Source organism: Pseudomonas sp. ICMP 460, from assembly GCF_002723595.1.
In the GTDB taxonomy this organism is placed as follows: Bacteria; Pseudomonadota; Gammaproteobacteria; order Pseudomonadales; family Pseudomonadaceae; genus Aquipseudomonas; species Aquipseudomonas kitaguniensis.
Window position 1 is genome coordinate 1 of sequence record NZ_LKBR01000026.1, and the last position, 57,671, is coordinate 57,671.

Consider the following 57,671-nt stretch of genomic DNA (forward strand, 5'->3'; position numbering starts at 1 on the left):
GATGATCGTTCCCACGCTCTGCGTGGTAATGCCGCTCCGGACGCTCTGCGTCCCGCTTTTTCAGCCATGGAATCTCCCACATTTGACCGCATTCAGCATGGGAGATTGGGTCGGCTTTCAGGCCGCCTGCTTGTGATTGTGATCTTGATCTAAGGCGCCCCGTTAAACCACGATGGCCGAACGCAGATATTACGGAGCGGGTAAACCGGCAGGACGCCGGTTTAGCCGCGCTGGGCCAAGGATGGCCGATCGCGGCGGCCCGCTGCGTAATATCGGAGTGAGGGCACACCGAGCCTAAGCGAGGTGCCGAGTGGTGGGGCAAGAGCGTTTTGGTTACTTTTGCGCTTTTCAAAAGTGACCCGCTGTAAGAGCGGAACCGATATAAGCCATCACCTCAATAACGGATATGCACTCAAACCCCCGCAGCGCCCTATCTAGGCCCCGAAACCACCAGCATCTGCCCTGGTTTCAACGCCTGACCCGTCCGCGGGTTCCAGCGTTTGAGATGCTGCATCTCAACGTTAAAACGCTTGGCAACGATGTACAGCGAGTCGCCTTTTTTGACCTTGTATTGCACCGGCTTTTTGCTGTCAGCCTTGGCCACTACCTTGCGCGTGTCCTGCATCACCAGGCTTTGGCCAACCTTCAGCGCCTGCCCATTGAGCTTGTTCCAGCGCTGCAGGTCATGCACGTCAACCTTGTTCGCCTTGGCGATCAGCGTGAGGTTGTCGCCAGTGCGCACCTTGTAGCTGCGCGAGCGCCCGGCAACGCGGGCGGTCTCAACTTCGTCGAATACCGCCTTTTTAGGGCGCATTGCCAGCAATTCATCAGGCCGCATCGCCGAAAGGCTGCTGGCCAGCAAGTGTGCCTTGGAGCTGGGCACCAGCAAATGCTGAGGGCCGTCCAGGGTTGTGCGTTGTTTCAAGGCCGGGTTGAGCTGGAACAGTTCGTCTTCGTCAATTTCGGCCAGCGCGGCAACCCGTGACAGGTCCATGCTTTGCTTGACTTCAACCACTTCGAAGTACGGCGTGTTGGCGATCGGGTTGAGGTTCACGCCATACGCTTCGGGCGCCAGCACCACTTGCGACAGCGCCAGGAACTTGGGCACGTAGTCCTTGGTTTCCTGGGGCAGCGGCAGGTTCCAGTAGTCGGTCGGCAGGCCGAGCTTTTCGTTGCGCTCGATGGCCCGGCTCACCGTGCCTTCGCCTGCGTTATACGCCGCCAGGGCCAACAGCCAGTCGCCGTTGAACATGTCGTGCAGGCGGGTCAGGTAGTCGAGGGCGGCGGTGGTGGAGGCGGTGATGTCGCGGCGGCCATCGTAGGCGCGGGTCTGGCGCAGGTTGAAGTAGCGCCCGGTGGAGGGGATGAACTGCCACAAGCCGACCGCATCGCTGCGCGAATAGGCCATAGGGTTGTAGGCACTTTCAATCACCGGCAGCAGCGCCAGTTCCAGGGGCATGTTGCGTTCTTCAAGGCGTTCGACGATGTAATGAATGTAGAGACTGCCGCGTTCTCCGGCGTTCTCCAGGAAGGATGGGTTGCTGGCAAACCACAAGCGCTGTTGCTCGATACGCGGGTTTACGCCCAGGCCTTCCTGTAATTGAAAGCCCCGTCGCATGCGTTCCCAGACATCCTGGGGCACTTCGGGGCTGGGCTTCTCAGAAAGCCAAATAGGTTTTTGCTTGATCTTGGCGGCAAGATTGGGTTTGGGTTGCACGGTGGATTGTGCAGCGAAATTCGTCGATTGGCAGCCCGCCAGCGTCGCGGACACAGCCACCGCCACAGCTTGAGCCAGGCGGGTCAATGCGTCTGAAGAGATGGATTTACGAATAGATGACGACATTGGCTGGAAGTAAGTTCCGGGCAAAAATGTCGGGCGATTCTAGAAAGCGCGTGGGTCGCGGTCAACCATTCAGAATTTCCCTACCAGATTGCACGCCCTTAGAACTTATCTTTCCATGCCCTCAAGCTAGCAAACACCTCGGCCCCAGAGCGGTTGTCGCGACCATTCCGTTCGTCCGCTTTTTGTTTAACAGATGTTTCAGAGGTGCGTAAAAAAGGGTTAGTACGTTTTTCCAGGGCCAAGTTGGACGGCAGCGTTATCTCGCCGCGGGTGCGCATTTGGTTGACCTTTTGCACGCGCTCGGCAATATCGGCGTTGTCCGGTTCCACCGCGAGGGCAAATTTGAGGTTATTTTGTGTGTACTCGTGGGCGCAGTAAACCAGCGTATCGTCGGGCAGGGCGGCCAGACGTTCCAGCGAGGTGTGCATTTGTAGCGGGGTGCCTTCAAACAGGCGACCGCAACCGGCAGCGAACAGGGTGTCGCCACAAAACAGCACGCCTGAATGGTAAAAGGCGATATGGCCGAGCGTATGGCCCGGTATTGTATACACCTCAAAGTCCCAGCCGAGCGCGGTGATGCGGTCGTTATCCTGCAGGGCCGTGTCGCGCGCCGGGATGTTCTCGCTCGCCGGGCCGTAGACCTTCGCGCCGGTAACACTTTTCAGTTGCTCCACACCGCCGACATGATCATGGTGATGGTGGGTAATCAGGATGTCGCTGAGGGTCCACGCCGGGTTCTGTTTGAGCCAGGCCAGCACCGGCGCGGCATCGCCAGGGTCGACCACCGCGCAGCGCTGGGTTTGCGGGTCTTGTAACAACCAGATGTAGTTGTCGGTGAAGGCGGGTAGGGCACTGATCTGTATCATTCGTCGATTCGCCAAGCTGAACACATTGGTGCATCTTAGAACGTCTAGGCGAGTTGGAGAATGCAATGACTGATAAAGCGTTCGCCCAGGCCGATCCTGAGTGGCTGGCCCTGATCGGCGCAGCGCGCGACTGGCTGAACGGGCCGATCGGGCAATTTTTGCTGGATGAAGAGCGGCGCATGCTCGAAGACGAGCTGGGCCGGTTCTTTGGTGGCTACCTGGTGCATTACGGCCCCTCGGCCCAAACGCCGCCCGCCGCGCCGCAGGTGCAGCGCAATGTGCGCCTGGGCGCACCATTGCCCGGTGTAGAAATTGTGTGTGAGGAACAGGCCTGGCCCTTGAGCGAACACGCCGCCGATGTGGTGGTGTTGCAGCACGGCCTGGATTTTTGCCTGTCGCCCCACGGTTTGCTGCGCGAAGCGGCGAGCAGTGTGCGCCCTGGTGGCCACTTGCTGATTATCGGCATCAACCCCTGGAGCACCTGGGGCCTGCGCCACATGTTCGCGCATGACGGCCTGCGCCAGGCGCGCTGCATCTCGCCTTCTCGGGTGGGCGACTGGCTGAACCTGCTGGGCTTTGCGCTGGAGAAACGCCGCTTCGGGTGCTATCGTCCGCCGTTTGCGTCGACCCAGTGGCAAGGCCGCCTGGCGGGCTGGGAACGCCGCGCAGGCGCCTGGCAGTTGTCGGGTGGCGGCTTCTATTTATTGGTGGCGCGCAAGATCGTGGTCGGGCTGCGGCCGGTGCGCCAAGTGCTGCGCCAGCCCATGGGCAAGCTGGTGCCGATGCCAATGGCCAAGGTCAACCGCAAGCAAAGCGAACCGTAACACTCTCCTTTTTGATTTCAGGCCGAGTCTTTCGGCCTCGGGATACTGTCGGCCGATTGCCGCCAGCCCGTTTTGATGGATGCAACCGATGACCGATAGCGTAGAACTCTTCACCGATGGCGCCTGCAAGGGCAACCCTGGCCCCGGCGGCTGGGGCGCCTTGCTGGTGTGCAAGGGCGTGGAGAAGGAACTGTGGGGCGGCGAAGCCAACACCACCAACAATCGCATGGAGCTGATGGGCGCCATTCGCGGCCTGGAAGAACTCAAGCGGCGCTGCGATGTGCTGCTGGTGACTGACTCGCAATACGTGATGAAGGGCATCAACGAGTGGATGGTCAACTGGAAAAAGCGCGGTTGGAAAACCGCCGCGAAAGAGCCGGTCAAAAACGCCGACTTGTGGCAATTGCTCGATGAACAATGCAACCGCCATAACATCACCTGGAAATGGGTGCGTGGGCACATCGGCCACCCTGGCAACGAGCGCGCCGACCAGTTGGCCAACCGTGGCGTGGACGAAGTGCGCGGCTACAAGCAGAGCTGAGGCTGGCTGACGTGTTAACATCGCGGCCTTTGACTCACACCACACTGCTTACCAAACCGTTGAGAGCTGAACCCTGATGGCCATCCGATCTGTTGTACTCGATACCGAAACCACCGGCATGCCGGTGACCGATGGCCACCGGATCATTGAAATCGGCTGTGTCGAGTTGATGGGGCGCCGCCTCACCGGGCGTCACTTCCACGTGTACCTGCAACCGGACCGGGACAGTGATGAAGGCGCGATCGGCGTGCACGGCATCACCGACGAATTCCTCAAGGGCAAGCCGCGTTTCGCCGAAGTGGCCGATGAGTTTTTCGACTTCATCAACGGCGCGCAGCTGATCATCCATAACGCGGCGTTCGACGTAGGCTTCATCAATAACGAGTTTGCCCTGATGGGGCAGACTGATCGGGCGAATATCGCGCAGCACTGCTCGATTCTCGACACCTTGATGATGGCCCGCGAGCGTCACCCAGGCCAGCGCAACAGCCTGGATGCGCTGTGCAAACGCTACGGCGTCGACAACTCCGGCCGTGAACTGCACGGCGCGTTGCTCGACTCCGAGATTCTGGCCGACGTTTACCTGACCATGACCGGTGGGCAAACCAGCCTGTCACTGGCGGGTAACGCTTCGGATGGCAGCGGCTCGGCGGAAGGCTCGGGCAACCGCGCTTCGGAAATTCGTCGCCTGCCGGCAGAGCGCAAGCCCAGCACGATTATTCGCGCCAGTGAGCAAGATTTGGCTGAGCACGCCGCGCGGTTGGAGGCTATCGCCAAGTCGGCGGGGGCACCGGCGTTGTGGTCTCAGTTGACCCAGCAATAAGCGGATTGAGTGCTTGGGTCAAAAGCGTTTTTTTTTTGTGGGAGCGGGCTTGCTCGCGATGCAGGCACCTCGGTCTATCATGTACACCGAGCTGACTGCATCGCGAGCAAGCCCGCTCCCACATAAGGCGCATTGCAACAGTGACGCGGGTGCCTTAAACGCCGAGTCGACAGGGTCGATTGCATCAAGGGTTAAGTATGTTTATGCACGCTGTAATGAACCCGAAGTACCCGGGCCTCAGTGTACGGGTCGCCGACGAGGGCTTTGATGCCTACGTGTGGGGCAATGATTTCAGCTTTGAGGTCAGTGCCTACGGCGTGCCCGAAATGGGCCTGCGCGTCGACCAATGGCCGGTCGAGCGCATCGTGCCGTACCGCAAGTGTTATGGCATCGACCCGGAAGAGTTCAGGAGCTTTCGCGACGCGCCCGACAGCGCGATCTTCATGGCTTACCTGGATGACCGCGCGGTCGGGCATATCGTGGTCAGCACTAACTGGAACGGTTTTGCCCACGTTGATGAACTGGCGGTGGTGTTGCCTGCACGGCGGCATGGCGTGGCCAAGGCGTTGCTCGATGTGGCGCAGTTCTGGAGCCGCAAGAAAAACCTGCCGGGCATGATGCTCGAAACCCAGAACAACAACCTCGGCGCGTGCCGCTTGTACGAGCGTTGCGGCTATGTAATGGGCGGCATCGACCACCTGCGCTATCGCGGTATTGACCCGCAAACCCGCGAAGTGGCGATTTTCTGGTACCGGTTGTTCAAGTCAGAACGGGACGCGGCGGGCTAGGTCAGCAAGGCCTCGGCCTTCAGCGCGATGATCTGCAGCAGCGCGTTTAGCGCTGGCGTGGGTTCTGCACCCTTCAAACTCAATGCATACAGAGTCACCGGGATGGGCGGCGATAACGGGCAGGCGTCCAGCCCGGCCTCGCGCGCACCGGAGGCGGTGAACGGGTCGACAATCGCCAGGCCTTCGCCGGCTTCGACCAGGCTGCGCATCATCTGATACGTCTGCACGCGTGTGTGCACCACCGTCAGTGGGCGCAAGGCTTGCAGCTTGGCGTCCAGCAGGCGACTCAGCGGGTCATGCCCTTCAAGCCCGATCATCGACTGCCCGGCTAGCTCCTGCAACGCGATGTACTTTTGCCTGGGTTTGAGCCAGCCGTGGGGCGCGAGCAATTGCAGTTTGCCCTGCGCAAGTACCGTGCTGTGGATGTGCGCATGTTGCGGGTCATGCAGGCTCAGGCCCACATCGGCTTCGTGCAGCAGCAGGCTTTTGACAATCTCCCGCGTCGGCTGGCTGGACACGTTGCACGGTGTGTCCTGAAAGCGTCGGCGCAGCAGCGCAATGCTTTGCGGCAGCAGTTGGTTGGCCAGCGGTGCGGTACACAGCGCGCGCAAGGCGGGGGCGTGCGGGTGTTTCAAACGCCCGGCCAGGCGTTGAAGCGGCTCCAGCGCCTCGTAGAGCTGGGCAATGGCGGGCTGCAACTCAAGTGTTTCACGCGTCGCTTGCAAACGCCCGCGCACACTGGCAAACAGCATGCAGCCCAGTTGTTGCTCGGCGTCCTTGAGCGTCGCGTCCACATCGCCCACGGGGAGTTGCAACCATTCGGCGGCCGTGCCGAGGTGTCCGGTCTGCAAGATCGCCTGAATCACTTCGATATGACGTAAACGCATCGCGGGAGTCTATGTTCAGTGCGGTATGGTTTCAATGGCTGGGTAAAAAACAGCGCGGGCGTGGGTGTGTTTGCGCTACCGTTAAGCGCGCAGGCGGCTGCAACCAGCCTGTCACACCTCTGATCATCAACGACCAATGCCGGTTAGCCGGTACATACAACAAAAACAGGTCCGGTCTCGAATGCCCATACCCTCGATCTTCTTCGGGGTAACGGCCAAGCCACTCCTGGTCCTGGTGACCGTGGGGTGCGTGGCTGCTTATCTCTTTAATAGTAACGATGAACACACACCAGAAAACCTCGCACTTGAGGCGTTTATCCGTTCCCAGGAACGTGTGGGCGAGCAAATAGGTGCGGTGCTGGAGATAGCGCTGGTACGGCAGGTGGTCGCGTATCCGGCTCACGGCATGCCGGGTTACACGCGTTTGCTGTACGCGGTGGAAGGAGAGCGGGGGTCACTGATGGTCACGCTGAAACACATCGACGGTGAGCAGGGCGCAGAAGTGACGGAGATCCGTCGGCCGTGATCACCCGGCCCAGTCAACGCCATCAATGGCCAGGACTGAGCAGGTCGATAAGGCGAGATCTTATGAAGCGAGGGTCGTTTGCGATTCGCGGGTGATAATGGTGCCCGACTGGATCAATCTGAATTCATCGCCTTCCAGTTTTTCTACACGATCGCCAATGGCCAGCTTGTAGGTTGTGGTGGGCGCCGAGCCAGCCAGGTCGCCTTGCACCGGGTTGGATTCCTGGAACTCATGCACCGAATACACGCGTCCTTCCGCGTCTCTGGCATGGAACTGTCCGACAAGTACTGCAGCCATCTGTTTAGAACCTCTGGAGATAAACACTCGATTTGCGGTTCTGTAGACCGTCAGAGAGCGGGGTAGTTTACCTATGGAAAAAAAATACTATTCGTTGATACTTTCAGACGCTTCCTACGCATGGAAGGGCGTGGCAAGCCTCTGCGGGATTTTGAAAACCTGCTGGTGAACGCGGCGCGAAGACTTTATAACTACAAGCCCCTTTAGTCAGACGTCAGGAAAACCTCATGAGCAAGGTCTACACGATTGCCGTCCTGGTTGGCAGCTTGAGAAAAGCGTCGATCAACCGCAAAGTCGCCCTGGCCTTGGCCGAACTGGCCCCGGCCAACCTCAAATTGAACATTGTCGAAATTGGCGATTTACCGCTCTACAACGAGGACATCGACGGAGCATCGCCGCCAGCAGCGTACAGTACTTTCCGACAACACGTGAGTTCATCCGACGCGGTGCTGTTTGTGACCCCGGAATACAACCGGTCCGTGCCCGCCCCGCTGAAGAATGCCATTGACGTAGGCTCGCGCCCTTACGGGCAAAGCGCCTGGAGCGGCAAGCCGGGCGCGATCATCAGCGTATCGCCGGGTGCGATTGGCGGCTTTGGCGCCAACCACCATCTGCGCCAATCGCTGGTGTTTCTTGATGTGCCGTGCATGCAGCAACCGGAAGCCTACCTGGGTGGCGCGGGCAGTGTGTTTGATGACGCGGGCAAGCTGTCGGAGAAGACCGCGCCATTTTTGCAGGCGTTTATCAATGCCTATGGCAAGTGGGTCGAAAAACAGCACGGCTGACCGCCAGAACCCGGCTTTCAAAGCCGGGTTCTTATGACGTGCTCAGCGTAGCCAGTTGGTGCGCGCCAGCTCGATCACTTCGTCGCCGCGCCCGCTCATCACGGCCTTGAGCATGTACAGGCTGAAACCCTTGGCCTGTTCCAGCTTGATGGTGGGCGGCATCACCAGTTCCTGAGTGGCGGTGACGACGTCCACCAACACCGGGCCATCGTGTGCCAGCGCACGACGCAGCGCGGGTTCAAGGTCTTCAGATTGCTCTACACGAATCCCCAGAATGCCCATGGCGTTCGACATCGCCGCAAAATCCGGGTTTTTAAGCTCGGTGCCGGTGTCCAGGTAGCCAGCAGCTTTCATTTCCATGGCGACGAAACCCAACGATGAGTTATCGAACACGATGACTTTAACCGGCAATTTCAACTGCGCCAGCGAGATGAAATCACCCATCAGCATGGCGAAACCGCCGTCGCCCGACATCGAAATCACCTGCCGCCCAGGAAACGCCGCTTGCGCGCCGATGGCCTGCGGCATGGCATTGGCCATCGAGCCGTGGTTGAACGAACCGATCAGGCGGCGCTTGCCGTTCATCTTCAAATACCGTGCGGCCCACACGGTGGGCGAGCCAACGTCGGCGGTGAAGATCGCATCGTCGTCCGCCAGCTCGCTGAGCAACCGCGCAACATATTGTGGGTGAATCGGGCGGCCGGCTTTTGACGGCTGCGCCAGGTCATCCAGGCCCTGGCGGGCTTTCTGGTAATGCTTGAGTGACGTGTCGAGGAAGCTGCGGTCGGTCTTGCGCGTCAGGCGGGGCAGCAGGGCGTCGATGGTTTCGCTGACGTCGGCGGCAATGCCCAGGTCCAGCGTGGCGCGACGGCCGAGTGCCTGCGGGTTGCGGTCTACCTGAATGATTTTTGCGTCGGTCGGGTAGAACTGGCGGTAAGGGAAGTCGGTGCCGAGCATGATCAGCGTGTCGCAATCGAACATCGCGTGGTAGCCGGAGCTGAAGCCGATCAGGCCGGTCATGCCCACATCAAAGGGGTTGTCCCATTCCACGTGTTCTTTGCCGCGCAAAGCGTGCACCACCGGCGCGCCGAGGGTATCAGCCAAGGCCAGCACTTGGTCGTGGGCACCAGCGCAGCCACTGCCGCAGAGCAGGGTGACTTTCTCGCTGCTCTGCAGAATCTCGCTGAGGCGTTGCAGGTCTTGTTCGGCCGGCAACGTGCGCGGCGCGTGCAGCGCTGGCCACGGCTTGAGTGTGTCTTCGACTTCAAGCAGCGAGACGTCGCCTGGAATCACCACCACCGCCACGCCACGGTTGAGAATCGCCGAGCGCATGGCGCGGTGCAGCACGTGCGGCATTTGTTCGGGGTTGGTGACCAGTTCTATAAAGTGGCTGCACTCTTTGAACAGCTCTTGGGGATGGGTTTCCTGAAAGTAGTTCAGGCCGATTTCAGTCGACGGAATTTGCGCCGCAATCGCCAGCACCGGCACATGGTTGCGATGGCAGTCGAACAGCCCATTGATCAAGTGCAGGTTGCCTGGCCCGCAGCTGCCGGCGCACACGGTCAACTCACCGGTGGCGGCGGCTTCGGCACCGGCGGCGAAGGCGGCGACTTCTTCGTGGCGTACGTGCATCCATTCGATGCTGTCCATGGTGCGCAGGGCGTCGGTGAGGCCGTTGAGGCTGTCGCCGGTCAGGCCCCAGATGCGTTTGATGCCCGCCTGTTCAAGGGTGGTCGCCAATTGCTGGGCCAGGTTTATTTTCGCCATGAAGAACTCCAATCGTCAGTAAGGTAAAAAATTGCTGATCAATAGGGGACAGTTCGATCACGGCGAATGCTCCGTCTTTAATGTGAAGATTGCGTTAGGGAGGGGGTGTGGGGGGCTGATTTTTTTGGGTGTATATCCGTTATTTTTGTGGGGGCTGGTATGGGTTCCGCCCTTACGGCGGGTCACTTTTGAAAAGCGCAAAAGTAACCAAAACGCTCTTGCCCCACCACTCGGCACCTCGCTTAGGCTCGGTGTGCCCGCCCGCAGGCTTGAATCCGTGGGCCGCCGCGATGGGCCATCCTTGGCCCAGCGCGGCTAACCCGGCGTCCTGCCGGGTTACCCACGGATTCAAGCCTGCGTGCGGCCATCGTGGTTTAACGGGGCGCTTCTCAGATCAAGAGCAGATCAAGAGCAAAAGCACGGCGGCCTGAAAGCCGACCTGAGTGGTTGAAGCAGATCAAGGGCGGATTTTGCATACACGGCAGATCTGCTTTTTTTTGCTTTTTGTGGGAGGGGGCTTGCTCCCGATTGCAATGTGTCAGATAAATATTTTTCAACTGACACACCGCTATCGGGAGCAAGCCCCCTCCCACAGTTTGACCACATTCGGCTTGGGGGATTGGGTCGGCTTTCGGGCCGCCTGCTTAGATGATCGTTCCCACGCTCTGCGTGGTAATGCCGCTCCGGACGCTCTGCGTCCCGCTTTTTCAGCCATAGAATCTCCCACATTTGATCGCATTCAGCATGGGAGATTGGGTCGGCTTTCGGGCCGCCTGCTTTTGATCTTGATCTAAGGCGCCCCGTTAAACCACGATGGCCGAACGCAGATATTACGGAGGGGGTAACCCGGCAGGACGCCGGTTTAGCCGCGACGGGGCAGGGACGCCCCGTCGCGGCGGCCCGCTGCGTAATATCGGAGTGAGGGCATGCCGAGCCACAGCGAGGCACCGAGTGGTGGGGCGAGGACCTTTTGGTTACTTTTGGGTCCTTTCAAAAGTGACCCGCTGTAAGAGCGGAACCGATATAAGCCATTACCCAAATAACGGAAACGCCTTCAATCTAAACGTAAGAAGCCCTAGCGCCGACGAAACAGCGGCAGCGGCTCATCCGTGGCCGCCTGGTACGTCACCGAGAAATCCTTGAGGCTTTCCAGTGCTTCATACGGATCTTTGTCCGCGCGCAAGGCGAAGGCATCGAACCCGCAACGGCGCAGGTAAAACAGTTGGTCGCGCAGCACGTCGCCAATCGCCCGCAGCTCGCCTGTGTAACCATAACGGTCACGCAGCAGGCGCGCGTTGGAGTAGTTGCGGCCGTCGGTGAAGGCCGGAAAGTTCAGCGCGATGACCTGGAAATGCTCCACGTCAGCGCCGATCTCTTCGGCTTCTTCATCGGCGTCCAGCCACACGCCCAGGCCGCCGTCGCGGGCCTTGAGGGCGTGGCCGTGTTCGCGCCACAGCGCCAACGGCACGATCAGGTCGTCGCAGTTGGAGATGCCGTCGAAGCTCGCGTCCTTGGGCAGCAGGTGCCAGGTTTCGTCGAGGACTTCGTTGTTCTTAATGATTCGCTGCATAGACGCGCTCCTTGAACAGGTCAATGCCGATGCGCTGGTAGGTGTCGATGAATCGCTCATCTTCGGTGCGCTGCTCAACGTACACGTCGATCAGTTTGCCGATCACCTCGGGCATGGCTTCCTGGGCGAAGGACGGGCCGAGGATCTTGCCCAGGCTCGCGTCGCGGCTGGCACTGCCACCCAGGGACACTTGGTAGAATTCTTCGCCTTTCTTGTCCACGCCCAGGATGCCGATGTGGCCAACATGGTGGTGACCACAGGCGTTCATGCAACCGGAGATGTTCAGGTCCAGCTCGCCGATGTCGAACAGGTAATCCAGGTCGTCGAAACGGCGCTGGATCGATTCGGCAATCGGGATCGATTTTGCGTTGGCCAGCGAGCAGAAATCGCCGCCCGGGCAGCAGATGATGTCGGTCAGCAGGCCGATGTTCGGCGTGGCGAAACCTTGTTCGCGCAGCTCACCCCACAGGGCGAACAGCTGCGACTGTTCAACATCGGCGAGGATGATGTTCTGCTCGTGGGAGGTGCGCAATTGGCCGAAGCTGTAGCGCTCGGCCAAGTCGGCAACGCCGTCCAGCTGTTTGTCGGTGATGTCGCCCGGTGCAACGCCGGTCGGTTTAAGCGACAGGGTCACGGCCACATAGCCGGGTTTTTTGTGGGCCAGGGTGTTGCGGCTGCGCCAGCGCGCGAAACCTGGGTGTTGCGTGTCGAGTTCGGCCAACTCGGCGTCCTGATTGCTCAGGGCCTTGTAGTCCGGGTCGACGAAATGCTTGGCGACGCGATGCACTTCGGCGTCGGTCAGGGTGGTCTGGCCGCCGCGCAGGTGTTGCATTTCCGCGTCGACTTTTTGCGCAAATACCTCAGGGGTCAGCGCTTTGACCAGGATCTTGATCCGGGCCTTGTATTTGTTGTCACGACGGCCGTAGCGGTTGTAGACCCGCAGGATCGCGTCGAGGTAGCTCAACAGGTCCTGCCATGGCAGGAATTCGTTGATGAACGCGCCGACCACCGGCGTACGGCCGAGGCCGCCACCCACCAGCACCCGGAAGCCCAGCTCGCCGGCCGCGTTGTGCACCGGCTCCAGGCCAATGTCATGCACTTCGATGGCGGCACGGTCCGAGGTCGAGCCGTTGACGGCGATCTTGAACTTGCGCGGCAGGTAGGCGAACTCAGGGTGGAAGGTGGTCCACTGACGCACAATTTCACACCAGGGGCGTGGGTCGATCAGCTCATCGGCCGCCACACCGGCGAATTGGTCGGTGGTCACGTTGCGCAGGCAGTTGCCGCTGGTCTGAATCGCGTGCATCTGCACGGTCGCCAGTTCAGCCAGAATGTCCGGCACGTCTTCCAGCGCCGGCCAGTTGAACTGTACGTTCTGGCGGGTGCTGATGTGGGCGTAACCCTTGTCGAAGTCACGCGCAATTTTGGCCATCATGCGCGTCTGGCGCGAAGTCAGTTGGCCGTAAGGCACGGCGACCCGCAGCATCGGCGCAAAGCGCTGAACATACAGGCCATTTTGCAGGCGCAGAGGGCGGAACTCTTCTTCGCTCAGCTCACCTGCCAGGTAGCGTCGGGTCTGATCACGGAACTGCTTGACGCGGTCCTCGATGATGCGCTGATCGTATTCGTCGTATACGTACATATAGGTCCTGTTCTCGGCAAATCTGCGCGCACGGCCGCGCACTCCAAACGGAGCCGGCGCACGATACCAGTTTGCGTTTATGCGCAAAAGTGATGTTTGAGTATATGCAAAGAACCAAATCGACTAATGAGACTGATTATCTTCATATCCACATTTGTCATAGGGGCAAGCATGAACTTTACTGTGATCGAGTCTTGATGCAATCACCTATAAAACCGACAAGAGGCGATGCGATGAGCAATTCGACAAAAGCCCGTAAACCCGAGAGCAGCGTGGATGCCTGGGCCATTCTGTTCCTGATAATTCTGGTGGTGGGAACCGCCGTGTTCTGGGTCAGCCACTCGTAAAGTCTGCTGATCGAGCCTCGATTGACTGTCGCATTGCCATTATCATGGCGGTCAACATTCCAGGCTTGAACAACCATGTTGAAGGTTCTTGTTACGTGCGTGTGGTTGCTGGGCTCGACGTTCGCGGCGCTGAGCCATGCCTCCTCGGTGGTGTTCCTCAACCCCGGCACGTCCACCGAAAACTTCTGGGTTAACTACGCGCAATTCATGCAGGCCGCCGCCAAGGACCTCGGCCTGGATTTGCGCGTGCGTTATTCCGAGCGCGATGCCCGCAACACCTTGGCGCAGGCCCGCGAAGCGCTGCAAGGCGCCGAGCGCCCCGACTACCTGGTGCTGGTGAACGAGCAATACGTCGCCCCGCAAATTCTGCGCATGGCCCTGGGCAGCGGGGTCAAGCTGTTGATCGTGAATAACGCGCTCACCCCTGACCAAGTGCACTTGCTGGATGCCGGCGAGGACGCCCCCTGGATCTGCAGCCTGGTGGCCGATGACGAGCAGGCGGGTTACCTGATGCTCACCGACTTGCTGCGCCAGCATGGCCCGGTCGCGCCAGGTGATTCCCTCGACCTGTTGGCGTTTTCCGGCGCCAAGACTACGCCCAGCGCGCAACGGCGTGAGAAAGGCCTGCGCCGCGCCCTGGCCGAGCATCCCGAGGTGCGCCTGCGCCAGTTGGTCTATGGAGAATGGAGTCGCCAACGCGCTTTCGAACAAGCGACGCAATTATTCAAGCGCTACCCGCAAACCGCGCTGGTGTGGTCGGCCAACGACGAGATGGCGCTGGGTGCCATGCAGGCGCTGCAGGAGAGCGGGCGGGTGCCGGGCAAGGACGCGTTGTTCAGTGCAATCAACAGCTCGCCGCAGATCTTGCAGGCACGCCTGGATGGGCGGTTGACGACATTGGTTGCCGGGCATTTCACCTTGGGCGGGTGGGCCATGGTGCTGATCAACGACGACGCCAACGGCGTCGACACCAGTGCCTATGGCGGGCGTGACCGGCAGCTGGCGTTATTCCAGCTGATTGATGCGGCCCAGGCGCAGCGCTTGCTTGCGCCAACGCCGCCGGTGAACTTTCAGGCGCTGTCGGCCCAAGGCAAGCCTGCGTCCTACCGTTACCCGTTCAGCTTGCAGCTGCTGCTGCGCTAAACCCCCGCGAACAGAATGCCCAGCACCACAAAATGGCTGGGCTTGCCGCGCGCGTCGTAGCTATGCACCACCGGCCTGGTGCGGGCCGGTGGTGTGCTGTCACTCAACCTCACAGGAGTGACAGCATGTCCGATTTATCCCCCCGTTCCACCCGCAGTAAACCACCCGCTGCGACCTTGAGTATTCACGGCGACTTCCTCGAAAGCGCCGTTCCGCAATGGCTGGTTGACGCCACTCCGGCTAGAAGGTCGGCGATTAAACAGGCCGCCCCGGTGTTGCCGGGCTGGTACAAAAATGCCTCGCCTGCGCAGCGCAAGGCAGTCGATGCGAGCTTCAAAGCCAGCGCCACGGCTCAGAACCGACTGGATAAAACCCTGTCGACGCTGCTGGACATTGATGCGTTCGCCGAACCGCTATTGCTTAAGGAACTGAAGGAGCGTTTCAGCGTAGAGGTGGACGTCAACCAGACCTTTTTACGCCTCAAGCGCGCGCTGACGGTGAGCATTTTGGACGTGGAGGCGGCGTCGTACAAAGTCCTCGCGCTGCCAATGCTGCAGGCCGCTTTGCATAACTTTGAAGCAGCGGAATGTGAAGCCGGTGCTTATCACAGTTCATCCGGTTTCACCGTGGCAGGTGCCGAGCCCGACACGTTCCGGTCGGTCAGCGTGAACCTCAGCGTCAGCCAGTTTTTAACCGTGTGTCGCCGCCTGGATCTGGGCGCGAAGTATCAGGCCTACCTGCAGTCGTTTTTTCATCCGGCCGATGCGGTGGCTGAAGCCACCCTGCGCCGGCACTTTACCGCCAGCCAGAAAACCGCCATGCGCGCGGCCGCCGAACAGGCGCTGTTGACCCGCGACATCGAGCCTGCGGACTACGCCATGATTGTGTCGGTGATCAACGGCGAGATTCATCCCTGGATGGGCGACAAGCAGGTCTGGTTCAAAGACATGGGCTTGATGAAAAAAAGAATGATCGGCTGTATGGCCTTCGTAATCTGTGAAAAGTACCGCTATAGCGACGAGGTGATTCTGTATATCCCGCATGACCGCGCCCATCCGCTCAAGCGCTATACCTCGTCGCAGATGCGTGACGAATTCAAGCGGCTGTTTACCGCCAGAGGCAGCCTGGCGCCGACTGATCCCGGCCCGACCGAGTACCAGCGGTTTTACAGTCAGTTCGTGCCCTACCATCATCGCCCTTACTATTTCAGTCAGTTCAGCAAAAAAACCGCCGACTCACCGAGTGGCCCGCTGACGTCTCCCTGGCGCACAGTCATTGAGGTTCTCAGCGGCGTATCGAACATTACCCGTCTGGGGCCGTTGCCGCCTGAGCCTGCGGCCAACATGGAGCCGGAACCCGACCCCTACATTGCGGCCTCGACCGTTACCCGCAAAGGCGCGGGCATCTGGGCTGATAACGTCGACCCGTGGACCTACCTTTACGAGCAGAACCGCGACAAGGTCTTGGCCGATGCGCGCAGTCACGCGGTGCCCACCGAAGACGTGGATGTGAAGGCGCGTGAGGCCAAGCTGGCGCATCTGCTGGAAATCGGCATGCTGGCGCTGAACGCGGTGTCCATGTTTGTGCCGGTGTTGGGCGAGATCATGCTGACGGTGATGGCCGGGCAACTGCTTTACGAAACCCTTGAAGGGTCGATCGAATGGGCCGAGGGCGACAAGCGTGCCGCCAAGGAACATCTGGTCGATGTGGCAGAGAATCTCGCGCAAATTGCAGTGATGGCGGCAGTAGGTGCCGGCGTCAGCAGGTTCAGGGCGGTCAAGCCTGAGCCGCTGCTTGAGAGCCTCAGCCCGGTAACGTTGCCCAATGGCGAGATGCGCCTGTGGCGGCCCGACCTGGGGCCGTATGAAAGCTCGGTTTCGCTGGCCAAAAGTTCAGGCCCGAATGCCTTGGGGCAACACCTGGTCGACGGCAAGACGTGTATTCGCCAAGGCACCAGGGTCTACGAAAAAACCTTCGACGAGTCGATCAAAAAGTGGCGCATCGTGCATCCAGCGGATGCCGGCGCCTACCAACCGCTGCTCGACAGTAATGGCCAGGGCGCCTGGCGGCACAGCCTTGAGCGCCCGCTGGAATGGGACCGTTTGACCCTGCTACGGCGCATGGGCCACGTGACCGAGGCTTTTTCCGACGTTGAGCTGATCAAGGTCGCGGATGTCAGCGGGGTCAGCGACAACGCCCTGCGCAAAATGCACATGGATCATGCCGCGCCACCGCCCGAACTGGCGGACGCCTTGCGGATCTTTCGCGCAGATTTGGGCGCAGGCCAAGTGATTGAACAACTGCGCGGCACGCAGCCGATTGATGAGCGGTATTTGTATGTGTTGCCACTGGTGGCGGAAATGCCGCGCTGGCCTGCCAACCGCGTGCTTGAGGTGTACAAAGGGCCGGGGCTGTTGGGAGAGTCCGTCAAATATGGTTCCGAACGCCTGTTTCGTGAGGTCGCGGCCAAGCCGTCGATCAAGGTCAGCCGCGCCGATATATTGAGTGGTGAATTGCCCGCGCGCATCCTCGCCAGCCTGGACGAGGCCGAGATCATCGGGCTGCTCGGTGAGCGCGACGCGCGCCTGCATGACGCCAGGGCGCAGGCGTTCGGCAAGCGCATCACGGATTACGCGCGGACCCGCAAACCGGCGATTTTCGACAGCATCTACCAGGGCACCGAAAAGCTTGACCGCTATGTGCAGCTATTGCAGCGCACCTGCCCTGGGCTCAGCGAGTCGGCGGCCGAGGAGGTGCTGGCGCATGCGGCTGCCGATGACCTCAAGCAACTGCACGGCACTCGCCGGGTGCCGCTGAACTTGCTGGAAGAGGCCCGCTGGTATACGCGGCAAGGGCGTCAAGCGCGAGCCTATGCCGGTTTGCGCAGTGACAATATCGCCTCGGCAGACAGCCGCCGGCTGGCGTTGCACACCCTGGAAAAACTGCCGGGTTGGCCGCAGACCTTGCGCCTGGAAGTGCGCGACGGCAGTACCCGTGGCCCGCTGCTTGACAGCATCGGCAGCGAGACCGCGCCGGAGAAAAAGTACCTGGTCAAAAAAGGCCCGAGCTTTCAGGCATTTGACGAGCGCAGCGAGGCCCTCAACAGCGTGCGCATGGAGGGCGATAATTTCTATATTTCGCTGATGCATGCCATGCCCGATAACGCCCGGCAGGGCCTGGGTGTGCCGCAGGTCAGTCAACATGCTCAGTTGAAACAGAAAATCATCGACGTTGCCGACGATTACCGCAGTGAAGCGGCGCAGCTATTGGCGCCGCAGAGCCAATGGTTCAGGCCGCCCGTGCGGGTCAACGGCAAGTTGCTTGGTTATTACGCCAGTGGCCGTGCCCCCGGCCTGAAGTTGAACCTCTCAGCTCGGGCGCGCGCGATCTACCCGGAACTGACTGACGCGCAGGCCGATGGCTTTATTCGCCAGTTGTCGCAGGCCGGTAAAAGCGACAAGGAGATATTCAACCTGCTGCAGAACCGTGAGCGTGAGTACACAACGCTGGCGTCGACACTCGACCAATGGGTCGGCCGCCCAGCGCTGGCGCTTGAGCCATGGAGTGCAGCCCCCGACAATTCGGCGTATCAGCATAGAGTTCAAGTCGCGCAGTTATTCAAAGCGTTATGGCGACGCTCGCCTTTAGCCGCAGCGGGTAGCAGCGTTGCGCGTTTTTCGATTGTGATGAACGAAGCGCCACCACCGCTTGGGGTTGATTTTTCACATATTCGCGAATTGTCGGTGGGCGGACGCGGACTCAACGATCTGAATGCCGATGGTTTTCTTGCGCGGTTTCCCAATGTGGAAACCCTGTCGATCGGCGAAAACGGCCGTGTATGGGACCCCTTGATATTTGCCAAGCCGTCTTTGACGACGCTGCCACGGGCCGTGGAGGCGATGACCAAACTCAAGAGCCTGACGTTGAAGGTGGATTCGTCGTCGTTGGCGACAGACTTTTCCTCACGGCTCAATGCATTGACGGCGCTGGAGGAGTTGACCATCAAATGCAGCGGGTTTACGCCGTCGGCACTGCTCAATAGCCTTGATTTGTCAGCGTTGCAACAGTTGAAAAGACTGCGCTTCAATGCCACCAGTACGCTGTCGCAATGGCCTGCGTATGTCGAGAACCTTGCGCGGTTGGAACGCCTGGACCTGGTCAATACGAGTATTCGTGCACTCCCTGAAACGCTGTATTCGGGGCATGAAAATCTCTGGGCCGGGCTCTCGCTCGACTGGTCAAATTTGCCCCGCGAGGCGTTCAAGCCTGCGTATGAGTACGTCAAAAACTATCGGGGCGAGCGCGGGCATCTTGCCGACCTGCAAGAGATGGTCAGCGGGTACGCCAGGGGCGAGTTGCAGTCCCTGATGAACCTCTCCCGTACGACTACTGCTCTGCACGAAAACTTAATGACGACCTGGGACACGCCTGAAACCCGGTTTGCCGCTGTTGAGGCCCTTGGCACTGAGTACCGCGGGCTTTTCGACAGGTTCTATTACCCGAATGCAAACACCGGGGCGCGTTTCAGGCTACGCGCGTTGCCATGGCAAACGGGCGCAAATGCCGAGGTGATCAGCGCCCTCGAGACCAGTTGGCGCGCAGCGGTGGCCCAGCGCTATGGATTGATAGGTGATGTGTCGGCGTTCGAATTGCCATCACCGGAGTATCAATTGACCGCCCCGGTGCAGGCTGTGGAAAGTGTAGAACTGCCGCAACTGCCGGCCGGAAGTTTTTCCCATGTGCGCACCTTGCGCCTCGGCTGGCCAGGTGAGTCTATTGAGCAGACGCGCAGTTTTTTGCGCGCGTTCAAGGGCGCGCAAACGCTGGAGATCAGCGGTCAGGGCTTGACTGAAATGCCTGTTGGTCCAGGTGATCTCCCCGCTTTGACGCGGCTCGACCTGTCGAATAATCGCCTGGTGGTCACGCCAGTGGTTCAGGCGCAACTGAGCGGGCTCGGCAGCCTCGAACTGCTGGATCTAAGCGGCAACCCGCTCAGTGGCCTGGATGTCAGCGGGTTGACGCAACTCAAAGCGCTGAACATGCGCGCGACGGACTTGCAGGCCTGGCCGGCAGGCGCGGAAAACTTGCCGCAGTTGGCCTGGCTCGACTTGCGCGACAATCAGTTGCGCGCATTGCCCCCACACGTGCTGACTAACGATGAGGCGCTGTTGAAGGCTAACCTGGTCGGTAACCGCTTGGATGCGGCGGGCGAGGCGGGGCTGAAGTCGGCGCGCCAGCGCGTCGAAACTGCGCGTGGCCTGCCCGAGGGCGCCTTGGGCCGGTTTGAACAGGAAGCCGTGCCGAGCGTCTTTCCACCGCAGGAAACCGGCTGGTCGATGGCGCGTTATTTGTTGCCATTGCCGCGGCAAACCGTTGGCCTCGAAGGGGCTGCCGGGTTTGTCGAGCGTTTGCAGCAACTGAGCCCGACGTTGACCGATGAGCAGGCCCTGCAGCGGCTTGAGCAACTGCGCGAAGGCGCAATGAGTGACTCGCACATAGACGCGCAACTGAGCGCATGGCGCCAGGCGTACGAAACCCTGGTGCGCGAGCTTAACGGCTGGCTGTATACCGCCCAACTACGCGCAACTGACGTGAGCGCGGCGGCTGAAGAACGCCGGCTCGTTGCGGTCAAGGTCAGTGAGTGCTGGCAACGCGGCCTGGCCGCCGACCCGGCCGCTGAGCTGAGCCTGCACGGCCTGCAAAGCGACAACCTGCCTGAATTGACCCTTCAGTTTGCGCATGTCCGAACGCTGGATTTGACCGGCGTGCGCTGCTCGGGGCAAAGCGCCAACGGCTTCCTCAACAGCTTCGCGCAACTGCGCAGGCTGGTCTTGAGCGGGAACGAACTGACCGAGCTACCGGTGGCGGTTGAGCGCATGCACCAGCTGGAGCGACTGGAGCTGGCGGCCAATGCGCTGACCGATCCCGAGCCACTGTATCGTCAACTCAGTGCTGCACCCTTGCGCTGGCTGGACCTGAGTCATAACAACCTGAATACGTTCAGCACGCGCGCTTTCAGCCGACTCGACACCTTGGAACTCAGCTACAACGCTATTACCGATTGGCCCGACGGCGCACTGGAAGCCAGCGCTTTGCGGACGTTGAACCTCAGTGGCAACGCCCTCACGACGTTCCCCCAGCGTTTACTGGCTGGCAACCGCGAAGGGTTGGTCGCGGGCACCGACCTGTCCGACAACCATCAGCTCTCACTCACCAGTTTTGAACAACTGCGCAGCTACAGCGACGCCCATCAAAGTGGGGCTGTCATGGGGCTGACGCGGCACGAGATAGACTCAAGGATTACTGAGCTTGAGAGTGACTCCGATGCGGGAACGGGCTCTGAAAACACCTCTGGCTCTGATTCCGACGGCGACTCAGGCGACGATGATGATGGCTACCAGCCTTTGGAAATCATCCTTGACCCGGCGGGGGAAGCGGGCGAGCCGGTGCTGGCCGCCTGGCTGCAGAACACACCGCAAGCGCTGGCCGCGTCCAGGCGGCAATTGTGGCTGCAATTGACACAAGCGCCAGGCCACGCGCCGTTCTTTCATTTGCTTTCGCAACTGCGCGATACCCAGGAGTTCCGCTTCACCCGTGTGGACCTGACGCGGCGGGTATGGGTGGTGATCGAGGCCGCCGCCGGCGATGCGCACCAGCGTGAGCTGTTGTTCATCGCTTCGCAAACCCACAACACCTGTATCGACGGGCGCACCCTCACGTTCAGCGCGATGGAGGTGCTGGTGTTCGAGGAGAATGCGCTACGTGACGTTCCGGTTCGCAACCTGAGGCTTCGGGGCCAGCGCTTGTTGGCGCTGTCGCGGCAATTATTTCGCCTGGACCAGATCGATACATTGGCCGAGTCGCGCGCGCAAAACCTGGACCGGGCCGAAGTGCGCTTGCAGTACCGGATCGGCATGACCCACGGCTGGCCTGACGGGCTGGCGCTGCCGGGGCAACCCACGCATATGGCGTTCGGGACGCCGATCAGCGGGCAAAGGTTGATTGACGCGCGCGCCCTGGTGCTCGCCGCAGAAGCGTCCGACACGTTTTATGAAAGCCTGATTGCCCGTGATTACTGGCTTAATTACCTGCGCCAGCGCTACACCGAGGCGTTCGATGCGCTTGAGGCTAACGCGCTGGCGCGTCAGGACGCGCTGGAAGATGAACACAGCGCCAGGGAGCCGGGCACCGACAGTCAGGAACGCTACGAAGTGGCGTTGAACCTGTTGGAGATTGAGCTGGGCAGCGCACGCGCGCAGAAGCTGATTGAGCTGTCGCGTAACGAGGTGCTGCAACTGACGACCGGCGCGGTCGAGACGCCGGCGCCGCGGCCTGCATCGCCGCAACCTGGGCCGTCTTCGCGTCAGTAGTGCATCAGGCGCCAATACCCGCACGGTATGTTTGTACGGGTATGGGGGCAGTGCTTAGTTGTCATACCCAAGGTTGGGCGCCAGCCAACGCTCGGTGACGCTCAATTCCTGGCCCTTGCGTGCGGTGTAGCTGTGGACTTGGTCCTTGTCGACCTTGCCCACGGCAAAGTACTGCGCCTGCGGGTGGGCGAAGTACCAGCCGCTGACCGCCGCCGCCGGGAACATCGCGTAATGCTCGGTGAGGAACACGCCGCTGCGGCCTGCGTGCATCTCCCGCGCCTGTGGGTCGAGCAGTTGGAACAACTGGGCTTTCTCGGTGTGGTCGGGGCACGCCGGGTAGCCGGGGGCAGGGCGGATGCCGCTGTATTGCTCTTTGATCAGTGCTTCGTTATCCAGCACTTCATCTTTGGCGTAACCCCAGTGTTCTTTACGCACTTGCTGGTGCAGCCACTCGGCGCAGGCTTCGGCGAGGCGGTCGGCGAGGGCTTTGACCATGATCGAGTTGTAGTCGTCGCCCGCGTCCTGGTAGGCCTTGGCGACTTCTTCGGCGCCGATGCCAGCGGTGGTGATAAAACCACCGATGTAGTCGGTCACGCCGCTGTCTTTGGGCGCCACGAAGTCGGCCAGCGAAAAGTTCGGCTTGCCGTCGGTCTTGATGATTTGCTGGCGCAGGTGATGCAGCCTGGCAATCGGCTGGCCATCATCGCCGTACACTTCCAGGTCGTCGTCCTGCACCTGGTTGGTCGGCCAGAAACCGAACACTGCGCGGGCACTGATGAGTTTCTCGTCGATCAGCTTGGCGAGCATTTCCTGGGCGTCAGCGTAGAGCGCGCTGGCGGCTTCACCGACCACTTCATCGCTGAGAATGCGCGGGTACTTGCCAGCCAGGTCCCACGAGATAAAAAACGGCGTCCAGTCGATGTACTCGGCCAGCACCTTGAGGTCGATATTGTCGAGCACCTTGCTACCGGTAAAGGTCGGCTTGACCGGCGTGTAAGTGCTCCAGTCGAACTGTGGCTTCTTGGCGATTGCCACCGGGTAGCTCAGGCGCTCGGTGCGCGCGCTGCGGTTGGCTGTGCGCTCGCGCACATCGATATATTCCAGGCGGGTTTTCTCGACAAAACCGGCCTTCAATTCCTTGGACAGCAACTGCGTCGCCACGCCCACCGCACGCGAGGCGTCGGTCACGTAGATCACCGCGTCATTGCTGTACTTCGGTTCGATTTTTACCGCTGTGTGCGCCTTGGAGGTGGTCGCGCCGCCGATCATCAGCGGCAAGTGGAAGTCCTGGCGCTGCATCTCGCGCGCTACGTGGACCATCTCGTCCAGTGACGGCGTGATCAGGCCGGACAGCCCGATAATGTCGCACTTCTGTTCCTTGGCCACCTGCAGGATTTTTTCGGTCGGCACCATCACGCCCAAATCGACAATGTCGTAGCCGTTGCAACCCAGCACCACGCCGACAATATTCTTGCCGATGTCATGCACGTCGCCCTTCACCGTGGCCATCAGGATCTTGCCCTTGGCTTCGGGCTTGTCGCCTTTTTCCAGCTCGATAAACGGGATCAAGTGGGCCACGGCCTGCTTCATCACACGGGCGGATTTAACCACCTGCGGCAAGAACATTTTGCCGGCGCCGAACAGGTCGCCAACGATGTTCATGCCGGACATCAGCGGGCCTTCGATCACCTCGATCGGGCGCGCGAACGACTGCCGCGATTCCTCGGTGTCTTCAACGATATGCGTGGTGATGCCCTTGACCAGCGCGTGTTCGAGGCGCTTGTTCACCGGCCAGCCGCGCCATTCTTCGGTCTCGGCTTCTTTTACGCTGCCGTCGCCCTTGTACTTGTCGGCGATGGCGAGCAGGGCGTCGGTGCCTTCCGGCGTGCGGTTAAGCACCACATCTTCCACGGCGTCACGCAGTTCGGCCGGGATCTGGTCGTAGATCTCCAACTGGCCGGCGTTGACGATGCCCATGGTCAGGCCGTTGCGGATCGCATACAGCAGGAACACCGAGTGAATCGCCTCACGCACCGGGTTGTTGCCACGGAACGAGAACGACACGTTGGACACGCCACCCGAGGTCAGCGCGTACGGCAGCTCGTCGCGGATGTAGGCGCAGGCATTAATGAAGTCGACGGCATAGTTGTTGTGTTCTTCGATACCGGTGGCGACCGCGAAGATGTTCGGGTCGAAGATGATGTCTTCCGGCGGGAAGCCCACCTCATTCACCAGGATGTCGTAGGAGCGTTTGCAGATCTCTTTTTTGCGCGCTTCGTTGTCGGCCTGGCCGGCTTCGTCGAACGCCATCACCACCACCGCCGCGCCGTAGCGCTTGCACAGCTTGGCGTGGTGAATGAACTGCTCGACGCCTTCCTTCATGCTGATCGAGTTGACGATGCCCTTGCCCTGAATGCACTTGAGCCCGGCCTCGATGACTTCCCACTTCGAGGAGTCGATCATGATCGGCACGCGCGAGATGTCCGGTTCGCCGGCAATCAGATTGAGGAAGGTCACCATGGCCTTCTTCGAATCCAACATGCCTTCGTCCATGTTGATGTCGATTATCTGCGCGCCGGCCTCCACCTGTTGCAGCGCCACTTCCAGCGCTTCGGTGTAGTTGTCTTCACGGATCAGGCGGGCAAAACGCGCGGAGCCGGTGATGTTGGTGCGCTCGCCGACGTTGACGAACAACGAGCTGCGATCAATCGTGAACGGCTCAAGGCCCGACAAGCGGCAGGCCTTGGGGATGTCCGGAATCGCGCGCGGCGCATACCCGGCCACAGCCTTGGCGATGGCTTCGATATGGCCCGGCGTGGTGCCGCAGCAGCCGCCAACAATGTTCAAAAAGCCGCTTTGGGCGAATTCTTCGATGACCTTGGCGGTTTCCGACGGCAACTCGTCGTACTCGCCGAATTCATTCGGCAGGCCGGCGTTCGGGTGCGCCGACACGTGGGTATTGGCCTTGTTCGACAACTCTTCCAGGTACGGGCGCAGCTCGCTGGCGCCCAACGCGCAGTTGAGGCCTACGGAGATCGGCTTGGCGTGGCTGACGGAGTTCCAGAACGCCTCGGTGGTCTGGCCCGACAGGGTACGGCCGGACGCATCGGTGATGGTGCCCGAAATCATGATCGGCAGCTCGACATGCAGTTCCTCGAACACACCTTGCACGGCGAAGATCGCAGCCTTGGCGTTGAGGGTGTCGAAGATGGTTTCGATCAGGATCAGGTCGGCGCCGCCCTCGATCAGGCCTTTGGTGGCCTCGGTGTAGTTTTCCACCAGCTCATCAAAGGTCACGTTGCGGTAGCCAGGGTTGTTCACGTCGGGCGACAGCGAGCAAGTGCGGCTGGTCGGACCGAGCACACCGGCAACAAAGCGCGGTTTGTCGGGGTTCTCGAGGGTCTTGGCGTCGGCGATTTTGCGCGCCAGGCGGGCGCCTTCGACGTTCAATTCGTAGGCCAGTGCTTCCATGCCGTAATCGGCCATGGAAATGCGCGTGGCGTTGAAGGTGTTGGTTTCGAGGATGTCGGCGCCGGCGTCCAGGTAAGCCTTCTCGATGCCGCCGATCACGTCCGGGCGGGTCAGCACCAGCAGGTCGTTGTTACCCTTGACGTCGCTCGGCCAGTCGGCGAAACGTTTGCCACGGTAGTCCTGCTCCTCCAGCTTGTAGCTCTGGATCATCGTGCCCATACCGCCGTCGAGGATCAGGATGCGTTCCTTGAGGGCTTGGTGAAGGGCGTGCAGACGAGCGCTACGATCGGACATGGGACTACTCTGGTCAGGCATTACGGAGGGCGTGAATCATAGCAAACCTGTGCCGATTTTGAGCATGCAGGGTTTTACATGAATATCGTTCATGTTGGTGGTGGCAAAGGCCCGGTAGAATCCTCGCCACTTTTACACCGCACGCATTGAATCGGGACCGGGTACATGTCATTTCGTCTTATCGTCAGCACCGTCCTGGCCTTGGTCGCCAGTACTGCTCAGGCTGGCACGTTACCGGCCAATCCTGCCGCTGCGGCGATTTCCTATACCCGCGACATTCAGCCGATCTTCACTGAAAAGTGCGTGGCCTGCCATGCCTGTTACGACTCCGCCTGCCAACTCAACCTTGGCAGTGCCGAAGGCGCGGCGCGTGGCGCGAGCAAAACCCCGGTGTACGACGGTGAGCGCAGCGAGGCGGCGCCGACCACCCGATTGTTCTATGACGCGTTCGACAAGCAAGCCTGGCAGCGCAAAGGCTTCTATTCCGTACTCGACGCCCAAGGCAGCCAGGCGGCGTTAATGGCACGCATGCTGGAGCTGGGCCATAACGCACCGCTGCAACCGAATGCCAAGTTGCCCGCTGACATCGCGCTGGGCCTCAACCGCGAGAATATGTGTGCGATGCCCGCTGAGTTCAACGCCTACGCCGGCGCCCACCCCAAGGAAGGCATGCCGCTGGCGGTGACCGGCCTCACCGACCAGCAATACCAGACCCTGCAACGCTGGCTCGCCTCGGGTGCGCCGATTGACGCGCAAAGCCTCGCGCCAAGCGCCAAGGAAGCCTTGCAGGTGCAGCAATGGGAAAACCTGCTTAACCAGCCAGGCGCCCGTGAAAGTCTGGTGGCGCGCTGGTTGTACGAACATCTGTACTTGGCGCACATCTACTTCGAAAACGGCGAGCCGGGGCATTTCTTCCAGTGGGTGCGCTCGCGTACGCCGAGTGGGCAGCCGATTGACCTGATCGCCACGCGGCGCCCCAACGATGACCCGGGCACCCAAGTGTATTACCGCCTGTGGCCGGTGCAGGGCGTGATTGTGCATAAAACCCACATCACGTATCCGTTCAGTGCCGAGAAAATGGCGCGCATCAAGCAACTGTTCTACGCCGGCGACTGGCAGGTCAGCGCCTTGCCAGGTTACGGGCCGGGGCACCGGGCCAACCCGTTCGAGACCTTCGAAGCGATTCCGGCCAAGGCGCGCTACCAGTTCATGCTCGATAACGCCGAATACTTCGTACGCACCTTTATTCGCGGCCCGGTGTGTCGTGGGCAGATCGCCACGGACGTGATCCGCGACAACTTCTGGACCCTGTTCCAGGACCCGGACCACGACTTGTACATCACCGATGCGCGTTACCGTGGCCAGGCCACGCCCTTGCTGGCGATGCCGGGGCAAAACGATGACGTGGGCAGTGTGCTCAGCCTGTGGCTGGCCTATCGCGACAAGCGCAACCAGTACGAAGCGCTGCGCCGTGACAGCTACGCAGACCTGCCGCCGCCAAGCTGGTCGACGCTGTGGGCGGGCAATGACAACGCCTTGCTGAGCATTTTTCGCCACTTCGACAGCGCTTCGGTCAACAAGGGGCTGATCGGCGAAGTGCCGCAAACGATGTGGCTGTTCGACTACCCGCTGCTGGAGCGCACCTATTACCAACTGGCGGTGAACTTTGATGTGTTCGGCAACGTGTCGCACCAGGCCCAGACGCGGCTGTATTTCGACCTGATCCGCAACGGCGCCGAGCAGAACTTCCTGCGTTTGATGCCCGCCGACACGCGCGACGCCTTTATCGACGATTGGTACCAGAACAGCGGCAAACTCAAGCTGTGGCTGGACTATGAAGCGATCGATGACGACACGCCGAGCGGCTTGCACCTCGATGAAAAACACCCGAAAGGCGATTTTGCCAACCAGTTATTGGCGCGTTATGGCTATTTGAACGCCAGCCCGGACCCGATCAATCGCTGCGCTGGCGCGTATTGTTCGCGCGCGGGGATTGAGCCGGCATTGCGCTATGCCGAGCAGGCGTTGAGCCGCCTGACCTCGCGCCCGGCGGCCGGGCTCAAGGTGGTTGAACAGTTGCCCGAAGCGACGATGCTGCGCGTCGAAACGTCCAGCGGTAAACGTGTGGTCTACAGCCTGTTGCGTAACCGCGCGCACAGTAATGTGGCGTTCCTGTTGGGTGAGGCTTATCGCTATCAGCCGGGGCTGGACACGTTGACGATCTACCCTGGGGTGCTGAGTAGCTACCCGAACTTTATGTTCAATATTCCGGCAGACGAAGTGCCGGCGTTTGTGGACGCGATGGAGTATGCCAAGGATGCCCAGCGGTTTGAAAAGATCGTCGATCGTTGGGGGATTCGTCGTAGTCATCCGTTGTTTTGGCAATATTTCCATGATTTGTCGGGGTACATTCGGGAAACCACGCCGGTGGAAGAGGGCGTGTTGGACATGAACCGGTATGAGAATTTGTAAGCGCTGTCGCGCATCGGGCTGGCTTGGGGGGTTCTTTAAGTTGCGTACATATCCGTTATTGGGTTTATGGCTTATATCGGTTTCGCTTTTACAGCGAGTCACTTTTGAAAGGACCGGAAGCCGGCCCAGCCAAAAGTAACCAAAAGGTCCTCGCCCCACCACTCGGTGCCTCGCTTAGGCTCGGCGTGCGGCCAGCGTGGTTTAACGGGGCGCTTCTCAGATCAAAAGCAAGAGCACGGCGGCCTGAAAGCCGACCTGAGTGGTTGAAGCAGATCAAGGGCGCTTTTTGTGGGAGGGGGCTTGCTCCCGATTGCGGTGTGTCAGTTGAAAAATATTTATCTGACACACTGCAATCGCGAGCAAGCCCGCTCCCACACGAAGCCGGTCTGCTGTGTCTGCAAAATCCGCTTTTGATTGGTGTGATGTTGATCTTGCAAGCGCTCCTCCAAACGCTATCCCGACAAAAACACTAGGACTTTGTACCTGCGTAATAATTTGGCGTAAACTCCGGTCAAGCCTGTGAGGAGTTTCCATGACTGCCATAACCATTACCGACGCCGCCCACGATTACCTGGCTGATCTGCTGTCCAAGCAGAACACCCCAGGCATCGGTATCCGCGTCTTTATCACCCAACCCGGCACCCAATATGCCGAGACTTGCATCGCCTATTGCAAGCCCGGTGAAGAAAAGCCTGAAGACACCGCGCTGGGGCTGAAAAGCTTCACTGCGTACATCGACAACTTCAGCGAAGCCTTCCTCGACGACGCCGTGGTCGACTACGCCACCGATCGCATGGGCGGCCAGTTGACCATCAAGGCGCCCAACGCCAAGGTGCCCAACGTCAACGCCGACAGCCCGGTCAACGAGCGCATCAACTACTACCTGCAAACCGAGATCAACCCGGGGCTCGCCAGCCACGGCGGTCAGGTCAGCTTGATCGACGTGGTTGAAGACGGCATCGCCGTGCTGAAGTTCGGTGGCGGCTGCCAAGGCTGCGGCCAGGCCGACGTTACCTTGCGCGAAGGCATCGAGCGCACCTTGCTCGAGCGCATTCCCGAGCTCAAAGGTGTACGTGACGTGACTGACCACACGCAGAAAGAAAACGCCTACTACTGAGTAAGGCGTTCACTGCGAACATAAGAAACGGCGCCCGTGAGCGCCGTTTTTTATGCTTAAAATTCAATGACTTGCACCGTTTATCTAACAAGCAGGATTAGAGTGGAAGGCGTTGGTTTTGTTAGAGCCAACCGTCACGGTCTATAAAGGTGCGCATGCCCTGCGCGGTACAGCGACGACTCGCTGAAGCTGTCATTCGTCAGCACGCGACCGACCACAATCAACGCCGTACGCCGAAAGCCTTTGGCGGCGACCTTCTCGGTGATGTCCGCCAGCGTACCCAGCGCCCAATCCTGATCCGGCCAGGTCGCCCGGTGCACCACGGCAATCGGGCAATCCGCGCCATAGTGCGGCAGCAACTCGGCAACGATCTTGTGTAGATGGTTGACCCCCAAGTGAATCGCCATGGTCGTGCCGTGGCGCGCCAAACTGTCGAAAGCCTCACCGGCCGGCATGCTGGTTTTATCCGCATAGCGGGTCAAAATCACACTTTGCGCGATGTCCGGCAGGGTCAGTTCGGTCTCCAGCAACGCCGCGCAGGCGGCCACGGCGGTCACGCCGGGAATGATCTGAAACGCAATGCCCAGCTCGCGCAAATGACGGATTTGTTCGCCAATCGCCCCGTACAGGCTCGGGTCGCCCGAGTGCACGCGCGCCACGTCCTGGCCCTTGGCATGCGCGGTCTGGATCAACTCGATAATCTGTTCCAGGTGTAATTCGGCGCTGTTGACCACCTGTTGCGCATGATGGCCTTCCAATACCGCAGCGGGCACCAGCGAACCGGCATAGATGATCACCGGGCAGCTGCGGATCAGCCGTTGGCCTTTGACGGTGATCAATTCCGGATCGCCGGGGCCTGCGCCGATAAAGTAGACGGTCATGCGAAATTCCTGTTGAAAAAGCCGCTGAGCATGAAGGTTGCTCATGATCGAGGCGGGCGATTATTGTGGTTTTAACCGGCGCAGGCTAATGCAAAGGTGGCATGGGCGGTTTTCTGGCGGGTGATCAGCAAGCGCGCAGGCGCGTCATAGAGCTGCTCGGCCAGGGCCAGCGCGGAACTTTCGGCGACGCCATAACAGCCGGTATGTGCAAAGGCGACCTCAGACCTGTGGCTCAGGCGCTGTTCATACACGGCCAGTTGCGCTGTGCTGAAACACTGCAACGGCAGGTTCAGCCACTGCGCCAGCGCGAGAAGCCCCGGTTCATTCTGTTTGTGCTCGATACTCGCCAGTGCGCTGATGCGCCGGCGTTCGATACCGGCCTCGGCGAGCGCGCTGTCGAACAGCGCCAGCAGGCTCTGAACATCACAGCCGCGCTGGCAGCCCAGGCCAACGATCAAGCTCATGCCGCGTAATGCGCGTCGCGGTTGCGGCGGAACAGCCAAGCGCTGATCAGACCCAGCGCCAGCCAAAATGCCACGTTGGTCAACTGCGAGGCGATCTTGAACTGCGCTTCCAGGGCTTCTGGCGCCAGCATTGCGTGCACCTCGGGTTGCGGCGCGCCGACCAGATGTGGCACCGCAAGAATCGCCACGCCCAACACTTTCAGCAGCCAGTTGCGACCAAACACCAGCAGCGCGATACCGGCAGCGGTGGACGCGGCCGTGCCAATCCACCAGATCTGACGCTGCGCCAAGTCGGCGGCGGCGGTGCCCGGCAACTCAGGCGGCAGGCCCAGCGTGGGCGCCAGCACAAACGTCGCGTAACCGGCCAGGCCCCACAGCAAGCCTTGTGCAGTGCGGGTTGGCGCGCGCAGCGTGTACAGGCCGGCGAGCATCAGCGCAAACCCCACCGCAACCACCAGGTTACCGCCGGTGGTCGACAGCACGCGCTGCCAGCCGTCTTCCGGTTCCCAGGCCTGGGCGTCGTGAGTGTGGGCAGCGGCGCCCTCGGCATGTACATGCGCCACTTCGCTGGCAGCCGGCGCGTGTTCGAAGGTTTCCGCCTGCAAAATCAGCGGGGCCACCCAAAAACTTTGCAGCAGGGTCAGCAGCAGGGCGGCGAGCAAGCCGCTGAAACCTGCGGTTTGGGCAATACGCTTGATCATCTCGGCAGGCCTCAGTGGCACGGGAACGCGGCGCTGTGGCGGGTATCGTGGGCGGCGTTGTGCACCGCCTCGATATGCGAGAAACCGGCGAAATACACCAGGCACGCGCCAAGAATCGAGGCGCCGATGGCGGCGCTCAGGCGTTGGCTCAAGGTGGCAGTGCTGCTGGCGGTGGGCGAGGTGCTGCTGATGATCGACATGGCGCGTCCCTTCAGGTTTCAGGGTGACACGAGCGCATGAAAAACCCGCGAGCCGGGCACGCAGAATTTTAAACAGCGCCCGCCCACCGCGGGTTTGTTATCTGAAATTTTTCGGGCCGGTCTCCGGGCTTGCGAGGGGCGGCTCTTTAAAGAACCTCCTGAAAGCATCGCCTTCCCATACCCGAGGGCACAGTGGCTGTGAGGCTTCGCTCGCTTACCGTTGCGGGGGCAGCACCGGACTTTTCACAAGAGCATCACAACAGCATTCAGAGCAGAGTGATGCACACGTGAGTCACCGGTTTCCCGTTTCACCCTGTGAAGGGCACCCGAAACAAGATGCGTAGGAGAGCATGCGCGGGCGATGGTAGTCAAATGCAGCGAGCCCCTGTAGCCTTGCACCTTCGAGGTTCTTCGGCCCAGGCCGAAGCTAAGAAGGGAACGCGGTTCAAGCCGCGGCTGCCCCCGCAACTGTGAAGGGTTTAGCTTGCTGCCACGCCACTGCCATGCCGGCGGGAAGGCGCAGCCGGCGCCGGTCGCAAGACCCGCACGCCCCAAGCCAGGAGACCTGCCTCGTCACCGATTTTCTACTTCAACCGGGCGGGGTGATCCGGTGACGAAACCTGCTACTGCGCGCTGCCGCAGGGCTTATCGTCCCGTATGCCCGCCCCAAAGGGCATCCGATGAAAACACTGGCTAAACTCCCCGTCACCATCGTTACCGGCTTCCTCGGCTCGGGCAAAACCACCTTGTTGCGTCACATGCTCGACAACGCCCAGGGCCGTCGTATCGCGGTGATCGTCAATGAGTTCGGTGAGTTGGGCATCGACGGTGAAATCCTCAAGCAGTGCTCCATCGGGTGTACCGAAGAAGAAGCCAACGGCCGCGTCTATGAGTTGGCCAACGGCTGCCTGTGCTGCACCGTTCAGGAAGAATTCTTCCCGGTGATGCGCGAATTGGTCGCGCGTCGCGGTGACCTTGACCACATCCTGATCGAAACCTCGGGCCTGGCGCTGCCAAAACCCTTGGTGCAAGCCTTCCAGTGGCCGGAAATTCGCAGTGCCTGCACAGTTGACGCGGTGATCACCGTGGTCGACAGCCCGGCCGTGGCCGCCGGCACCTTTGCCGCGTTCCCGGACCAGGTCGACGCGCAGCGCAAGCTCGACCCGAACCTTGACCACGAATCGCCACTGCACGAGCTGTTCGCCGACCAACTGGCCAGCGCCGACCTGGTGATTTTGAATAAATCCGACCTGATCAGCCCCGAAGACTTGGCCCGCGTGCGCCTGGAAGTCGCCGAGGAGCTGCCGCCTGCCGTTAAAATCATCGAAGCCAGCAGCGGTCGCGTGCCGTTGGACGTGCTGATCGGCCTGGGCGCCGGCTCCGAAGAACATATCGACGGCCGCCATAGCCACCATGAAAGCCACCACGACGGCGGCGACGAGCATGACCACGATCATGACGCCTTCGACTCTATCTCTATCGACCTGCCGCAAGCCGACGAAGCTTTGCTGCTCGACGCGCTGGCGCAGTTGGTAGTGCAGCACGGTATTTTGCGCGTCAAAGGTTTTGCGGCGATCCCGAACAAGCCGATGCGCCTGCTGATTCAGGGCGTGGGCACGCGTTTCGACAAGCATTTCGACCGCGCCTGGGGCGCCGATGAAGCGCGCATCACGCGGTTGGTGTTGATCGGCCAGGAACTCGACGCGGCCGGCCTTGAAGCGCAACTGCGCGCCGCGCTCAGCGTTTAAGCCATGCACCTGCTCAGGACTCAGCCGGGTGGTTTCGTCTCGGACGATAATATTGCCGACTTGGGCCAAACCCCCGCCGAGCTGGTGATCCTGTGCAGCGGCGATTCCAGCTTGGCGCTGCTCGCCGAAGCGGCCCGGCAACTGCCCGACGATTACCCGAGCTTTCGCCTGGCTAACCCGATGCAGGTGCAAAACCATGCGTCGGTCGACCTGTACGTCGACGAGGTTCTGCAGCACGCCAAAGTCATCCTGATTTCGCTGCACGGCGGCATCGGCTATTGGCGTTACGGCGTCGAGTGTCTGGTGGCGTTGGCCGAGCGTGGCGTGCAGTTGATCCTGGTGCCGGGGTGTGATCGCCCCGACCCGGAACTGAGTGGCCTGAGTACCGTCAGCGTCGAAGCGCGTGAGCGCCTCTGGCACTATCTGCGCCAGGGCGGCTTGGGCAACGCGCTGGATTTTTATCGCTGCCTGGCCAGCACTCAGCTGGGCCGCGACTACGCGTGGGCCGAGCCGCAAACACTGCCGCGCAGCGCTATTTATCACCCGCATAAAACCAACGCGCGCTTGAATGATTGGCAGGCGGATTGGCACGCCGATTTTCCGGTGGCGGCGGTGCTGTTCTACCGCTCGCATTTGCAGGCGGCGAATACCGGTTTTATCGACGTGTTCTGCCAGCGCTTGCAAGCGGCGGGTCTTAACCCGTTGCCCATCGCGGTGGCCAGTTTGAAAGAACCCGGCTGCCTCGCGGTGGTCGAGGACCTGCTGGACGAGGTGCACGCGGCGGTGATTCTGAACACCACCGGCTTTGCCCAATCCAGCCCTGAAGCACCGGATCTGCGCCCGTTTCGGCGCAATATCCCGGTGATCCAGGCGATTTGCGCGCAAGACAATCAGCCCGGCTGGGAGGCCAGCGCACAGGGCCTTGGCCCGCGTGATCTGGCGATGCACATCGCCTTGCCGGAGCTGGATGGGCGCATCATCAGCCGGCCCATCAGCTTCAAGGATTTGGCCTGGCGCAGTGAGCGCAGCCAGTCGGACGTGGTGTGCTACCGCGCAGCGCCCGAGCGCATGGATTTTGTGGCCGAGCTGGCGCGGCGCTGGGTCGAATTGGCGCGGGTGCCGAATGCGCACAAGCGCATTGCGCTGATCCTCGCCAACTACCCGACCCGCGACGGCCGCATCGGTAACGGCGTGGGCCTGGACACTCCGGCGGCGGCGCTGAATATCCTGCGCGCGCTGCAAGCCGAAGGTTATCCACTGCCGGACGCGTTACCCGACAGCGGCACGGCGTTGATTCATGAGTTGCTCGGCGGCGTCACCAACGACCTCGACAGCCTCGACCTGCGCCCGTGCCACCAAAGCCTCAGCCTGGACGACTACGAGGCGATGTTCAGCCGCTTGCCAGAGGCCAATCGCCAAGCCGTGCTGGCGCGCTGGGGCACGCCGCACAACGACCCGATGTTTCGTGACGGCCGCCTGATGATCGCCGGCCTGCGGCTGGGCCTGACCTTTGTCGGCATCCAGCCGGCGCGCGGTTATCAGGTGGACCACAGCGCGGTCTACCACGACCCGGACCTGGTGCCGCCGCACGGCTATTTAGCCTTCTACTTCTGGTTGCGCCACACCTACGGCGCGCACGGCGTGATTCACGTCGGCAAGCACGGCAACCTCGAATGGCTGCCGGGCAAGGGCGTGGGCCTGTCGCAACATTGCTGGCCTGATGCGCTGCTGGGGCCGATGCCGAATATCTATCCGTTTATCGTCAACGACCCGGGCGAGGGCGCCCAAGCCAAGCGCCGTACCCAGGCGGTGATCATCGACCACTTGATGCCGCCGCTGACCCGCGCCGAAACCTACGGGCCGTTGCGCGACCTTGAGCTGTTGGCGGACGAATACTACGAAGCGCAATTGCTCGACCCGCGCCGCGCGCTGGAACTGCAAAAAGACATTCTCAAGCTGGTACGCGAAACCCGGATTGATCAAGAGCTGCAGATGGGCAGTGAGGTCGACGCGGCAGTCTGGTTGCCGCGCCTCGACACCTACCTGTGCGACTTGAAGGAATCGCAGATTCGCGACGGCCTGCATATCTTTGGCGAGTCGCCGCAAGGGCGCTTGCGCATCGACACCTTGCTGGCCTTGCTGCGCATCCCGCGGGGCGATGGGCGTGGCGCGCAATCGAGCTTGCTGCGCGTATTGGCCAAGGCCTTCGAGCTGGGCTTTGACCCGCTCGACTGCGCGCTCGCCAAGCCCTGGACCGGGCGCCGCCCGCAGGTGTTGCAGCAAATCGATCAACAGCTTTGGCGCACCGCCGGTGATACCCGCGAGCGGTTGGAGTTGTACGCCGCGCGGTTGATCGAACAAGCCCTTGAAGGCCCGGTCGAGCCGCTTGAACAGCCGGGTTGGGAGGAGGTGAAGGCAGTCATCGAGAGCCTGCGCATCGTCGTTGCGCCGCGCCTGGACGCGTGCGGGCCAGCGGAAATGCGCGGTTTGCTCGACGCCTTGAGTGGTCGCTTCGTGCCGGCAGGCCCCAGCGGCGCGCCCAGCCGTGGGCGCCTTGACGTGCTGCCCACCGGGCGCAACTTCTTCAGCGTGGACGTGCGCAATTTGCCCACCACCACGGCTTGGCGTATCGGTTTTCAGTCTGCCAACCTGATTCTTGAGCGGCATTTGCAAGACCACGGCGACCATCTGCGCCAGATCGGCCTGTCGGTGTGGGGCACCGCAACCATGCGCACCGGCGGCGATGACATGGCCCAGGCCATGGCGCTGATGGGCGTGCGCCCGGTGTGGGCCACCGGCAGCCAGCGCGTGGATGACTTTGAAATTTTGCCGATCAGCCTGCTGGATCGCCCGCGCGTTGATGTGACGCTGCGCGTGTCCGGGTTCTTCCGGGATGCGTTTGCTAACCTGATCCGCCTGTTCGACGCGGCGGTGCAAGCGGTGGCGGCGCTGGATGAGCCAGACGCGATGAACCCGCTGGCCGCCAAAGTGCGCAGCGAACGCGAAGCGCTGCGCCTGTCGGGCCTGGATGAAGAGGCTGCGGCCAAACAGGCCGGCTGGCGCATTTTTGGTGCCAAGCCCGGTGCTTATGGCGCGGGCGTGCAGGGCGCGATTGATGGCCGCCTGTGGCAGAGCCGCGAGGACTTGGCCGAGGTCTACCTGAACTGGGGCGGCTATGCCTACGGCGGCTCCGATGAAGGCACCGCTGCCCGCGAACAATTCGCCCAGCGCTTGAGCCAGGTGCAGGCCGTGGTGCAGAACCAGGATAACCGCGAGCACGACCTGCTCGATTCAAACGATTATTACCAGTTCCAGGGCGGCATGCTCGCCGCCGTGGAAACCCTGAGCGGTGACAAGGCCGCCAGTTATCACGGCGACCATAGCCAGCCGGACCTGCCGAAGATTCGCACCTTGAAGGAAGAGCTGAACCGGGTGATCCGTTCCCGCGCCGCCAACCCCAAGTGGATCGAGGGCGTGAAGCGCCATGGCTATAAAGGCGCGTTTGAGATGGCCGCGACCGTGGACAACCTGTTCGCCTTCGACGCGACGACCGCGCTGATCGACGACCACCAGTACGCCTTGCTCGCCGACGCCTATTTGCTCGACGCCGACACCCGCGCCTTTGTGCAGCAGCACAACCCCGACGCTTTGCGCGACATGACCGAACGCATGCTCGAAGCCCAGCAGCGCGGTATGTGGCAAGAGCCGGGCGCGTACCGCGAGGCGCTGGAAAATTTGTTGCTGGACATAGAAGAAGGATGAGGCGCTTGTTACAGGCCACTAGTAAGTAGCTGCAAGCTGCAAGCTATAAGCTGCAAGCTGCAAGCTGCAAGCTGCAAGCTGCAAGCTGCAAGCTGTAAGCTGTAAGCTGTAAGCGTCTGCTGCGCGATGATATTCACCGAGGGCTCGCATGACTGATATTCCGCATTTCCCGCTCTGCGCCGTCGTCGGTGCCGATGCGCTTAAACTGGCCCTGTGCCTCACCGCCATCGACCCAAAAATCGGCGGCGTATTGATCGAAGGCCCGCGCGGCATGGCCAAGTCCACACTCGCACGCGGCCTCGCGGACCTGTTAGCCAGCGGGCAGTTCGTGACCTTGCCGTTGGGCGCCACCGAAGAGCGCCTGATCGGCACCCTGGACCTGGACGCCGCACTCGGCGAAGGTCGCGCGCAGTTTTCCCCCGGTGTGCTGGCCAAGGCCGATGGCGGCGTGCTGTATGTCGATGAAGTCAACTTGCTCGCCGACCACTTGGTCGACCTGCTGCTGGACGTGGCCGCCAGCGGCACCAACCTGATCGAGCGCGACGGCATCTCGCACCGCCATTCGGCGCGTTTCGTGCTGATCGGCACCATGAACCCGGAGGAGGGCGAGTTGCGCCCGCAATTGCTTGACCGCTTCGGTTTCAACGTGGCGCTGAGCGGGCAGACCGTGCCTGCCGAGCGCGGGCAAATCATCCGTCGTCGCCTGGATTTCGACAGCGACCCGGTTGCGTTCTGCACGCAATGGGCTGAGCAGCAAGCGGCGTTGCGCGAGCGCTGCACGCAAGCGCGGGCGCGGCTCCACAGCATCGAGCTGGATGACCAAAGCTTGGCGCAGATCACCGAGCGCTGTTTCGCCGCTGGGGTCGATGGCTTGCGCGCAGACCTGGTGTGGTTGCGCGGCGCACGCGCGCACGCGGCGTGGCGCGGGGCCAGCGCCATCGCCGAAGAAGACATTGACGCCGTGGCCGAATTTGCCTTGCGCCATCGCCGCCAGCCACACTCGCCACCCGCCAGCCAACCCCATCAGGGCCAGGCGCCGCAACCCTCAGACACTTCACCCGGCCAAGGCCAGTGGGGCGATACGCCTGCACCGGCGTTGCCCACCGGCGCGCGCCGTGAAGTGCCCGCCTGGCCAAAAAAGCCCTAGGCATTCGCCCTCGACCTGACGCGGGGGCGGATGCCCGGCCCAAGGCGGGCCGACTCGATAAAGGCAGGCACGGCAAGGCGCGTAGCGCCCGGCAAGGCTCGATCAACTGGCCGGGCACCTTGCTCGGTGGCCGGCCGCACAGCCGCGAAGATCTGCGCTACCACCTGCGCAGCCGCTCGGCCGATGAATTATGGTTGGTGATTGTCGACGCGTCGGCGTCTACGCGGCGCCATCGCGCATTAACCGATGCCAAAGGGTTGTTGGCCCAGCTGTTTGATGACGCCTACCGGCAACGCGCGCGCATGGCGTTGTTGACCGCCAGCGGGCAATCGCCCACGTGGCAAGTGCAGGGCCTTAAAGCGGCGAAAAGCTTGGCCGGCTGGCTCGACCAACTCGGCGCGGGTGGCGGTACGCCGTTGCTGGCGGCGCTGTGCGAAGCCGCGCATTGGTTGCAGGCGCGGCGCCGGCGTTACCCTGCCGAACAGCAGCGCTTGCTGGTGATTACCGATGGGCGGCTGAAAGACCTCGCGGGTTTGCCGGTGCTTGATTGCCCGGGCTTACTGGTCGACATCGAGCGTGGCCCGATCACGCTGGAGCGCGCAAAACCATTGGCGCGCGCGCTGCACCTCGACTACCGGCATATCGACAGCCTCTAAAACGCTCGCTGTAAAGTTCCCCTGCCAGATTCCCGCTTGTCCCCAGTTCCCATGTCACCCCCCATTGGCCAAACGCCTTAGTTTCCCAAGTTCGCCGCAAGCCTCTCAAGGCTTTCGGCTGCGCCTGTTTTTTTAAAGGCGCCTGGAACACCCGATTCAAGCGGCAGCTGAAAACGGACTTTCTCCTTCACCGTGACTTATCAGGCAGGTTACCCCCATGCAGTTCAGCGAATTATTGGCAGCGATTTCCACCCACGCGATCCGTCTTCAACTGGAAGAGGGCGACTTGATCATACTGGGCGACGATGACGCGCTGGGGGACGCGCTGTGGGATCAACTGATCGCCCACAAGCCGCGCCTGCTGCAGTTTGTGGCCGAACATGGCGGCGACTGGCTGAGCCCGGCCTACCGCATCACCCCGCAGATGCTGCCGCTGGTCAACCTCGACCAGCCGGCCATTGAGCGTATCGTCGCCGCCATCCCCGGCGGCGCCGCGAATGTGCAGGATATTTACCCGCTGGCGCCGCTGCAGGAAGGCATGCTTTATCACCACCTTTCGGCCGAGCAGGGCGACCCCTACGTGCTGCACGCACAGTTTGTGTTTGACAGCCGCGCGCGGTTGCAGGCATTTGCCGAGGCGCTGCAATGGGTCATCGACCGCCACGATATTCTGCGCACCTCAATGGTCTGGGAGCGCCTCGACGAGCCACTGCAAGTGGTGTGGCGCACAGCAACCCTGGCCTGCGAAGAGGCGCACTTCAACGGCGCTGACGTGCTCGCGCAGTTACTCGCGCGGTTTGATGCACGCACTTATCGCATGGACCTGGGCCAGGCGCCGCTGCTGCGCCTGGTGTTTGCCGACGACCCGGCCAACCAGCGCGTGGTGGCTATGTTGTTGTTCCACCACACGATTCTGGACCACACCGCGCTGGATGGCGTGCGCCATGAAATCCAGTTGTACCTGGCCGGCGAGCAAGCCCTGGCCGCTGAGCCGGTAGCGTTTCGCAGCTACATCGCCCAGGTGCGCGATGGCGTCAGCGCGCAGGCACATGAGGCGTTTTTCCGCGAGATGCTTGCCGACATCGATGAACCGACGTTGCCGTTCGGCTTGCAGGATGTGCAGGGCGATGGCCAGGGCATCGATGAAGCCCGCGTCGCCGTCGACAGCGCCTTGAGCCGACGCCTGCGCAGCCTGGCGCGACCGCTCGGGGTGAGCGTGGCGAGCATCATGCACGTGGCGCTCGCCCGCGTGTTGGGCGTGGTCGCCGGCCGCGAGGCGGTGGTGTTCGGCACCGTGATGCTTGGGCGTATGGGCGCAGGCGAGGGCGGTGAGCGCGCGTTAGGCATGTTCATCAACACGCTGCCGTTGCGTGTGGATGTCGGCGAGCAGGGCGTGCGCGCCGGCGTCAAAGCCACGCATGCGCGGCTGAGCACATTGCTCAACCACGAACATGCGTCGCTGGCGTTGGCCCAGCGCTGCAGTGGCGTGGCCGCGCCGACCCCGTTGTTCAGCGCGATACTCAACTACCGCCACAGCGCCGCCACCGACATGGCAGCGGTGATCGAGGTGGCCGAAGGCATTCAGGTACTCGGCGCCGAAGAGCGCACCAACTACCCGCTGACGGTTAACGTGGATGACCTGGGTGAAGACTTTGCGCTGACGGTGATGGTTGACACGGCCATCGGCGCCCAGCGCGTCGCCGCTTACCTGCACACCGCGTTGCAGAGCCTCGCCGACGCGCTGGAACAGCGACCGGATTCGCCGCTCAGCGGCCTGAATATACTGCCTCACGATGAACGCCTGAACCTGCTGCACACGCTCAACCAGAGCCCCACGCACTACGCCGATACCGCGCTGATTCACCAGCAGGTTGAAACCCACGCCGCCGCCCAGCCCGCCGCCATTGCCCTGCGCTTTGACGACCAGCGTCTGACCTACCGCCAACTCAACGAACGCGCCAACCAGGTTGCCCACCGCCTGCTCGCGCAAGGCGTGCGCCCGGATGACCGCGTGGCCATCTGCGTAGAGCGCGGCCCCGAGATGATCATCGGCCTGTTGGGCATTCTCAAGGCCGGCGCCGGGTATGTGCCGATCGACCCGGCGTACCCGCTGGAACGCATCGCCTACACCCTGGCCGACAGCCAACCATTGGCCGTGCTGGTGCAAGCCAACACTTGCCACCTGGTCGGCGACCTGGCGCAAATCGACCTCAACAGCCTGCGCCAGGAGTCCATCGTCAACCCTCGGCTCACCCTCAGCGCGGCCAACCTTGCCTACGTGATCTACACCTCCGGCTCCACCGGGCTGCCCAAAGGCGTGATGATCGAACACCGCCAGGTCGCGCGGCTGTTCACGGCCACCGAACACTGGTTCGGCTTTAACCACACCGATGTGTGGGCGCTGTTCCATTCCTTCGCGTTTGACTTTTCGGTGTGGGAAATTTGGGGCGCGCTGATGCACGGCGGCCAGTTGCTGATCGTACCGCAATGGGTCAGCCGCTCGCCGCAAGACTGCTATGCGCTGCTCTGCGACGCGGGCGTGAGCATTCTTAACCAGACGCCCAGCGCGTTCCGCCCATTGATCGCGGCTCAGGCACACAGCGCTCAAGCGCATTCGCTGCGCCAGGTTATTTTCGGCGGCGAAGCGCTGGAGCCGGGCATGCTCAAGCCGTGGTATGCGCGCGCCATGAACGCTGGTACGCAACTGGTGAACATGTACGGCATCACCGAAACCACCGTGCACGTGACGTATTGCGCGCTGCAAGCGGCCGATGCGCAGCGCGTCGGTGTCAGCCCGATTGGTGTGCGCATTCCCGACCTGCAACTCTACGTGCTCGACGAACACCGTGAGCCACTGCCGTTTGGCGTGGTCGGCGAGTTGTACGTCGGCGGTGCCGGCGTGGCGCGCGGTTATCTGAACCGCGATGCGCTGAACGCCGAGCGCTTCCTGGCTGACCCGGCCACTGGCCTGCGCATGTACAAAACCGGCGACCTCGGACGCCTGCTCGCCGACGGCAGCGTTGAGTACCTGGGGCGTAACGATGACCAGGTGAAAATCCGTGGTTTCCGAATCGAGTTGGGCGAAATCGAAGCGCGCCTGGCCACCGCGCCGGGCGTGCGTGAGGCGGTGGTCATCGCCCGCGAAGACGAACCGGGTGACAAGCGCCTGGTGGCCTACGTGGTAGCCGAGGGCGAACTCAGCGCCGCCGCGTTGCGTGACCATCTGCTGCGAAGCCTCGCCGAACACATGCTGCCGAGCGCCTTTGTGCAACTGGGCACCTTGCCACTGACCACCAACGGCAAGCTCGACCGCAAGGCGCTGCCCGCGCCGGATGCCGACGCATTGGCGCGGCGTGACTATGCCGCCCCGCAAGGCGCGGTGGAAACTGCCATCGCCGGCCTCTGGCAGGAGCTGTTGAAGCTCGACCGCGTCGGCCGCGACGATAACTTCTTCGAACTCGGCGGCCATTCGCTGCTGGCGGTCAAGCTGATCGAACGCATGCGTCAGGTCGACTTGAGCGCTGATGTGCGCGTGCTGTTTGGTCAACCGACATTGGCTGCACTGGCTGCGGCGGTCGGCGGGCAGCAGGAAGTTGTGGTGCCGCACAACCTGATCACACCCGCCAGCCAGCACATCACGCCCGACATGCTGCCGCTGGTGAACCTCGACCAGGCCGCCATCGAGCAGATTCTCGGCACGGTGCCCGGTGGCATCGCCAACGTGCAGGACATCTACGGCCTTGCGCCGTTGCAGGCGGGTATTCTTTACCATCACCTGGCAACCACCGAAGGCGACCCCTACGTGTTGCAGGTGCAGTTCAGCTTCGCCGACCAGTTGGCGGTGGACGCGTTTGTTCGCGCGCTGCACAGCGTGATCGAGCGCAACGACATTCTGCGCACCGCGATTATCTGGGAAGGCCTGGAGGAGCCGGTGCAAGTGGTGGTGCGCCAGGCTTCATTGGCCGTCGAGCGTATTCAAACCCAAGGCGGCGATGCGCTGGCGCAACTGCAACAACGCTTCGACCCGCGCCACTATCGCCTCGACCTGTCGCGCGCCTCGCTGATGCATTTTGGCTACGCGCAGGAGCAAAGCCGCTACGTCGGTATTTTGCTCCTGCACCATATCTTGCTCGACCACACGGCCCTGCAAGTGCTGGTGCAAGAGATGAGCGCCAGCTTGGCTGGCAACAGTGCGCAACTGCCCGACGCGGTGCAGTACCGCAACTACGTGGCGCAGGCGCGGCTGGGTGTCACGCAGGCGCAACATGAAGCGTTTTTCAGCGACATGCTCAGCGATATCGACGAGCCGACGCTGGCCTTCGGCTTGCACGACGTGAATGGCGATGGCAGTGGCATCGTCGAGGCGCATCTGCCGCTCGAACCGGCGCTGAGCCAGGGGCTGCGCGAGCAGGCACGGCAACTCGGCGTGAGCAGTGCCAGCCTGGTGCACCTGGCGTGGGCGCAGGTGTTGGCACAGGTTTCCGGCCAGCAGGACGTGGTGTTCGGCACCGTGCTGCTGGGCCGCATGCAAGGCGGTGAGGGCGCCGACCGCGCGCTGGGGATGTTCATCAACACCTTGCCGCTGCGCGTCAGCCTCGGTGCCGTTGGCGTGCAAGCCGGGGTGCGTGCCACCCACGCGCGCCTCGCGCAATTGCTCGGGCATGAACATGCTTCGCTGTCGCTGGCCCAGCGTTGCAGCGGCGTGCCAGGCTCTTTGCCGTTGTTCAGCACCTTGCTCAACTGCCGTCACAGCGCGCCGGGCGAAGCGCCGGGGGACAGCCCGTTTGCTGCCTCCGGTATCGAAATTCTGAGTTCCGAAGAACGCAGCAACTACCCGCTGGTGTTGAACGTCGATGACCTCGGCACAGGCTTTGCGCTTACCGTGCAAGGCGTGGCCACGCTGGATGTTCAGCGCGTGGGCGACTACATGCTCACTGCCTTGCGCAACCTCGTGACCGCGCTGCAACAGGCGCCCACCACGCCGTTGCACGCGGTGTCGATTGTGCCGCCTGCCGAGCGTCAGCAACTGTTGGTGGGCTTTAACGCGACCGCCCGCGAGTACCCGTCGCAGTTGACCGTGCAGCAACTGTTCGAAGCCCAGGTGCTGGCGCGTCCCGAAGCCATTGCGGCGGTGCAGGGTGAGCTGTCGTTGAGTTATCGCGACCTCAACCACCGTGCCAATCGACTCGCCCATCACTTGATCAATCAGGGTGTGCAGCCCGGCGAAAGCGTGGCGATTGCACTGCCGCGCTCGCTGGATTTGCTGGTGTGCCAACTGGCGATCCTCAAGTGCGCGGCGGTCTACGTGCCGCTGGACGTCAACGCCCCGCTGGAGCGCCAGGCGTTTATCGTGCAGGACAGCGGTGCGCGCCGCGTGCTGAATAACCTCGCCGAGTTGAACCTGGAAGCACTGTCGCCACGCAACCCCGAGGTGGTGCAGTCTGCGCAAAGCGTTGCGTACATCATGTACACCTCCGGTTCCACCGGCGCACCGAAGGGTGTGCAAGTGCCGCACCGCGCGATCTCGCGGCTGGTGCTGAACAACGGCTACGCCGAGTTCACCCCGCGCGACCGTGTGGCGTTCGCGTCTAACCCGGCGTTCGACGCAAGTACCCTTGATGTGTGGGCGCCGCTGCTGAATGGCGGTTGCGTGGTGGTGGTCGAGCAGGCGGTGCTGTTGTCCCAGGCGGCCTTTGCCGCACTGTTGCGAGAGCACAGCGTCAGCGTGTTGTGGATGACCGCCGGGCTGTTCCATCAGTACGCCGACGCGTTGATGCCGGTGCTTGCGCAGTTGCGCTACCTGATCGTCGGCGGTGATGTGCTTGACCCGCTGGTGATTGGCCGCGTGCTCGCCCACGGCAAACCGCAGCACCTGTTGAACGGCTACGGGCCAACCGAAGCCACCACGTTCTCCACCACCTATGAAATTACCGCGTTAGGTGCGGGCGGCATTCCGATTGGCCGACCGATTGCGAACGCGCAGGCCTACGTGCTGGATGCGCGCCAGCAACTGCTGCCGTTGGGCGTGGTCGGCGAGTTGTACATCGGGGGCGCGGGCGTGGCCATCGGGTATTTGAACCAGCCGCAACTGACCGCCGAAAAATTCATCGCCAACCCGTTTGGCGACGGCCTGCTCTACCGCAGCGGCGACTTGGCCAGTTGGCAGGTCGACGGCACTTTGTTGTACCAGGGGCGCAATGACCTGCAAGTTAAAATTCGCGGCTTCCGTATCGAGCCTGGCGAAATCGAAACCTGCCTGGCCACCTGCGCCGGCGTCAAAGACGCGGTGGTGCTGGCCCGCGAAGACGAACCGGTTGACAAGCGCCTGGTGGCTTACTACACCGCGCAGGCGCCATTGGACATCGAAGCGTTGCGCGCGCACCTGCAAGGCCAGTTGCCGGATTACATGGTGCCTTCGGCGTATGTGTGGCTGGCGCTGTTGCCGCTGACCGCCAACGGCAAGCTCGACCGCAAGGCCCTGCCGGTGCCGGACCAGAGCGCGCTGCTCAGCCGTGGCTACGAAGCGCCGCAAGGCGAGGTAGAAACCCTGCTGGCGCAGATTTGGCAAGACGTGCTCAAACTGGAACGCGTGGGCCGGCATGACCATTTCTTTGAGCTGGGCGGGCATTCGTTGCTCGCGGTCAGCCTGATTGAACGCATGCGTCAGGTCGGCCTGAGCGCCGATGTACGTGTGTTGTTCAGCCAGCCAAGCCTGGCTGCGTTGGCGGCGGCGGTGGGCAGCGGGCGCGAGATTGTGGTGCCGGCGAATGGCATTCCGGCGGGCTGCACACACATCACTCCAGCCATGCTGACGCTGGTGCAGCTCGACCAGGCCGCGATTGACCGAATCGTCGCCAGCGTGCCCGGCGGCGCGGCCAATGTGCAAGACATCTACCCGCTGGCGCCGTTGCAGGAAGGCATTCTGTACCACCACATCAGCGCCGAGCAGGGCGACCCGTACTTGCTGCAATCGCGCATGGCGTTTGACAGCCTTGAGCGCTTGCACGGGTTCATGCGCGCGCTGCAACAGGTGGTGGCGCGCCATGACATCCTGCGCACCGGCGTGGTCTGGGAAGGCCTCGACAGCCCGGTGCAAGTGGTTTGGCGTGAGGCGCAGTTAGTCGTGCAGCAAGTGTCGCTGGACGCGGCACAAGGCGGCATCATCGAACAGTTGCACGCGCGCTTCGATGCGCGGCACTACCGCCTCGACATCACCCAGGCGCCGCTGCTGCGCATGGTGTATGCCGAGGACCCGGCGAATAATCGCGTCGCGGCGATTCTGCTGTTCCACCACCTGGCGCTCGACCACACCGCGATGGAAGTGGTCGGCGATGAAATGCGCGCGTTCCTGTTCAACCAGGCGGATGCGCTGCCGCACGCCGCACCGTTCCGTAACTACGTGGCCCAGGCGCGCCTGGGTGTGAGCGTGGCGGAACACGAGCAGTTCTTTTGCGACATGCTCGCCGATATCGACGAGCCGACCCTGCCGTTTGGCGTGCAGGATGTGCAGGGCGATGGCCGCGATATTGAAGAAGCACACGTGCCACTGGACGCGGCACTCGCGGTGCGCGTGCGTGAGCAGGCGCGGGTGCTGGGCGTCAGCGCGGCCAGCGTGATGCACCTCGCTTGGGCGCAGGTGCTGGGGCTGGTGTGCGGGCGTGACGAGGTGGTGTTCGGCACCGTATTGATGGGCCGCATGCAGGCCGGTGAGGGCGCCGACCGTGCGCTGGGCATGTTCATCAACACCTTGCCGCTGCGCGTGAATCTGGCCGCGGGTGCCGCCAGTGCGGTCAAGGCGACCCACGCGCGACTCAGCGCATTGCTCGGCCATGAACATGCCTCGCTGGCGCTGGCCCAGCGTTGCAGTGGCGTGCCGACGGCGGTGCCGCTGTTCAGCGCGTTGCTCAATTACCGTCACAGTAACCCCGGCGAAATGGCCCGCGATGGCCACGGCATCTGGGAAGGTGTGCAACTGCTGGGCGGCGAAGAGCGCAGCAACTACCCGCTGACCCTCAGCGTCGATGATTTTGGCGCAGGCTTTGGCCTCAGCGTACTGGCGCTGCCGCAGATCGGCGCCGAGCGCGTGTGTGGCTACATGCACAACGCCGTGGCGCAACTGCTTGGCAGCCTGGAAAACGCACCGCAAACCGCGCTGAATCAACTGGACATTCTGCCCGCAGCGGAACGCGAAACGCTGCTGCGTGAATTCAACGCCAGCGCCGCGCATTACCCAACCGGGCACACGCTGCACGCGGCCTTCGAGGCCCAGGCCGAGCGCCAGCCGCAGGCGCTTGCCGTGCAGCAAGGCGACGAGTCGCTGACCTATCAGCAACTCAACCAACGTGCTAACCAACTGGCCCATCACCTGCTGGTACTCGGTGTGCAACCGGATGACCGCGTGGCGATTTGCTGCCGGCGTGGCCCGCAAATGTTGGTGGGGCTGCTGGGCATTCTCAAGGCTGGTGCAGGCTATGTGCCTATCGACCCGGCGCACCCGGCCGAGCGAATCGCCTACCTGTTGCAGGACAGCGCGCCGGTGGCTGTGCTGGCCGAGCCAGGCACCCGCGAACTGTTGGGCGCAGTCACAGCGGTCAACCTGCTTGACCACAGTTGGCAGAACCACGCGGTGACTAATCCTCAGCTCGAAACGCTGACCCCGGCGCACCTGGCCTACGTGATCTACACCTCAGGCTCCACCGGCCAGCCCAAGGGCGTAATGGTCGAACACCGCAGCGTGGCAAACCTGGTGCACTGGCACTGCGCAGCCTTCGAGCTGGATGCGCGCAGCCACACCAGCAGCGTTGCCGGTTTCGGGTTTGACGCGATGGCCTGGGAGGTCTGGCCAGCACTGTGCGCGGGCGCAACCCTGCACCTGCCGCCGGCCGATGTCGGCAATCAAACCATCGACGCACTGCTCGCCTGGTGGTTGGCACAGCCGCTGGATGTCAGCTTCCTGCCGACCCCGGTGGCCGAATACGCGTTCAGCCAGCACCTGCAACACCCGAGCTTGCGCACCCTGCTGATCGGTGGCGACCGCCTGCGCCAGTTCACCCAGGAACAGCGCTTTGCAGTGATCAACAACTACGGCCCCACCGAAGCCACGGTGGTTGCCACCTCGGGCCGCGTGCACGCCGGGCAGGGCTTGCCGATCGGTCGGCCGATTGCCAATACCAATGTCTACGTGCTTGATGCACAGCTGCGCCCGGTGCCGGTGGGGGTTGTCGGCGAGCTGTATGTGGGTGGCAGCGGCGTGGCGCGGGGCTATTTGAACCGGCCTGAGATGACCGCCGAGCGCTTCCTGGATGATCCGTTCAACGGCGGGCGCATGTACCGCAGCGGCGACCTGGTGCGCTGGTTGCCCGACGGTAATCTCGACTACGTGGGCCGCAACGATGATCAAGTGAAAGTGCGCGGCGTGCGCGTCGAACTGGGCGAAATCGAAAGTTGCCTGGCCGCGCTTGAGGGTGTCGGTGAAGCGGTGGTGCTGGTGCGTGACGGCCGTTTGGTGGCGTGGTTCAGCGAACATTACCCGCTTGCTATTGAACACCTGCGCGCGCAACTGCAAGCGCAGTTGCCCGAGGCACTGGTGCCGGTGGCCTATGTGAAACTCAACGCGCTGCCGCTGACCGCCAACGGCAAGCTGGACCGCAAAGCCCTGCCGGAACCCGACCACACCGCGCTGCTGAGCCGGGACTATGAAGCGCCGCAAGGTGAGGTCGAAACCACCCTGGCGCGCATTTGGGCCGAGGTGTTGCAGGTGGAGCAGGTCGGTCGGCATGACCACTTCTTCGAACTCGGCGGCCATTCGTTGTTGGCCGTCAGCCTGATCGAGCGCATGCGCCAGGTCAGCCTCAGCGCCGATGTGCGCATCCTGTTCAGCCAGCCAACCCTGGCGGCGCTGGCCGCCGCCGTGGGCAGCGGGCGCGAAGTGCAGGTACCGCCCAACCGTATCGCCGCCGACTGCCGGCGCATCACCCCGGACATGCTGTCGCTGGTTGATCTGGACCAGTCGACGCTCGACGAGGTGGTCAGCCGCGTCCCCGGCGGCGCCGCGAATGTGCAAGACATTTACCCGCTGGCGCCGTTGCAGGAAGGCATTCTTTACCACTACATCACCGCCGAGCAGGGCGACCCGTACCTGCTGCAATCGCACTTGGCGTTCGACAGCATCGAGCGCCTGAACGCCTTTGCCCAGGCGTTGCAATTAGTCATCGACCGGCATGACATTTTGCGCACCGGCGTGGTCTGGGAAGGCCTTGCGCAACCGCTGCAAGTGGTGTGGCGCAAGGCTGAGCTGAGCGTGCAGGAACTGCACCTGCACGGCGATGTTCTGGCCGGGCTGCACGCGCGGTTTGATGCGCGGCGTTATCGCCTCGACATCAGCCAGGCGCCGCTGATTCGCCTGATGTACGCCAACGACCCGGCCAACGCACGCGTGGTGGTGGTGTTGCTCTATCACCATATTGCCCTCGACCACACCGCATTCGACGTGGTGCTGCACGAAATGCAGGGCCATTTGCTCGGCCACGCTGCCCCGACGACGGCGCCGATGCCGTACCGCAACTACGTGGCCCAAGCGCGTCTGGGCGTGAGCGAAGCCGAACACGAGCGGTTTTTCTGCGAGATGCTCGGTGATGTCGATGAACCGACCTTGCCGTTCGGCTTGCAGGACGTGCGCGGCGACGGCAGCGCTATCCAGGCGCATAGCCTGCGCCTGGACGCAGACCTCAATCGCCGCCTGCGCGCGCAGGCACGCCTGCTCGGAGTGAGCACGGCCAGCCTGTTCCACTTGGCCTGGGGCCAGGTGTTGGCGGCCACCGCAGGTCGCCACAGCGTGGTGTTCGGCACGGTATTGGTCGGCCGCCTGCAAGGCGGCGAGGGCGCCGACCGTGCCCTCGGCGTGTTCATCAATACCTTGCCGCTGCGCCTGGACATTGATGAGCAAGGCGCACGCGCTGCGGTGCGGGCCACCCATGCGCGGCTCACTGCGTTGCTCGGGCATGAACACGCCTCCCTGGCGCTGGCCCAGCGGTGCAGCGGGGTGGCAGCCCCGGCGCCGCTGTTCAGTTCGATGCTCAACTATCGCCATCGCGGCGCGGCAACCCGCTCGCACGAGGCGCAGCAAGCGTGGCAAGGCATGCAAACCCTGGTCAATGACGGGCGCACCAATTACCCGTTGACCTTGAACGTGGATGACCTGGGTGACGGCTACGACGTGACGGCGCTGGCGCAGGTTGACGCGCAGCGGGTCTGCGGCTACGTGCAAAATGCTTTGGCCGGGTTGGTTGAAGCGTTAGAGCAGGCGCCGCACCAGGCGCTCAATCGCCTGCCGGTACTGGGCGCCGAGGAACGCCAAAAACTGCTGGTGGAGTTCAACGCAACCACCGTCGACTTCAACCTCGACCAAACCCTGCATGGCCTGTTTGAAGCCCAGGTAGCGCGCACGCCAGACGCGGTGGCGGTCAAAGCCGGTGAGCAACACCTGACCTACCGGGCGCTTAACGAGCGCGCCAACCGCCTGGCGCATCACCTGCGTGAACGCGGCGTGCAAGCCGATTCGCGCGTGGGTATTTGCCTGGAGCGTGGCCTGGACATGGTCATCGGCCTGTTCGCCATCCTCAAGGCAGGCGGTGGCTACGTGCCGCTCGACCCTGCCTACCCAGCAGAGCGCATTGCCTACATGTTGCACGACAGTGCGCCCGTGGTAGTGCTCGCGCAGGGCGCAACCGGTAGCTTGCTCGGCGATGCGGCGGTGATTGATCTGGACCACAACACCTGGCAGCACCAGCCCGCCAGCAACCCTCAAGTGCCGGGCCTCAGCGCCCAGCACATGGCCTACGTGATCTACACCTCCGGCTCCACCGGCCAGCCCAAGGGCGTGATCAACGAACACGCAGGCGTGGTCAACCGGTTGTTATGGATGCAGGACGCCTACGGCCTTGACGCGCATGACGCCGTGCTGCAGAAAACCCCGTTCAGCTTCGACGTGTCGGTGTGGGAGTTTTTCTGGCCGCTGTTCACCGGCGCGCGCCTGGTGATGGCGCGCCCTGGCGGGCACAAGGAGCCAGCGTACCTGTGCGAAGTGATCGAAGCGGAGCAGATCACCACGCTGCACTTTGTGCCGTCGATGCTCGACGTGTTCCTCGCGCATGGCGAGATCTGCCAGGCGAGTGGGCTGGTGCGCGTGATGTGCAGCGGCGAAGCCTTGCCGGGCAGCCTGGTGCGGCGCTTCAAGCAGCAATTGCCAGCGGTTGGCTTGTACAACTTGTATGGCCCCACCGAAGCGGCGGTCGATGTGACCGCGTGGAACTGCGCCCGCGCCGAGGTGCCGGACAACACCCCCATCGGCAAGCCGATTGCGAACACGCGCATGTATGTACTGGATGCGCAGTTGCAGCCGCTGCCGTTGGGGGTGGTCGGCGAATTGTTTATCGGCGGCGTGCAAGTTGCGCGCGGCTACTTGAACCGCCCTGAGCTAACCGCCGAGCGCTTCCTCAACGACCCGTTCACCGACGGGCGCCTGTACCGCACCGGTGACGTCGGCCGTTACTTGCCCGACGGCAATATCGAGTACCTGGGCCGCAACGATGACCAGGTGAAAATCCGTGGCTTGCGTATCGAACTCGGCGAAATCCAGGCGCGGCTGCTGGAGCATCCGCAGGTCAGCGAAGCCGCCGTGATGGCGCGCGAAGACCGGCTGGTGGCGTACTACACCGGCCAGCCAAGCGACATCGAACAACTACGCGTGCACCTGCTGCAGCACCTGCCGGACTTCATGGTGCCCGCGCTGTTCGTGCACCTTGACGCGTTGCCGCTGAGCCCCAACGGCAAACTCGACCGCAAGGCCCTGCCGGCACCGGGCATGGGCGCGTTGCAAGTGCGCGAGTACGAAGTGCCGCAAGGCGCGACCGAAATCCTCTTGGCTAAGCTTTGGGCCGAACTGCTGAAGGTGGAGCGGGTAGGGCGGCATGACAATTTCTTTGAACTGGGTGGGCACTCGTTGCTCGCCATGAGCTTGATCGGCCGCCTGCGCCAGGAAGGTATGGAAGCCGATGTAAGGGCGTTGTTCGAAGCGCCAACCCTGGCCGGCTACGCCGCCATAACTGAACGAATGGAGATCGTCCTGTGAGCCTCTTTGAGCTGTTGGCGACACTGAAAACCAAGGACATTCAACTGGCGCTCAAGGGCGAGCAGTTGTCGGTGCAAGGCAATAAGCAAGCGCTGAGTGAGCCGGCGATACTGGCGGCGTTGCGCGAACACAAACCTGCGCTGATCGAGCTGATCAAGGCTGGCGAGTACTCGGCGACCAAGGCCGGTGAGGTGCAGGTGCCGGCGAACGCCATCCCGGCGGGCGCTGAACACATCACGCCGGGCATGCTCAGCCTGTCGACACTACGTCAGGATGAGATCGACCGCATCGTCGCCAGCGTCGACGGCGGCGTGGCGAATATTCAGGATATTTACCCGCTGGCGCCGTTGCAGGAAGGCATTCTGTTCCACCATGTCAGCGCCGAGCAGGGCGACCCGTACGTGATGCAGTCGCAGTTTTCGTTCGACAGCCTGGCGCGTTTCGAGGCGTTTGCCGACGCGTTGCAACGCGTGATGGACCGCCACGACATCTTGCGCACCGGGGTGGTGTGGGACGGTTTGCAACAGCCGTCGCAAGTGGTGTGGCGCCACGCACGCCTGCCGGTGCAGGCACTGACGCTGGACCCGGCCGACGGCGATATTGCCGCGCAACTGCACGCGCTGTACGACGCCCGCCATTATCGCCTCGACGTGACGCAGGCGCCGCTGTTGCGCCTGGTGCGTGCCGAAGACCCGCAGAACCAGCGCATTGTCGCCACCTTGTTGTTCCACCATATGGCCCTCGACCACAGTGCGCTCGAAGTGGTGTGCCATGAACTGCAAGCGTACTTGCTGGGGCACGGCGAAGCGCTGGGGCAGGCGGTGCCGTTTCGCAATTACGTGGCGCAGGCGCGCTTGGGCATCAGCGAGCAGGAACACGAAAGCTTCTTCCGCCAGATGCTCGGCGACATCAGCGAACCGACCTTGCCGTTTGGGTTGCAGGACGTGCAGGGCGATGCGCGCGGCATTCAGGAGGTCAGCGTGCCGCTGCCAGCCGAACTGGGGCAGCGCTTGCGTGCGCAAGCGCGGCAACTCAGCGTCAGCGCCGCCAGCCTGTTTCATATGGGCTGGGCGCAAGTATTGGGCGCCTTGTCGGGCAAGCAGCACGTGGTGTTCGGCACCGTGTTGATGGGCCGCATGCAAGGCAGCCATGGCACGGACCGCGCGCTGGGTATCTTCATCAATACGCTGCCGTTTCGCGTCGACGTGGACGGCCAGGACGTACGCAGCGGCGTCAAAGCCACCCACACGCGCTTGACCACCTTGCTGCGCCATGAGCATGCGCCGCTCGCGCTGGCCCAGCGCTGCAGCGGCGTTGTCGCGCCGACGCCGTTGTTCAGCGCGTTGCTCAACTACCGCCACAGTGCCCCGGCGGCCAGCGCCGAGGGCGTGTCGGCCTGGCACGGGATTGCAGCGCTCAGCGCCGAAGAACGCACCAACTACCCGCTGACCTTGAGCGTCGATGACCTCGGTGATGGTTTCAGCCTGAGCCTGCTCGCCAGCACCCTCGTAGACCCGCAGCGGGTGTGTGCCTACTTGCAAACCGCGCTGGAAAACCTGGTGACTGCGCTGGAGCAGGCGCCGCACACCGCGCTGAATCACCTGTCGGTAGTGCCTGTGGCCGAGCAACAACAACTGCTTGAGCAGTTCAACGCCACCCAAGCCACTTTTCCCCAAAGTACTTTCCCCCAAGTCACCACGCTCCACACGCGCATTGAAGCGCAGGCGGCGCTCACGCCCGAGGCCATTGCTGCGGTGCATCAGGGCCACTCACTGAGCTACGCCGAGCTGAATCAGCACGCCAATCAATTGGCCCATCACCTGCTGGCGCTGGGCGTAAAACCCGACGACCGCGTGGCTATCGTCGCGCGCCGTGGCCTCGACACCCTGGCCGGGTTGCTGGCGATCCTCAAGGCGGGTGCCTGCTATGTGCCGGTGGACCCGTCCCACCCGGCCGAGCGCCTGAGCTACCTGCTGAGTGACAGCGCGCCGGTGGTGGTGCTGACCCAGCACGCGTTGCTCGCGCGCCTGCCCGCACTTGAAGTGCCGGTGATCGCCCTGGATCGGGTGACCTGGCAACAGGCTTCGACGGATAACCCCAGCGTTGCCGTCACCCCGAAAAACCTCGCGTACGTGATCTACACCTCCGGCTCCACCGGCCTGCCCAAAGGCGTGATGGTGGAGCACCACACCGTGGCGAATCTGGTCGATTGGCATTGCCACGCGTTTGACCTGTGTGCCGGGCGCCACACCGCGAGCGTCGCGGGTTTCGGCTTTGATGCGATGGCCTGGGAAGTCTGGCCCGCGCTGTGTGTGGGCGCGACCTTGCACTTGGCGCCGGCGCACGACGGCGCCGAAGACCTCGACGCCTTGCTGGTGTGGTGGCGCGGGCAGCCGCTGGACGTGTGCTTTTTGCCGACGCCGGTGGCCGAGTACGCGTTCAGCCAACAGATCGAACACCCGACGTTGCGTACGCTGCTGATCGGCGGCGATCGGCTGCGCCAGTTTGCGCGTGCACAGCGTTTTGAACTGATCAACAACTACGGCCCTACCGAGGCCACCGTGGTTGCCACCTCGGGCAAGGTCGAGGTCGGCCAGCCGTTGCACATCGGCAAACCGGTCGCGAATGTCACGGTGTACTTGCTGGATGAACAGCAACGGCTGGTGCCGCTGGGCGTGGCGGGCGAGCTGTATGTAGGCGGCAAGGGCGTGGCGCGGGGTTACCTGAACCGCCCGGAACTGACAGCCGAGCGCTTCCTGCAAGACCCGTTTAACGACGGGCGCATGTACCGCACCGGCGACCTGGCGCGCTGGTTGCCGGACGGCACGCTTGAATACCTGGGCCGCAATGACGACCAGGTGAAAATCCGTGGCATGCGCATCGAGCTGGGTGAAATCGAAACCCAACTCAACCATTTGCCAGGGATTCAAGAAGCGGTGGTGCTGGTGCGTGAGGAGCGCCTGGTGGCGTATTTCACCGAGCATGCGCAGTTCGACGCGTTGGCCGTCGGCGACATTCGCGCCCACCTGGTGGCGCACTTGCCGGACTACATGGTTCCGGTGGCCTACGTGAAACTCGCAGCATTGCCGCTCACCGCCAATGGCAAACTCGACCGCAAGGCGCTGCCGGCGCCCGATATGGCCGCGCTGTTTACCCGCGAATACGTGGCGCCGCAAGGCGAGATCGAAAGCGTGTTGGCGCAGATTTGGGCCGATGTGCTGCAAGTGGAGCGCGTCGGGCGTCGCGACCATTTCTTTGAGCTGGGCGGGCACTCGCTGCTGGCCATGCGCATGGTGTCGCAAGTGCGCCAGCGCCTCGGTGTCGAGCTGATACTCGGCGATTTGTTTGCCAATGCCGAGCTGGCGGCGGTCGCCGAGGTGCTCGCCAAAGCCGGTCGCAGCACCTTGCCGGATATTCTTCCGGCCAATCGCGATGACGACGTGCCGCTGTCCTTCGCCCAACAACGCCTGTGGTTTTTGGCGCTGATGGAAGGTGCCAACACCGCCTACAACATTCCTATCGGCTTGCGTTTGCGTGGGCAGTTGCATGTGGAGGCGCTGCAACGGGCGCTGGCGCGTATCGTCGCGCGGCACGCCACCTTGCGCAGCCGCTTCGCCCAGCACGGCGACGACGCCAAGGTGCTGATCGTGCCCGCTGAAGAGGTGTTGCCGCTGCAAGTGCAAGACCTGCGCCGCCACCCGCAACCGCAGCAAGCGCTGGACGCGTTGATTCACGGCGAAGCCTCGGCGCCGTTCGACCTGGAGCGCGGCCCGTTGCTGCGCGGGCGTTTGGTGGTGATGGGCAGCGATCACCATGTACTGTTGCTGACCCTGCACCATATTGTCTCCGATGGCTGGTCGATGGGCGTGCTCACCCGTGAGCTGATGGCGCTGTACCAAGCGTTCAGCCATGGCCAGCGCGACCCGTTGCCGCCACTGCCGATCCAGTACGGCGACTTTGCCGTGTGGCAACGTTTGTGGCTGAGCGGCGAAGTGCTGCACCGCCAAAGCAGCTACTGGCAGCAGGCGTTGGCCGGTGCGCCGGCACTGCTCACCTTGCCGACTGACCGCCCACGCCCGGCGCAACAGGACTACGCCGGCAGCAGCGTTGAAGTGCGCCTGAATGAACGCCTCACCGCCGGGCTCAAGGCCTTGAGCCAACGCCATGGCACCACGCTGTACATGACCTTGATGACCGCCTGGGCCTCGCTGTTGGCGCGGCTGTCCGGGCAAACCGAGGTGGTGATCGGCTCGCCGGTGGCCAACCGTACGCGCAGCGAGGTGGAAGGGCTGATCGGGCTGTTCGTCAACACCCTTGCGGTGCGTATCGACACCTCGGGCGAGCTGAGCACCGAGGCATTGCTGGCGCGCGTAAAAACCTTGACGCTGGACGCTCAGGCCCATCAGGACCTGCCGTTCGAGCAAGTGGTGGAAGTCACCCGGCCGGTCCGCAGCCTGGCCCACAGCCCGCTGTTCCAGACCTTGCTGAGCTGGCAGGACAGCAGCGCACCGACCCTGGCGTTGGGTGACCTGGCGCTGGAAGGGATTGTCGAGAACAGCCACTTTGCCAAGTTCGACCTGTCGCTGAACCTGGGTGAAGTACAGGGCAGCATTCTCGGCGCGCTGGAATATGCGCTGGCGCTGTTTGATCAGTCGACTGTCGAGCGTTACGTCGGCTACTTCACCCGCGTGCTGCAGGCGATGGTCGATAACGACCAGGCGGTGCTGGAACATGCGCCGCTGGTGGATGAGCGTGAGCGTCAGCATCTGCTGGTCGACTTCAACGCCACCGCAGTCGACTACGACCTCAAGCAAACCCTGCACGGCATGTTTGAAGCGCAGGTGACGCGCACGCCGCAGGCGATTGCGGTCAAGGCAGGCGAGCAGCAACTGACGTACGCCGAGCTGAACGCGCAGGCGAATCAGTTGGCTCACCACTTGCTGGCGCTGGGCGTAGAGCCGGGTTCGCACGTGGCGATCTGCGTGGAGCGCAGCCTTGAAATGGTCATCGGCCTGTACGCCATTCTCAAAGCTGGCGCGGCCTATGTGCCACTCGACCCGGCTTATCCGCAAGAGCGCATTGCCTACATGCTGCAAGACAGCGCGCCGGTGGTGGTGTTGGCCCAAGCGGCCACGCGCGGCTTGCTCGGCGCGGTGCCGGTGGTCGAGCTGGACCAGCCTGACTGGCAGCAGCAACCGCTGGAAAACCCTGGTATTGAGGGCGTGGCCGCGTATGTGATCTACACCTCGGGCTCCACCGGGCAACCCAAGGGCGTGATCAACGAACACACCGGCGTGGTCAACCGCCTGTTGTGGATGCAGGACGAATATGGCCTGACGGCGCAGGACGCGGTGCTGCAAAAAACCCCGTTCAGCTTCGACGTGTCGGTATGGGAGTTCTTCTGGCCGTTGTTTACCGGCGCGCGCCTGGTAATGGCGCGGCCCGGCGGGCATAAAGACCCGGCGTACCTGTGCGAGGTGATCGCGGCGCAACAGATCACGACGTTGCACTTTGTGCCGTCGATGCTCGATGTGTTCCTCGCCCACGGCGACGTCAGCCAGGCGGCTGGGCTGGTACGCGTGATGTGCAGCGGCGAAGCCTTGCCGGGCA

At 62.4% G+C, this 57,671-nt stretch carries 28 protein-coding genes and 2 riboswitches (1 of these 30 running past the window's edge); of the genes, 16 read left to right on the forward strand and 12 right to left on the reverse strand.

The features are described from left to right. Positions 1 to 430: 430 nt before the first annotated feature. Positions 431 to 1,843 carry a transglycosylase SLT domain-containing protein gene (locus tag AO240_RS18310; protein ID WP_099238088.1) on the reverse strand — a complete coding sequence of 471 codons (1,413 nt, stop codon included), beginning with the start codon at positions 1,841 to 1,843 and terminating at the stop codon, positions 431 to 433. Positions 1,844 to 1,941: 98 nt separating this feature from the next. Beyond that, on the reverse strand, positions 1,942 to 2,709 hold the full coding sequence (gene gloB / locus AO240_RS18315; RefSeq protein ID WP_099238090.1) for a hydroxyacylglutathione hydrolase: 768 nt from the start codon (positions 2,707 to 2,709) through the stop codon (positions 1,942 to 1,944). A 65-nt stretch (positions 2,710 to 2,774) separates the two neighbouring features. Between gloB and AO240_RS18320 the strand changes: the two genes are divergently transcribed. The 4 genes from AO240_RS18320 to AO240_RS18335 all read left to right on the forward strand — a co-directional run bounded on the left by AO240_RS18320 (position 2,775) and on the right by AO240_RS18335 (position 5,685). Then, the gene (locus AO240_RS18320) at positions 2,775 to 3,533 is read left to right on the forward strand and encodes a class I SAM-dependent methyltransferase (RefSeq protein ID WP_099238092.1); all 759 of its coding nucleotides are present in this window, start codon (positions 2,775 to 2,777) and stop codon (positions 3,531 to 3,533) included. A gap of 88 nt (positions 3,534 to 3,621) precedes the next feature. Next, positions 3,622 to 4,074 carry a ribonuclease HI gene (gene rnhA, locus AO240_RS18325; RefSeq protein ID WP_029291380.1) on the forward strand — a complete coding sequence of 151 codons (453 nt, stop codon included), beginning with the start codon at positions 3,622 to 3,624 and terminating at the stop codon, positions 4,072 to 4,074. 82 nt (positions 4,075 to 4,156) lie between these two features. Then, positions 4,157 to 4,897, forward strand: a complete 741-nt coding sequence (gene dnaQ / locus AO240_RS18330) for a DNA polymerase III subunit epsilon (RefSeq protein ID WP_162839868.1) — start codon at positions 4,157 to 4,159, stop codon at positions 4,895 to 4,897. Positions 4,898 to 5,112: 215 nt separating this feature from the next. Next, positions 5,113 to 5,685, forward strand: coding sequence for a GNAT family N-acetyltransferase (locus AO240_RS18335; RefSeq protein ID WP_058411683.1), 573 nt, complete (start codon positions 5,113 to 5,115; stop codon positions 5,683 to 5,685). Here the strand turns inward: AO240_RS18335 and AO240_RS18340 are convergent. Next, entirely contained in the window at positions 5,682 to 6,572 is an 891-nt protein-coding gene (locus tag AO240_RS18340; RefSeq protein WP_099238094.1) for a LysR substrate-binding domain-containing protein, read from the reverse strand. The two genes, AO240_RS18335 and AO240_RS18340, sit on opposite strands and share 4 nt — an antisense overlap. 181 nt (positions 6,573 to 6,753) lie before the next feature. Between AO240_RS18340 and AO240_RS18345 the strand changes: the two genes are divergently transcribed. Beyond that, a complete protein-coding gene (locus AO240_RS18345; RefSeq protein ID WP_099238096.1) occupies positions 6,754 to 7,098 on the forward strand; it encodes a hypothetical protein in 345 nt (114 codons plus the stop codon). A gap of 60 nt (positions 7,099 to 7,158) precedes the next feature. Here AO240_RS18345 and AO240_RS18350 read toward each other — a convergent pair whose 3' ends face one another. Continuing rightward, the gene (locus AO240_RS18350) at positions 7,159 to 7,395 is read right to left on the reverse strand and encodes a hypothetical protein (protein WP_099238098.1); all 237 of its coding nucleotides are present in this window, start codon (positions 7,393 to 7,395) and stop codon (positions 7,159 to 7,161) included. A gap of 227 nt (positions 7,396 to 7,622) precedes the next feature. Between AO240_RS18350 and AO240_RS18355 the strand changes: the two genes are divergently transcribed. Next, complete coding sequence (locus AO240_RS18355) at positions 7,623 to 8,180, forward strand: NADPH-dependent FMN reductase (RefSeq protein WP_099238100.1); 558 nt, start codon at positions 7,623 to 7,625, stop codon at positions 8,178 to 8,180. Positions 8,181 to 8,222: 42 nt separating this feature from the next. Here the strand turns inward: AO240_RS18355 and poxB are convergent, their stop codons facing one another. The 3 genes from poxB to AO240_RS18375 form a co-directional block, all read right to left on the reverse strand. Further along, positions 8,223 to 9,947 carry a ubiquinone-dependent pyruvate dehydrogenase gene (gene poxB, locus AO240_RS18360; RefSeq protein WP_099238102.1) on the reverse strand — a complete coding sequence of 575 codons (1,725 nt, stop codon included), beginning with the start codon at positions 9,945 to 9,947 and terminating at the stop codon, positions 8,223 to 8,225. Positions 9,948 to 11,022: 1,075 nt separating this feature from the next. Then, positions 11,023 to 11,517: a DUF934 domain-containing protein gene (locus tag AO240_RS18370; protein WP_058411677.1), complete on the reverse strand. Its 495-nt coding sequence runs from the start codon at positions 11,515 to 11,517 to the stop codon at positions 11,023 to 11,025. Beyond that, the gene (locus tag AO240_RS18375) at positions 11,501 to 13,159 is read right to left on the reverse strand and encodes a nitrite/sulfite reductase (RefSeq protein WP_099238104.1); all 1,659 of its coding nucleotides are present in this window, start codon (positions 13,157 to 13,159) and stop codon (positions 11,501 to 11,503) included. The genes AO240_RS18370 and AO240_RS18375 overlap by 17 nt, the downstream gene beginning before the upstream one ends. A gap of 422 nt (positions 13,160 to 13,581) precedes the next feature. Here AO240_RS18375 and AO240_RS18385 point away from each other — a divergent pair, with 422 nt between their 5' ends. Beyond that, positions 13,582 to 14,649 (forward strand): ABC transporter substrate-binding protein, encoded by a 1,068-nt coding sequence (locus tag AO240_RS18385; protein WP_099238108.1) that lies wholly within the window; start codon positions 13,582 to 13,584, stop codon positions 14,647 to 14,649. Positions 14,650 to 14,774: 125 nt separating this feature from the next. Then, positions 14,775 to 22,019: an NEL-type E3 ubiquitin ligase domain-containing protein gene (locus AO240_RS18390; protein WP_099238110.1), complete on the forward strand. Its 7,245-nt coding sequence runs from the start codon at positions 14,775 to 14,777 to the stop codon at positions 22,017 to 22,019. A 54-nt stretch (positions 22,020 to 22,073) separates the two neighbouring features. On the opposite strand, the gene metH is transcribed toward AO240_RS18390, so the two are convergent. Beyond that, complete coding sequence (metH, locus tag AO240_RS18395; RefSeq protein ID WP_099238112.1) at positions 22,074 to 25,784, reverse strand: methionine synthase; 3,711 nt, start codon at positions 25,782 to 25,784, stop codon at positions 22,074 to 22,076. Positions 25,785 to 25,949: 165 nt separating this feature from the next. Between metH and AO240_RS18400 the strand changes: the two genes are divergently transcribed. Together AO240_RS18400 and nfuA are read left to right on the forward strand one after the other, a co-directional pair. Beyond that, positions 25,950 to 28,256 carry a fatty acid cis/trans isomerase gene (locus tag AO240_RS18400; protein WP_099238114.1) on the forward strand — a complete coding sequence of 769 codons (2,307 nt, stop codon included), beginning with the start codon at positions 25,950 to 25,952 and terminating at the stop codon, positions 28,254 to 28,256. A 532-nt stretch (positions 28,257 to 28,788) separates the two neighbouring features. Then, positions 28,789 to 29,373, forward strand: coding sequence for a Fe-S biogenesis protein NfuA (gene nfuA, locus AO240_RS18405; protein WP_017136914.1), 585 nt, complete (start codon positions 28,789 to 28,791; stop codon positions 29,371 to 29,373). A gap of 134 nt (positions 29,374 to 29,507) precedes the next feature. On the opposite strand, the gene cobM is transcribed toward nfuA, so the two are convergent. The 4 genes from cobM to AO240_RS18425 form a co-directional block, all read right to left on the reverse strand. Then, a complete protein-coding gene (cobM, locus tag AO240_RS18410) occupies positions 29,508 to 30,254 on the reverse strand; it encodes a precorrin-4 C(11)-methyltransferase (RefSeq protein ID WP_099238116.1) in 747 nt (248 codons plus the stop codon). A gap of 71 nt (positions 30,255 to 30,325) precedes the next feature. Further along, positions 30,326 to 30,718 (reverse strand): cobalamin biosynthesis protein, encoded by a 393-nt coding sequence (locus tag AO240_RS18415; RefSeq protein ID WP_099238118.1) that lies wholly within the window; start codon positions 30,716 to 30,718, stop codon positions 30,326 to 30,328. Then, complete coding sequence (locus AO240_RS18420; RefSeq protein ID WP_099238120.1) at positions 30,715 to 31,419, reverse strand: CbtA family protein; 705 nt, start codon at positions 31,417 to 31,419, stop codon at positions 30,715 to 30,717. Before AO240_RS18420 ends, AO240_RS18415 begins: the two co-directional genes overlap by 4 nt. An 11-nt stretch (positions 31,420 to 31,430) precedes the next feature. Then, a complete protein-coding gene (locus tag AO240_RS18425; RefSeq protein ID WP_099238122.1) occupies positions 31,431 to 31,619 on the reverse strand; it encodes a CbtB-domain containing protein in 189 nt (62 codons plus the stop codon). Between the two features lie 96 nt (positions 31,620 to 31,715). After that, a riboswitch (cobalamin riboswitch) is annotated at positions 31,716 to 31,964 on the reverse strand. Positions 31,965 to 32,006: 42 nt separating this feature from the next. Continuing rightward, positions 32,007 to 32,207: riboswitch (cobalamin riboswitch) on the forward strand. 92 nt (positions 32,208 to 32,299) lie between these two features. On the opposite strand from AO240_RS18425, the gene cobW reads away from it, so the two are divergent. The 6 genes from cobW to AO240_RS18455 all read left to right on the forward strand — a co-directional run. Continuing rightward, a complete protein-coding gene (gene cobW / locus AO240_RS18430) occupies positions 32,300 to 33,367 on the forward strand; it encodes a cobalamin biosynthesis protein CobW (protein ID WP_099238124.1) in 1,068 nt (355 codons plus the stop codon). 3 nt (positions 33,368 to 33,370) lie between these two features. Then, positions 33,371 to 37,129: a cobaltochelatase subunit CobN gene (gene cobN, locus AO240_RS18435; protein ID WP_099238126.1), complete on the forward strand. Its 3,759-nt coding sequence runs from the start codon at positions 33,371 to 33,373 to the stop codon at positions 37,127 to 37,129. Between the two features lie 148 nt (positions 37,130 to 37,277). After that, positions 37,278 to 38,276, forward strand: coding sequence for an ATP-binding protein (locus AO240_RS18440; RefSeq protein WP_099238128.1), 999 nt, complete (start codon positions 37,278 to 37,280; stop codon positions 38,274 to 38,276). 2 nt (positions 38,277 to 38,278) lie between these two features. Further along, positions 38,279 to 38,932 (forward strand): VWA domain-containing protein, encoded by a 654-nt coding sequence (locus tag AO240_RS18445; protein WP_371918651.1) that lies wholly within the window; start codon positions 38,279 to 38,281, stop codon positions 38,930 to 38,932. Positions 38,933 to 39,149: 217 nt separating this feature from the next. Next, on the forward strand, positions 39,150 to 52,061 hold the full coding sequence (locus AO240_RS18450) for a non-ribosomal peptide synthetase (RefSeq protein WP_099238132.1): 12,912 nt from the start codon (positions 39,150 to 39,152) through the stop codon (positions 52,059 to 52,061). After that, a protein-coding gene (locus AO240_RS18455; RefSeq protein WP_099238134.1) for a non-ribosomal peptide synthetase crosses the window boundary here: on the forward strand, positions 52,058 to 57,671 show its 5' portion. It continues 5,735 nt past the right edge of the window; the window shows 5,614 of its 11,349 coding nt (coding positions 1–5,614); the start codon lies at positions 52,058 to 52,060; its stop codon lies off the right edge, out of view. Before AO240_RS18450 ends, AO240_RS18455 begins: the two co-directional genes overlap by 4 nt.

Excerpts from the sequence above, each read along its gene's own strand:
- AO240_RS18390 (WP_099238110.1), top strand. The coding sequence starts at position 14,775 with ATGTCCGATTTATCCCCCCGTTCCACCCGCAGTAAACCACCCGCTGCG.
- AO240_RS18350 (WP_099238098.1), bottom strand. The coding sequence starts at position 7,395 with ATGGCTGCAGTACTTGTCGGACAGTTCCATGCCAGAGACGCGGAAGGA.
- AO240_RS18375 (WP_099238104.1), bottom strand. The coding sequence starts at position 13,159 with ATGTACGTATACGACGAATACGATCAGCGCATCATCGAGGACCGCGTC.
- AO240_RS18370 (WP_058411677.1), bottom strand. The coding sequence starts at position 11,517 with ATGCAGCGAATCATTAAGAACAACGAAGTCCTCGACGAAACCTGGCAC.
- AO240_RS18335 (WP_058411683.1), top strand. The coding sequence starts at position 5,113 with ATGAACCCGAAGTACCCGGGCCTCAGTGTACGGGTCGCCGACGAGGGC.
- gloB (WP_099238090.1), bottom strand. The coding sequence starts at position 2,709 with ATGATACAGATCAGTGCCCTACCCGCCTTCACCGACAACTACATCTGG.
- AO240_RS18450 (WP_099238132.1), top strand. The coding sequence starts at position 39,150 with ATGCAGTTCAGCGAATTATTGGCAGCGATTTCCACCCACGCGATCCGT.
- AO240_RS18320 (WP_099238092.1), top strand. The coding sequence starts at position 2,775 with ATGACTGATAAAGCGTTCGCCCAGGCCGATCCTGAGTGGCTGGCCCTG.
- cobW (WP_099238124.1), top strand. The coding sequence starts at position 32,300 with ATGAAAACACTGGCTAAACTCCCCGTCACCATCGTTACCGGCTTCCTC.
- cobN (WP_099238126.1), top strand. The coding sequence starts at position 33,371 with ATGCACCTGCTCAGGACTCAGCCGGGTGGTTTCGTCTCGGACGATAAT.
- nfuA (WP_017136914.1), top strand. The coding sequence starts at position 28,789 with ATGACTGCCATAACCATTACCGACGCCGCCCACGATTACCTGGCTGAT.
- rnhA (WP_029291380.1), top strand. The coding sequence starts at position 3,622 with ATGACCGATAGCGTAGAACTCTTCACCGATGGCGCCTGCAAGGGCAAC.
- AO240_RS18415 (WP_099238118.1), bottom strand. The coding sequence starts at position 30,718 with ATGAGCTTGATCGTTGGCCTGGGCTGCCAGCGCGGCTGTGATGTTCAG.
- AO240_RS18355 (WP_099238100.1), top strand. The coding sequence starts at position 7,623 with ATGAGCAAGGTCTACACGATTGCCGTCCTGGTTGGCAGCTTGAGAAAA.
- AO240_RS18385 (WP_099238108.1), top strand. The coding sequence starts at position 13,582 with ATGTTGAAGGTTCTTGTTACGTGCGTGTGGTTGCTGGGCTCGACGTTC.
- AO240_RS18420 (WP_099238120.1), bottom strand. The coding sequence starts at position 31,419 with ATGATCAAGCGTATTGCCCAAACCGCAGGTTTCAGCGGCTTGCTCGCC.
- metH (WP_099238112.1), bottom strand. The coding sequence starts at position 25,784 with ATGTCCGATCGTAGCGCTCGTCTGCACGCCCTTCACCAAGCCCTCAAG.
- cobM (WP_099238116.1), bottom strand. The coding sequence starts at position 30,254 with ATGACCGTCTACTTTATCGGCGCAGGCCCCGGCGATCCGGAATTGATC.
- AO240_RS18340 (WP_099238094.1), bottom strand. The coding sequence starts at position 6,572 with ATGCGTTTACGTCATATCGAAGTGATTCAGGCGATCTTGCAGACCGGA.
- AO240_RS18310 (WP_099238088.1), bottom strand. The coding sequence starts at position 1,843 with ATGTCGTCATCTATTCGTAAATCCATCTCTTCAGACGCATTGACCCGC.
- AO240_RS18440 (WP_099238128.1), top strand. The coding sequence starts at position 37,278 with ATGACTGATATTCCGCATTTCCCGCTCTGCGCCGTCGTCGGTGCCGAT.
- poxB (WP_099238102.1), bottom strand. The coding sequence starts at position 9,947 with ATGGCGAAAATAAACCTGGCCCAGCAATTGGCGACCACCCTTGAACAG.
- AO240_RS18425 (WP_099238122.1), bottom strand. The coding sequence starts at position 31,619 with ATGTCGATCATCAGCAGCACCTCGCCCACCGCCAGCAGCACTGCCACC.
- AO240_RS18345 (WP_099238096.1), top strand. The coding sequence starts at position 6,754 with ATGCCCATACCCTCGATCTTCTTCGGGGTAACGGCCAAGCCACTCCTG.
- AO240_RS18400 (WP_099238114.1), top strand. The coding sequence starts at position 25,950 with ATGTCATTTCGTCTTATCGTCAGCACCGTCCTGGCCTTGGTCGCCAGT.